This window comes from Gilliamella bombicola (assembly GCF_900094945.1).
Lineage (GTDB): Bacteria > Pseudomonadota > Gammaproteobacteria > Enterobacterales > Orbaceae > Gilliamella > Gilliamella bombicola.
Window position 1 is genome coordinate 1 of sequence record NZ_FMAQ01000012.1, and the last position, 57,671, is coordinate 57,671.

General features: G+C 35.8%; 52 protein-coding genes and 1 riboswitch (1 of these 53 running past the window's edge). Of the genes, 21 read left to right on the forward strand and 31 right to left on the reverse strand.

Translation table 11 applies throughout. The features are described from left to right. Positions 1 to 421: 421 nt before the first annotated feature. Entirely contained in the window at positions 422 to 1,240 is an 819-nt protein-coding gene (gene murI, locus GA0061081_RS08840; protein WP_091349999.1) for a glutamate racemase, read from the reverse strand. Between the two features lie 217 nt (positions 1,241 to 1,457). On the opposite strand from murI, the gene metK reads away from it, so the two are divergent. From metK to GA0061081_RS08860, 4 genes are all read left to right on the forward strand, one after another. After that, the gene (metK, locus tag GA0061081_RS08845; protein WP_085246999.1) at positions 1,458 to 2,609 is read left to right on the forward strand and encodes a methionine adenosyltransferase; all 1,152 of its coding nucleotides are present in this window, start codon (positions 1,458 to 1,460) and stop codon (positions 2,607 to 2,609) included. Continuing rightward, the gene (locus tag GA0061081_RS08850; RefSeq protein WP_085247000.1) at positions 2,593 to 3,096 is read left to right on the forward strand and encodes a SprT family zinc-dependent metalloprotease; all 504 of its coding nucleotides are present in this window, start codon (positions 2,593 to 2,595) and stop codon (positions 3,094 to 3,096) included. Before metK ends, GA0061081_RS08850 begins: the two co-directional genes overlap by 17 nt. A gap of 199 nt (positions 3,097 to 3,295) precedes the next feature. After that, a complete protein-coding gene (locus GA0061081_RS08855; protein WP_141683359.1) occupies positions 3,296 to 3,721 on the forward strand; it encodes a hypothetical protein in 426 nt (141 codons plus the stop codon). Then, entirely contained in the window at positions 3,721 to 4,563 is an 843-nt protein-coding gene (locus GA0061081_RS08860; RefSeq protein ID WP_085247002.1) for a 23S rRNA (adenine(2030)-N(6))-methyltransferase RlmJ, read from the forward strand. Before GA0061081_RS08855 ends, GA0061081_RS08860 begins: the two co-directional genes overlap by 1 nt. Positions 4,564 to 4,623: 60 nt before the next feature. Here the strand turns inward: GA0061081_RS08860 and GA0061081_RS08865 are convergent, their stop codons facing one another. From GA0061081_RS08865 to pgk, 22 genes are all read right to left on the reverse strand, one after another. Next, on the reverse strand, positions 4,624 to 4,992 hold the full coding sequence (locus GA0061081_RS08865) for a diacylglycerol kinase (protein WP_091350004.1): 369 nt from the start codon (positions 4,990 to 4,992) through the stop codon (positions 4,624 to 4,626). A gap of 21 nt (positions 4,993 to 5,013) precedes the next feature. Beyond that, a complete protein-coding gene (accA, locus tag GA0061081_RS08870; protein WP_091350007.1) occupies positions 5,014 to 5,973 on the reverse strand; it encodes an acetyl-CoA carboxylase carboxyl transferase subunit alpha in 960 nt (319 codons plus the stop codon). A gap of 195 nt (positions 5,974 to 6,168) precedes the next feature. Beyond that, positions 6,169 to 9,648, reverse strand: coding sequence for a DNA polymerase III subunit alpha (gene dnaE / locus GA0061081_RS08875; protein ID WP_091350011.1), 3,480 nt, complete (start codon positions 9,646 to 9,648; stop codon positions 6,169 to 6,171). Positions 9,649 to 9,843: 195 nt separating this feature from the next. Continuing rightward, the gene (fabF, locus tag GA0061081_RS08880) at positions 9,844 to 11,088 is read right to left on the reverse strand and encodes a beta-ketoacyl-ACP synthase II (RefSeq protein WP_091350014.1); all 1,245 of its coding nucleotides are present in this window, start codon (positions 11,086 to 11,088) and stop codon (positions 9,844 to 9,846) included. Between the two features lie 160 nt (positions 11,089 to 11,248). After that, positions 11,249 to 11,482 carry an acyl carrier protein gene (gene acpP / locus GA0061081_RS08885; RefSeq protein WP_034910452.1) on the reverse strand — a complete coding sequence of 78 codons (234 nt, stop codon included), beginning with the start codon at positions 11,480 to 11,482 and terminating at the stop codon, positions 11,249 to 11,251. Positions 11,483 to 11,632: 150 nt separating this feature from the next. Continuing rightward, positions 11,633 to 12,367: a 3-oxoacyl-ACP reductase FabG gene (fabG, locus tag GA0061081_RS08890; RefSeq protein ID WP_091350017.1), complete on the reverse strand. Its 735-nt coding sequence runs from the start codon at positions 12,365 to 12,367 to the stop codon at positions 11,633 to 11,635. Positions 12,368 to 12,383: 16 nt separating this feature from the next. Then, positions 12,384 to 13,319, reverse strand: a complete 936-nt coding sequence (gene fabD / locus GA0061081_RS08895; RefSeq protein WP_091350019.1) for an ACP S-malonyltransferase — start codon at positions 13,317 to 13,319, stop codon at positions 12,384 to 12,386. 35 nt (positions 13,320 to 13,354) lie between these two features. Further along, complete coding sequence (locus GA0061081_RS08900) at positions 13,355 to 14,308, reverse strand: beta-ketoacyl-ACP synthase III (protein WP_091350022.1); 954 nt, start codon at positions 14,306 to 14,308, stop codon at positions 13,355 to 13,357. 4 nt (positions 14,309 to 14,312) lie between these two features. Beyond that, positions 14,313 to 15,359 carry a phosphate acyltransferase PlsX gene (plsX, locus tag GA0061081_RS08905; RefSeq protein ID WP_091350024.1) on the reverse strand — a complete coding sequence of 349 codons (1,047 nt, stop codon included), beginning with the start codon at positions 15,357 to 15,359 and terminating at the stop codon, positions 14,313 to 14,315. 33 nt (positions 15,360 to 15,392) lie between these two features. Then, the gene (rpmF, locus tag GA0061081_RS08910) at positions 15,393 to 15,560 is read right to left on the reverse strand and encodes a 50S ribosomal protein L32 (RefSeq protein WP_025316508.1); all 168 of its coding nucleotides are present in this window, start codon (positions 15,558 to 15,560) and stop codon (positions 15,393 to 15,395) included. Positions 15,561 to 15,564: 4 nt separating this feature from the next. Further along, complete coding sequence (gene yceD / locus GA0061081_RS08915; protein ID WP_091350026.1) at positions 15,565 to 16,074, reverse strand: 23S rRNA accumulation protein YceD; 510 nt, start codon at positions 16,072 to 16,074, stop codon at positions 15,565 to 15,567. 707 nt (positions 16,075 to 16,781) lie between these two features. Beyond that, a complete protein-coding gene (locus GA0061081_RS08920) occupies positions 16,782 to 17,693 on the reverse strand; it encodes a TPM domain-containing protein (protein ID WP_085247020.1) in 912 nt (303 codons plus the stop codon). A gap of 8 nt (positions 17,694 to 17,701) precedes the next feature. Further along, positions 17,702 to 18,298, reverse strand: coding sequence for a LemA family protein (locus GA0061081_RS08925; protein WP_085247021.1), 597 nt, complete (start codon positions 18,296 to 18,298; stop codon positions 17,702 to 17,704). Positions 18,299 to 18,654: 356 nt separating this feature from the next. Further along, a complete protein-coding gene (locus tag GA0061081_RS08930) occupies positions 18,655 to 18,966 on the reverse strand; it encodes an antibiotic biosynthesis monooxygenase family protein (RefSeq protein WP_091350029.1) in 312 nt (103 codons plus the stop codon). Positions 18,967 to 19,049: 83 nt separating this feature from the next. Next, positions 19,050 to 23,267: a DNA-directed RNA polymerase subunit beta' gene (gene rpoC, locus GA0061081_RS08935; protein ID WP_085247023.1), complete on the reverse strand. Its 4,218-nt coding sequence runs from the start codon at positions 23,265 to 23,267 to the stop codon at positions 19,050 to 19,052. 90 nt (positions 23,268 to 23,357) lie between these two features. After that, positions 23,358 to 27,386 carry a DNA-directed RNA polymerase subunit beta gene (rpoB, locus tag GA0061081_RS08940; RefSeq protein WP_091350031.1) on the reverse strand — a complete coding sequence of 1,343 codons (4,029 nt, stop codon included), beginning with the start codon at positions 27,384 to 27,386 and terminating at the stop codon, positions 23,358 to 23,360. A 247-nt stretch (positions 27,387 to 27,633) separates the two neighbouring features. Continuing rightward, entirely contained in the window at positions 27,634 to 28,002 is a 369-nt protein-coding gene (gene rplL, locus GA0061081_RS08945; protein ID WP_085247025.1) for a 50S ribosomal protein L7/L12, read from the reverse strand. 59 nt (positions 28,003 to 28,061) lie between these two features. Beyond that, positions 28,062 to 28,559: a 50S ribosomal protein L10 gene (gene rplJ / locus GA0061081_RS08950; protein WP_065635705.1), complete on the reverse strand. Its 498-nt coding sequence runs from the start codon at positions 28,557 to 28,559 to the stop codon at positions 28,062 to 28,064. Positions 28,560 to 28,788: 229 nt separating this feature from the next. Continuing rightward, complete coding sequence (gene rplA, locus GA0061081_RS08955; RefSeq protein ID WP_091350034.1) at positions 28,789 to 29,490, reverse strand: 50S ribosomal protein L1; 702 nt, start codon at positions 29,488 to 29,490, stop codon at positions 28,789 to 28,791. 3 nt (positions 29,491 to 29,493) lie between these two features. Then, entirely contained in the window at positions 29,494 to 29,922 is a 429-nt protein-coding gene (rplK, locus tag GA0061081_RS08960) for a 50S ribosomal protein L11 (protein ID WP_034884321.1), read from the reverse strand. 187 nt (positions 29,923 to 30,109) lie between these two features. Next, complete coding sequence (fbaA, locus tag GA0061081_RS08965) at positions 30,110 to 31,189, reverse strand: class II fructose-bisphosphate aldolase (RefSeq protein WP_091350037.1); 1,080 nt, start codon at positions 31,187 to 31,189, stop codon at positions 30,110 to 30,112. Positions 31,190 to 31,262: 73 nt separating this feature from the next. Further along, positions 31,263 to 32,426, reverse strand: coding sequence for a phosphoglycerate kinase (pgk, locus tag GA0061081_RS08970; RefSeq protein ID WP_091350041.1), 1,164 nt, complete (start codon positions 32,424 to 32,426; stop codon positions 31,263 to 31,265). Between the two features lie 224 nt (positions 32,427 to 32,650). On the opposite strand from pgk, the gene rpsT reads away from it, so the two are divergent. The 4 genes from rpsT to dtd all read left to right on the forward strand — a co-directional run bounded on the left by rpsT (position 32,651) and on the right by dtd (position 34,960). Continuing rightward, positions 32,651 to 32,914 carry a 30S ribosomal protein S20 gene (rpsT, locus tag GA0061081_RS08975; protein ID WP_091350046.1) on the forward strand — a complete coding sequence of 88 codons (264 nt, stop codon included), beginning with the start codon at positions 32,651 to 32,653 and terminating at the stop codon, positions 32,912 to 32,914. Between the two features lie 197 nt (positions 32,915 to 33,111). Beyond that, positions 33,112 to 33,666 (forward strand): SPOR domain-containing protein, encoded by a 555-nt coding sequence (locus GA0061081_RS08980; protein WP_141683360.1) that lies wholly within the window; start codon positions 33,112 to 33,114, stop codon positions 33,664 to 33,666. 6 nt (positions 33,667 to 33,672) lie between these two features. Next, positions 33,673 to 34,518: a virulence factor BrkB family protein gene (locus tag GA0061081_RS08985; protein WP_091350051.1), complete on the forward strand. Its 846-nt coding sequence runs from the start codon at positions 33,673 to 33,675 to the stop codon at positions 34,516 to 34,518. A 7-nt stretch (positions 34,519 to 34,525) separates the two neighbouring features. Beyond that, positions 34,526 to 34,960 (forward strand): D-aminoacyl-tRNA deacylase, encoded by a 435-nt coding sequence (gene dtd, locus GA0061081_RS08990; protein WP_091350054.1) that lies wholly within the window; start codon positions 34,526 to 34,528, stop codon positions 34,958 to 34,960. 95 nt (positions 34,961 to 35,055) lie between these two features. Here the strand turns inward: dtd and metA are convergent, their stop codons facing one another. From metA to rne, 6 genes are all read right to left on the reverse strand, one after another. Beyond that, positions 35,056 to 35,988, reverse strand: a complete 933-nt coding sequence (gene metA, locus GA0061081_RS08995; RefSeq protein ID WP_091350058.1) for a homoserine O-acetyltransferase MetA — start codon at positions 35,986 to 35,988, stop codon at positions 35,056 to 35,058. Between the two features lie 196 nt (positions 35,989 to 36,184). After that, positions 36,185 to 36,997: a peptide ABC transporter ATP-binding protein gene (locus GA0061081_RS09000; RefSeq protein WP_091350062.1), complete on the reverse strand. Its 813-nt coding sequence runs from the start codon at positions 36,995 to 36,997 to the stop codon at positions 36,185 to 36,187. Positions 36,998 to 37,019: 22 nt separating this feature from the next. Next, positions 37,020 to 38,009 (reverse strand): peptide ABC transporter ATP-binding protein, encoded by a 990-nt coding sequence (locus GA0061081_RS09005; RefSeq protein ID WP_091350065.1) that lies wholly within the window; start codon positions 38,007 to 38,009, stop codon positions 37,020 to 37,022. 2 nt (positions 38,010 to 38,011) lie between these two features. Beyond that, complete coding sequence (locus tag GA0061081_RS09010) at positions 38,012 to 38,851, reverse strand: ABC transporter permease subunit (RefSeq protein WP_167349342.1); 840 nt, start codon at positions 38,849 to 38,851, stop codon at positions 38,012 to 38,014. A 13-nt stretch (positions 38,852 to 38,864) separates the two neighbouring features. Next, positions 38,865 to 39,800 carry an ABC transporter permease subunit gene (locus GA0061081_RS09015; protein ID WP_091350072.1) on the reverse strand — a complete coding sequence of 312 codons (936 nt, stop codon included), beginning with the start codon at positions 39,798 to 39,800 and terminating at the stop codon, positions 38,865 to 38,867. A gap of 75 nt (positions 39,801 to 39,875) precedes the next feature. Then, positions 39,876 to 42,560, reverse strand: a complete 2,685-nt coding sequence (gene rne / locus GA0061081_RS09020) for a ribonuclease E (RefSeq protein WP_091350131.1) — start codon at positions 42,558 to 42,560, stop codon at positions 39,876 to 39,878. A gap of 741 nt (positions 42,561 to 43,301) precedes the next feature. Between rne and syd the strand changes: the two genes are divergently transcribed. The 7 genes from syd to GA0061081_RS09055 all read left to right on the forward strand — a co-directional run bounded on the left by syd (position 43,302) and on the right by GA0061081_RS09055 (position 49,625). Further along, on the forward strand, positions 43,302 to 43,835 hold the full coding sequence (gene syd / locus GA0061081_RS09025) for a SecY-interacting protein (protein WP_091350076.1): 534 nt from the start codon (positions 43,302 to 43,304) through the stop codon (positions 43,833 to 43,835). A gap of 128 nt (positions 43,836 to 43,963) precedes the next feature. Next, entirely contained in the window at positions 43,964 to 45,139 is a 1,176-nt protein-coding gene (locus GA0061081_RS09030; protein WP_091350078.1) for an amino acid aminotransferase, read from the forward strand. 392 nt (positions 45,140 to 45,531) lie between these two features. Continuing rightward, positions 45,532 to 46,893, forward strand: a complete 1,362-nt coding sequence (gene purB, locus GA0061081_RS09035) for an adenylosuccinate lyase (RefSeq protein ID WP_091350134.1) — start codon at positions 45,532 to 45,534, stop codon at positions 46,891 to 46,893. After that, a complete protein-coding gene (locus GA0061081_RS09040) occupies positions 46,890 to 47,414 on the forward strand; it encodes a GNAT family N-acetyltransferase (protein ID WP_091350081.1) in 525 nt (174 codons plus the stop codon). The genes purB and GA0061081_RS09040 overlap by 4 nt, the downstream gene beginning before the upstream one ends. Next, positions 47,411 to 48,193, forward strand: coding sequence for an amino acid ABC transporter substrate-binding protein (locus GA0061081_RS09045; protein ID WP_091350085.1), 783 nt, complete (start codon positions 47,411 to 47,413; stop codon positions 48,191 to 48,193). The genes GA0061081_RS09040 and GA0061081_RS09045 overlap by 4 nt, the downstream gene beginning before the upstream one ends. Beyond that, positions 48,190 to 48,861 carry an amino acid ABC transporter permease gene (locus GA0061081_RS09050; protein ID WP_091350088.1) on the forward strand — a complete coding sequence of 224 codons (672 nt, stop codon included), beginning with the start codon at positions 48,190 to 48,192 and terminating at the stop codon, positions 48,859 to 48,861. The genes GA0061081_RS09045 and GA0061081_RS09050 overlap by 4 nt, the downstream gene beginning before the upstream one ends. An 11-nt stretch (positions 48,862 to 48,872) precedes the next feature. Then, on the forward strand, positions 48,873 to 49,625 hold the full coding sequence (locus GA0061081_RS09055; protein WP_091350091.1) for an amino acid ABC transporter ATP-binding protein: 753 nt from the start codon (positions 48,873 to 48,875) through the stop codon (positions 49,623 to 49,625). Between the two features lie 41 nt (positions 49,626 to 49,666). Here the strand turns inward: GA0061081_RS09055 and GA0061081_RS09060 are convergent, their stop codons facing one another. Beyond that, positions 49,667 to 51,025 (reverse strand): MmgE/PrpD family protein, encoded by a 1,359-nt coding sequence (locus tag GA0061081_RS09060; RefSeq protein WP_091350095.1) that lies wholly within the window; start codon positions 51,023 to 51,025, stop codon positions 49,667 to 49,669. 228 nt (positions 51,026 to 51,253) lie between these two features. Between GA0061081_RS09060 and folK the strand changes: the two genes are divergently transcribed. From folK to gluQRS, 3 genes are all read left to right on the forward strand, one after another. Continuing rightward, entirely contained in the window at positions 51,254 to 51,736 is a 483-nt protein-coding gene (folK, locus tag GA0061081_RS09065) for a 2-amino-4-hydroxy-6-hydroxymethyldihydropteridine diphosphokinase (protein ID WP_091350098.1), read from the forward strand. Positions 51,737 to 51,877: 141 nt separating this feature from the next. Next, positions 51,878 to 52,333, forward strand: coding sequence for an RNA polymerase-binding protein DksA (gene dksA / locus GA0061081_RS09070; protein WP_091350103.1), 456 nt, complete (start codon positions 51,878 to 51,880; stop codon positions 52,331 to 52,333). A gap of 33 nt (positions 52,334 to 52,366) precedes the next feature. Beyond that, positions 52,367 to 53,254 carry a tRNA glutamyl-Q(34) synthetase GluQRS gene (gene gluQRS, locus GA0061081_RS09075; protein ID WP_091350105.1) on the forward strand — a complete coding sequence of 296 codons (888 nt, stop codon included), beginning with the start codon at positions 52,367 to 52,369 and terminating at the stop codon, positions 53,252 to 53,254. On the opposite strand, the gene moaA is transcribed toward gluQRS, so the two are convergent. Next, a complete protein-coding gene (gene moaA, locus GA0061081_RS09080) occupies positions 53,234 to 54,208 on the reverse strand; it encodes a GTP 3',8-cyclase MoaA (RefSeq protein WP_091350108.1) in 975 nt (324 codons plus the stop codon). The two genes, gluQRS and moaA, sit on opposite strands and share 21 nt — an antisense overlap. Continuing rightward, positions 54,202 to 54,327: riboswitch (molybdenum cofactor riboswitch) on the reverse strand. (Overlaps the previous gene by 7 nt.) Positions 54,328 to 54,735: 408 nt before the next feature. Here moaA and GA0061081_RS09085 point away from each other — a divergent pair. The 3 genes in view from GA0061081_RS09085 to GA0061081_RS09095 are tightly spaced (at most 5 nt apart) and all read left to right on the forward strand, a layout consistent with a single transcriptional unit that may run on beyond the window. After that, positions 54,736 to 56,832, forward strand: coding sequence for a hypothetical protein (locus GA0061081_RS09085; protein ID WP_091350111.1), 2,097 nt, complete (start codon positions 54,736 to 54,738; stop codon positions 56,830 to 56,832). Beyond that, positions 56,823 to 57,458: a hypothetical protein gene (locus GA0061081_RS09090; RefSeq protein ID WP_091350114.1), complete on the forward strand. Its 636-nt coding sequence runs from the start codon at positions 56,823 to 56,825 to the stop codon at positions 57,456 to 57,458. Before GA0061081_RS09085 ends, GA0061081_RS09090 begins: the two co-directional genes overlap by 10 nt. 5 nt (positions 57,459 to 57,463) lie before the next feature. Next, positions 57,464 to 57,671, forward strand: partial view of a hypothetical protein gene (locus GA0061081_RS09095; RefSeq protein WP_091350117.1) — the beginning only. Its footprint extends 428 nt past the window's final position; only the first 208 of its 636 coding nucleotides appear in the window; it begins with the start codon at positions 57,464 to 57,466; its stop codon lies off the right edge, out of view.

A 57,671-nucleotide genomic window follows, 5' to 3' on the forward strand; every position in this document is an offset into this window, starting at 1 on the left:
ATCTGAGCCATGATCAAACTCTTCAATTTAAAGTTTGATGCTCAATAACTGTCTCTGACATATTCAAATGAATCTTCAGTGTCACTTATCAAGACTTGATTTTTTTAAGTCCGTAGACTTTTAATTCTTCGTCTCGCAAGTGCCCACACAGATTGTCTGTTTCTTCTTTTTAAAGAGCTGACAGCTTCTATTTTTAATCAACTTTTCGCTGATTTAGTTTGCTGTCTCAAGGGCTGCGTATACTACGCTACACCTTTTTATTCGTCAAGAACTTTTTTAAAAATTTTTGACCTTATTCACTAACCTTACTCACCGCCTGCTTGGCGCTGACTGCGTGTCAGTGGATGCGCATTATAGGCTCTTCTCTTTTTTTAGCAAGCAAAAAAGATCAAACAGCTACTCACTTGAACAAACTTTAAACTTACAAAACATTAATATTTTGATATTTATTAAGATTATAGTCTGATAATTTTTTAATCAATTTTTCCACAGACTGATCATAGTATGTACTCACCACAATGTTTTCAGTCATAAATGGAGGTAGTTGTTTTAGATCGTATTTATCATTTAACAAATTATAAACCCTTGCTGCAATCGCATGACCGGAATCTATAAAGGTAGCTTGAGGAAAAATCATCTGTAATTCTTTTTTAATAAAAGGGTAATGTGTACAACCTAGCACTATTGTATCGGGGATGATCGGTAATCTAAGCCAAGGTTGCATTAATTCTTTTAGCTGTTGGATATCTACAGTAATGCCTTGTAATTTATTTTCTGCTATAAGTGCTAATTCCGATAGACCTAACAACTTAACAATGCAGTTTTCTGCGAATTGCTGGATTAAGTCCGTTACATAAGTTCTTTCTATTGTCGCTTTAGTTGCTAATAGCCCAATACATTTATTTTTAGTAAGCAAGCTAGCTGGTTTAATCGCTGGTACAACACCAATAATAGGAAAAGAAAATTTAGAACGCAAACTTGGCAAACAGATAGTACTAGCTGTATTACAGGCAATAACAGCTAAATCAATTGAGTAAAATTGAGTAACAGCATCAATAACCGAATCTACTCTATTAATTAAAAATTCTGGAGATTTATCCCCATAAGGAAACATCTCATTATCGAATGCATAAATATAGTGTGCATTAGGCATTTTATTATAGATTTCATGATAAACAGATAAACCACCGATACCTGAATCAAATACTAACACTGAAGGAGATTGTTTTATGGTATTCATTTTTAGCTATAGATTATTAAATAATAAATTAGAAACGCTCAATATCGTAAATTGATTAAAAATTAAAGCAAGTAATTTTACCTAAGCCAATATTGCATTTCGTTTGATAAATATGGACTAGACGTCTAGATGGTAAAACTGCTAAAATGGATAAATATATTAAAGACTAATATTATATTTCAAGCATCATACAAGAATTAAATTAAGAAGGTATTACATGTCAGAATTTCTATTTACTTCAGAATCTGTTTCTGAAGGTCATCCAGATAAAATCGCCGATCAAATATCTGATGCTGTGCTTGATGCTATTTTAAAACAAGATCCAAAAGCACGAGTCGCATGTGAAACGTATGTAAAAACAGGTATGGCTTTAGTGGGTGGTGAAATCACAACTTCAGCTTGGGTAGATATTGAGGAATTAACCAGAAAAACCATTAATGATATCGGTTATACCAGTTCAGAAATGGGATTTGATGCAAATTCATGTGCGGTGCTTAATGCTATTGGCAAGCAATCTCCTGACATTAATCAAGGCGTCGATCGAAAAGATCCACTAGAACAAGGTGCAGGCGATCAAGGTATAATGTTTGGTTATGCGACCAATGAAATGCCAAACTTTATGCCTGCAGCCATAAGTTATGCGCACGATTTAATGCGTCGCCAAGCAGAAGTCAGAAAAAATGGTACACTTCCTTGGTTAAGACCCGATGCAAAAAGCCAAGTCACATTAATTTACCAAGACGGTCAAATAAAAGGGGTTGATACTATCGTTTTATCTACTCAGCATTCAGAAGCCATTGACCAAAAAGCATTACATGAAGCTGTTATGGAAGAAATCATTAAACCTACATTACCAACCGAATGGTTAACGTCAAGGACTAAATACTTTATTAATCCAACTGGACGCTTTGTTATTGGTGGTCCTATGGGAGATTGTGGGTTAACTGGCCGCAAAATTATTGTAGATACTTATGGCGGAGCCGCGCGTCATGGAGGTGGAGCTTTTTCAGGAAAAGATCCATCAAAAGTTGACCGTTCAGCAGCTTATGCTGCACGCTATGTAGCAAAAAATATTGTTGCAGCTGGACTTGCTGACAGATGTGAATTACAGATATCTTATGCAATTGGTATTGCCAATCCTACATCAATTTATGTTAATACTTTTGGTACTGAAAAAATCGATCACCATAAAATTGTTACACTTATCAAAGAATTTTTTGATTTAAGACCTTATGGATTGATTCAGATGCTTGACCTTATTCAGCCAATTTACCAACAAACTGCAAGTTACGGTCATTTTGGGCGAGATATCTTTCCTTGGGAAAAAACCGATAAAGCAGCACTACTTCGCGATGCAGCTGGACTATAAACGCATACCAATTTATTTACATAATCAGGTAATGGCTTGTTTAAGAACTCACTTAATACAAGCCAATCAACTTCTACATACTCAATATACAGAACCTAAAATCATCTATAAACCGAAAGGGAGCATTGCGGGCAGTGCATTTTTAGTACGTTGGGAAATTCAACTTAATTCAATTATGTTACTAGAAAATGGTATGCATTTTATTGAGGAAGTGGTACCTCATGAATTAGCCCATCTAATTGTTTTTAAAGAATTTGGAAAAGTAAAGCCACATGGTAAACAATGGCAATATATTATGTCAGAAATATTAGGCAAAATCCCAACGACCACTCATCGTTTTACAGTACACCGCAATACTTATTTATACTACTGCAAGTGTCAACAACATCACCTAACATCCATAAGACATAATAAAATTCAAAATAATAAAACTAGTTATTTATGCCGTAAATGCGATACTATACTCAAACTTAAAAACACTACTTGATATTAAGATATACATGTGTAAATTAGATTATCATTTTTACAAAAGTTCCTTATCGATTATTATTCTTGGTATTACTCTTTATATTATAGGTAATTTTTTTATACCTTTATATAATGGACTTACTGTCACACTTATTGAACATGTTCAATCACTCTTTTTATTATTTATGTGCGGCTATACTTACTGTTATGCAAAAAAAATGGCTGAACATTCAAATCTATATAAATTTTGGATTTGGACAATATTTTGGTGGTTGATGCTTTTTGGTCGGGGGATTAGTTGGGGGCGAGACTTTTTTCCTGAAGTACCGCGTTTTTATTATAAAATTATTGCTAGTTTTTTAATAGTAATTCCAATACTCAGTATGTTTTTACCTACAATCCGTCAAGAAATTGTTCGTCGCTACAAATTTGAAAAAATTCCAGTGTGGCATATATTTTTGGCTTTTTTATTCTTAGGTATAGCTGATATTGCAGAACACCACCGTATTGGCCATCAATTCTTAGTTATAACAAGGGAACGAAAAGATTTAATAGAAGAATTAATGGAGATCCCCTGCCTTCTTTGTTTAGCTTTAACGACCTTCTATATGCAAAAAAATGAACAAAAGAAGGAGAATTTATAATGTTAAGCTATCGTCATAGTTATCATGCAGGTAATCATGCGGATGTATTAAAACATATTGTTTTAACATTCTGTATTGAATCATTAAAAGAAAAAGAAAAACCTTTTTTATATTTAGATACACATTCAGGCGCAGGTCGATACCTATTAAAAAGTGAACATGCTGCAAAAACAGGTGAATATTTATCAGGAATTAATTTGATTTGGCAACAATCTAATATCCCTGCATTGTTAAATACCTATATATCGATACTAAAAAGATATAATCCTTTTGAAGAATTAAAATATTATCCTGGCTCACCATTAATTGCCAAGCAATTATTACGTGAGCAAGACAAGCTCAATCTTACTGAATTACATCCAACTGATTATCCTTTATTAAGGCAAGAGTTTAGTAAAGATAAACGAACAAAAATTTTACGTGAAGATGGCTTTTCTCAATTAAAATCGAAGTTACCACCAGATTCACGCCGAGGCATAATATTGATCGATCCTTCCTATGAAATAAAGGACGATTATCAAACAATTCCTACAGCACTGTTTGAAGCCTATAAGCGTTTTGCAACTGGTGTCTATTTAATTTGGTATCCTGTTGTGTCTCGCAGCCAAACACAAAAAATGATTGATGGCATTGTGAATTTAGGTATTAAACGAATTTCACAGTTTGAGCTAGCAATAAAACCAGATAACAATCAAAAAGGCATGACCGCATCAGGAATGATAGTAATTAATCCACCATGGAAATTACATGAACAAATGCATGCAGTTATGCCATGGCTAAAAACAACGTTAGATACAGAAAAAACCGGAAATTACATAATTAAAGAACTCGTTTCTGAATAGTTTTTTATTAGTTGTCTATTGTCACAAAGATTCTAAAAAAATCTATGTCTAAGTAAAAAGTCATGAGAAAAAGTGACAAGAAAATAGATAGATCCACAGGGTAATAGTCAATAATAACGACAAAAATACAGCAGCTGAACCATAATCCTTCGCTCGGCCAGATAGCTCATGTCTTTCATGGCCGATACGATCAACAACACACTCGATTGCACTATTAATTAACTCGGTAATCATCACAACACCGATCGAACCAAGTAACAAAATACGTTCATAAATAGAAAAATCAACCAGCATTACAATAGCATAAGCCACTCCTAATACAATTAACTCTTGACGAAATGCAGCTTCATGTTTGATTGCTGATTTTAAGCCTTTTAAAGAGTATTTTGTCGCATTAAAGATACGAAGTAATCCTGTCGATTTTTTCATTATAATGTTCCAGATTTAAAATTACCTTACATAACCATAGTTCATCAAACGTTGAAATCTTCTTTCTAGTAATACAGATAAATCCATACTTTCAAGTTCATCAAGATCACTAAGTAGCTGAGTTTTGAGTGAAACAGATATAGCAGTATAATCTCGGTGAGCCCCACCAAGTGGTTCTGGTACGATTGAATCAATCAAATTTAACTTTAATAAATTATCTGCTGTCATATTCATGGCTTCAGCAGCAATAGGGGCTTTGTCGGCACTTTTCCACAAGATAGAAGCACAACCTTCCGGTGAGATAACAGAATAAGTACTATATTGAAGCATATTTACTTTATCTGCTACGCCAATCGCTAGTGCTCCCCCAGATCCACCTTCGCCAATGACTGTACAAATGGTGGGCACTTTAAGGCGTGACATTTCTCTTAAATTACGTGCAATAGCCTCTGCTTGACCCCGTTCTTCAGCACCGATACCTGGGTAAGCTCCGGGAGTATCAATAAAAGTAATGATAGGCAATTTAAAACGTTCGGCTAATTGCATTAATCGTAAAGCTTTACGATAACCCTCTGGAGCCGGCATACCAAAGTTTCGATAAATTTTCTGTTTTGTTTCACGTCCTTTTTGATGTCCAATAACTACCACAGCTCGTCCATCAATACGAGCTATTCCACCAACAATTGCTTTATCATCGGCATAAGCCCGATCTCCAGCTAATTCATCAAAATCAGTGAAAATTTCTTTTATATAATCCAATGTATAAGGACGATTTGGATGTCTAGCTAATTGCGCAATTTCCCAAGGAGTTAAATTAGCAAATATTTTTTTTGTTAATTCACGACTTTTTTTATGTAATTGCTTAATCTCTTTATCTAAATTAATATCTAATTCAACTTGTTGTGAATCAATATTCTTTAAGGAATTAATTTTTGCTTCTAATTCCGCTATCGGCTTTTCAAATTCCAAAAAATTGTTCATAACGCTTGTAATTGCCTCTTAATTTATTTGGTATTTTAAAAAAATACACTCTTTAATATAGTATACTGACTAATTTTTAAGATAAAATTAAATCAATTCTACTATGTAATACTCATTGAAGTCACCTATATTTATATCATTAGACCTCAACAATTCCAATATCGTGCCACTTGCATTTACTGGAAGTAGCTTTATTTATTCAAACTCAAATTCAATACGATCAATACCAAGTAGTGTTTTTAATTCAATAATTAAAGCATCTTCTGGAATAACTCTCCATGTCGTGCCAAATTGAATCCTAACAACTGAATCATCTCGATGATAATATAAGTTAACAGGTACACTACCATGCCGATAAGGTTCAAACAGTTGTTGTAAACGTTGTAATATTGATTGATTTGTTTCACTTTCAGTTAAAGTAATCGACAATCCTTTCACATATTTAGCTCGAGCATCTTTTAGATCAACAATATCACGCACAGATATTTTAAAACCACCGTTAAAATCGTCATGACTCACTTGACCTGTAACAATCAATATTTTATCTTTTACAAGTAAATGTCCAAAATTTTCTAAAGACTCCGCAAAAAGCATACCATCAATTCGACCTGAACGATCGTCCAAAGTAAACAAACCAATTTTTTTACCTTTTTTAGTAATGCGAACCCGAGAATCAGCAACAATACCTGCAAAAGTGACCATCTTCCCCCAACCTGTTGGAGAGGCCTCACTAATTCGTAGTCCACCTGTATAACGATTTAATTCTTTTAAATATTGAGTTACTGGATGTCCTGTTAAATAAAGTCCTAAGGCCTCACGTTCCCCATCAAGCAAAACTTGATCAGGTAATTCAGGAACTGCAGCATAAGCATGCTCAACTTGTTCAGGCTCTTCCGCCAAAACACCAAACATATCTTCTTGACCAATATCTTGCGCTTTAGCATATTGATCTGCCGCTTGCATTGCATCATTAATGCTATGCAATATAGCCGCACGATGAGGACCTAATTTATCAAAAGCTCCTGCCATAGTGAGTTTTTCAAGTACTCGGCGATTGATCTTCTTCATATCTGTTCGAGCACAAAGTTCGAAAATATTTTTGAAATATCCCCCACTGTTACGTGCTTCAACAATTGCCTCTATAGGACCCTCGCCAACACCTTTTATAGCCCCAATACCATAAACAATCTCACCTTTATCATTTACATGAAAGTGATATAGGCCGCTATTAATATCTGGAGGATTGACTTTTAACCCCATCCGCAAACATTCATCAACCAAACCAACAATTTTATCGGTATTATCCATATCGGCGGTCATAACCGCAGCCATAAATTCGGCAGGATAGTGAGTTTTTAACCATAAAGTTTGATAAGAAACAAGCGCATAAGCTGCCGAGTGAGATTTATTAAAACCATATCCGGCAAATTTTTCAACCAAATCAAATATTCGCATCGACAGCTCACCATCAATACCTTGTTTTTCAGCACCATCTTTAAAAACAGAACGTTGCTTTGCCATCTCTTCAGGTTTTTTCTTACCCATAGCTCGGCGCAATAAATCAGCACCTCCCAATGTATAACCAGAAAGAGTCTGTGCGATTTGCATCACTTGTTCTTGATATAAAATAATACCATACGTTGGTTCTAAAATAGGTTTTAATGAGTCATGTTGGTACTTAATATCAGGGTAAGAAACCTCTTCTCGTCCATGTTTTCGGTCAATAAAATTGTCGACCATACCTGATTGTAGGGGACCTGGACGAAATAATGCAACTAAAGCGATCATGTCCTCAAAACAGTCGGGCTTTAGACGTCTTATTAAATCTTTCATACCACGGGATTCAAGTTGGAACACCGCTGTAGTTTCAGCTTTTAATAATAATTCAAAAGATTTTTCATCATCTAAAGGAATTCGGGTAATATCGACTTTTTCGCTACCCTCTCGCAGCTGACGGTCATTAATCATTTTGATTGCCCAATCAATAATGGTTAATGTCCGTAATCCCAAAAAGTCAAACTTTACAAGACCTGCATATTCCACATCATTTTTATCAAACTGAGTAACCGGATGATGTCCTTCTGGATCACAATAAATTGGAGAAAAATCAGTTATCTTAGTAGGTGAAATTACAACACCACCGGCATGCTTACCAGCATTTCGGGTTACCCCCTCTAATTGACGTGCAATGTCAATTAATGATTTGACTTCTTCATTATTATCATATAACTCTTGTAACTGAGGCTCAATTTCAAAAGCTTTGGCTAGTGTCATACCTGGATCTAAAGGTATTAATTTTGAAATACGATCGACAAACCCATAAGGATGCCCAAGCACTCTTCCAACATCTCGAATGACCGCTTTAGCTGCCATAGTACCAAAGGTAATAATCTGGGAAACAGCATCGCGACCATACATATCAGCCACATGATCAATAACCAGATCGCGTTTTTCCATACAGAAATCAACATCAAAGTCGGGCATTGAAACACGTTCTGGATTTAAAAAACGTTCAAAAAGTAAATCAAACGCAAGTGGATCTAAATCGGTAATTTTTAAAGCATATGCAACTAGCGAACCAGCACCAGAGCCTCGTCCTGGACCAACTGGAATATCATTATCTTTCGACCATTGTATAAACTCCATAACAATCAAAAAGTAACCAGGAAAGCCCATTTGGTTAATTACAGTTAATTCGGTTTCTAGACGCTCATCATATTCAGGGCGTCTTTGCTTTCTAACTTCTGGATCAGGAAATAAAAACGCTAGTCTTTCTTCTAATCCTTCGCGTGATTTATGCACTAAAAAGTCTTCAGTTGACATATCGCCGGTTGGAAATTTAGGTAAAAAATATTCACCCAATCGAATGGAAACATTACAGCGTTTTGCTATTTCAACACTATTTTCAAGCGCTTCAGGAATATCAGAAAATAGTTCGCACATTTCCTGTTCTGTTCGTAGATATTGCTCTGCCGAATAGTTTTTAGGTCTGGAAGGATCTTCTAGCGTATTACCATCATGAATAGCAACACGAATCTCGTGAGCATCAAAATCAGAGGATTTCAAAAATCGAACATCGTTAGTTGCAACAACGGGTAACAAATATTGCTCAGCTAAATTTACAGCACGATGAATAAATAGTTCTTCATTAGCTCGGTTAGTTCGTACCAACTCAAAATAAAAGTATTCATTAAAATTTTCGAGATAATAATTAATCGCATTATCAATGATAACTTGATTATTACGAATAATACCTATACCAACATCACTTTCTCGTCCAGCTAATACAATTAATCCAGCACGATGCCTAGTTAACCATTCCTGATCAACAATCGGTCTATCACCAAGATAACCACGTTGATAAGCTTGGGAAATCAATAAAGTAAGGTTATGATATCCTTCATTATTAGCAGCTAATAAAGTTAAATAATAAATATCATCAGGCATGTTTGAACTTTTTATAGCAAGATCTGCTCCAATAATCGGTTTAATACCTTTTGACATTGCCGAACCGTAAAATTTAACCAATCCACAAAGGTTAGTAAAATCTGTGATCGCAAAAGCAGGCATCTGTAACTTGCTCACTTCATTTACTAATGTGCCAACTTTTGCAATTCCATCAACCATCGAGAAATCACTATGTAAATGAAGATGAATAAATTTAGGTTCCACCATAATTACCAGATATGATTATGCTTAAAAAATTACATAGATTATAACACAAGCAGTAGGAATATTCTTACTCTCTTTAATTACAAGCTCTACTTGAATAAAAAAAGATAAGGATAGTTTCAATTATAATTTTTATAAATGAAAATTCCTATGTTAAAGGCATTCCGCCGATAAAATATTATCGGCGGATAGAGAAAACTAGATTTTTTTAAACAACACAGAACCATTAGTTCCACCGAAACCAAATGAGTTGCAAAGTGCATATTCTAAGTTTTTAACTTGACGAGCAGTATGCGGTATATAATCAAGATCACACCCCTCATCAGGATTATCTAAATTAATTGTTGGTGGCACAGATTGATCACGCAATGCAAGTACAGTGAAAATTGATTCAACAGCACCAGCGGCACCCAATAAATGCCCAATCATAGATTTAGTTGAACTCACCATCACTTTATTAGCATTTTCTTTAAAAATGCTTTTTACCGCTTGGGTTTCTGCTTTATCACCAGCTGGTGTTGATGTGCCATGAGCATTGATATAACCTACTTGCTCAGGCATAATTCCTGCATCGCGAATTGCACATTTCATTGCTAATGCGGCACCACTACCGTTTTCTGGGGGTGAAGTCATATGATAAGCATCGCCACTCATACCAAACCCGACAAGCTCAGCGTAAATTTTAGCACCACGCTTCTTAGCATGTTCATATTCTTCTAAGAACATGATTCCAGCACCATCACCCAACACAAAACCATCACGATCTTTATCCCAAGGACGACTTGCTGCTTTAGGATTACTGTTGTTGGTTGACAAGGCTCGAGCGGCACCAAAGCCACCAATTCCAAGTGGAGTACTGGCTTTTTCGCCACCTCCAGCTAACATTGCATCCGCATCACCATAAGCAATCATACGTGCAGCATGACCAATGTTGTGCACACCAGAAGAACATGCTGTTGCGATAGTAATACTAGGACCTTTTAATCCATAAATAATGGATAAATGACCTGCAATCATATTAACTATTGTTGATGGAACAAAAAACGGACTAATTTTGCGTGGTCCACCATTGACTAATGCACTGTGGTTTTCTTCAATTAGCCCGAGTCCACCGATACCTGAACCGATCGCACAACCAATTCGTTCTGCGTTTTCTTCCGTGATCTCAATGCCAGCATCTTGCATTGCTTGCATACCTGCAGCAATACCGTATTGGATAAAATAATCCATTTTACGTGCATCTTTACGTGAAATATTATAATCTTCGCCATTAAAGTTTTTAACCATTGCGGCGAAGCGCGTTGCGAAAGGGGCAGTATCAAAGTGTTCTATGAGCTCAACACCACTTCGACCTGCTAAAAGTGCTTGCCAAGTGGACTCAACTGTATTACCTACTGGAGATATCATGCCCATTCCGGTGACAACAACTCTGCGTTTAGACACATTGTCCTCCAGAAAAGGATTGAAATGAAATTTGAATCATTGAAAATTTTATTTTAAATTTTCTACCAATTTATACCAAATCTTCTCTAATTTAATAATTAAAGTTACTGATACAAACTAGGCGATCATTTGACCGCCTATGGTGAAAACTCTGCTAACCTTATTGATTCGCAGTAATATAATCAATTGCTGATTGAACAGTTGTGATTTTTTCAGCTTCTTCATCAGGAATTTCAGTATCAAATTCTTCTTCTAAAGCCATAACTAATTCAACTGTATCAAGAGAGTCAGCGCCAAGATCTTCAATGAAAGAAGATTCGTTTTTAACTTCTTCCTCTTTTACACCAAGTTGCTCAACAATAATTTTCTTAACTCGCTCTTCAATAGTGCTCATACTCTTTTTTTTCCTATAAAAATCGCCGAAAGTGGCGGTGAATGTAAGTTTATAAAATGTTGAAAAAGATGCCAATCATTTTCCAACCCAACTGCTTATTTTTTGTTCAAAATGTCAAAATATTGCTTTATTTTACACTATTCTACTCAATTACACCATATACATGCCGCCATTGACATGTAAAGTTTCACCAGTAATGTAAGATGCTTCATCTGAAGCCAAAAATGCCACAGCATTGGCAATTTCTGCAGGATCACCTAAACGACCCGCTGGAACTTGAGATAATGTCAGTGCTTTTTGTTCATCAGTTAGCGCATCCGTCATATCCGTTGCAATAAAACCAGGTGCAACCACATTAACAGTAATTCCTCGCGATGCAACTTCGCGAGCTAATGATTTACTAAAACCAATTAATCCTGCTTTAGCTGCTGCATAGTTAGCTTGACCTGCATTTCCCATTGTCCCTACTACAGAACCAATAGTCACAATTCTGCCATAACGTTTTTTCATCATTGTGCGCATTAATGCTTTAGATAAACGGAACACAGACGTTAAATTGGTATCTAAAATATCTTGCCATTCGTCTTCTTTCATTCTCATTAACAAATTATCACGAGTAATACCTGCATTATTAACAAGAATATCAATATCACCAAATTCCGTTTTAATTGTATTAATCACAGATTCGATTGATTCTTCATTGGTCACATTTAAGGATAAACCTTTACCATTTGAGCCTAAATAGTGGCTAATAGCCTCAGCACCTTTTTCTGTTGTTGCGGTACCAATAACAGTTGCACCACAAGAAACAAGTTTTTCAGCAATAGCCTTGCCTATACCACGACTTGCACCTGTAACTAAGGCAATTTTTCCTGATAGATTCATAACTACCTCTTTATTTTTACTTTGTATTTTCTAATGCTGTTTCTAATGATGCTTTATCATTAACCGCAATACCGGAAAGTGTATCAACAATACGTTTAGTTAATCCTGTTAATACTTTACCTGGCCCCATTTCAACTAAAAGTTTTACATCTTGTTTTGCCATATTTTCTACAGTTTCAGTCCAACGTACTGGGCTATAAAGTTGAGCAATTAATGCCGCTTTAATTTTTTCTGCAGATGTTTCAACTTTTACATCGACATTATTGATAACCGCAAACTTTGGTGCACTAAATTCAATATTATTTAATGCAACGGCTAACTTATCTGCAGCAGGTTTCATTAATGCACAATGAGAAGGTACACTAACCGCAAGAGGTAATGCTCGCTTGGCACCAGCTTCTTTACATAATATACCTGCACGTTCAACTGCCTCTTTATTACCAGCAATAACGACTTGTCCAGGTGAATTAAAATTCACTGGTGCAACAACTTGACCTTGAGCAGCTTGATCACATGCATTACGAATTGAATCATTATCAAGTCCAATGATTGCATACATAGCTCCTGTACCGCTTGGTACAGCTTCTTGCATTAATTTACCACGTAATTCAACCAATTTAATGGCATCTTTAAAATCAATCACACCAGCACAAACTAACGCAGAATACTCACCTAAACTATGACCCGCCATAAAATCAGGTTGTGCACCATTAACACTTTGCCATACTTTAAATATTGCAACAGATGAAGCAAGCAATGCAGGTTGGGTTTGCCAAGTTTTATTTAATTCCTCTGTAGGACCTTGTTGTACTAAATCCCACAAATTGTAACCGAGTACTTCAGAGGCTTCATCAAATGTTGATTTCACAATTGGAAAGTCATCAGCAAGATCTTTTAACATACCGACTGCTTGTGAGCCTTGTCCTGGAAATACCATTGCAAATTTGGTCATTATAAAATCCTTGATCATAAAAAATACATCATAAATTAAAATCTAACTAGCGCAGATCCCCAAACAAACCCACCACCAAAGGCCTCTAATAAAATTAGATGACCTCGTTGAATTCGCCCATCTCGCACACCAGTATCTAAAGCACAAGGCACAGAAGCAGCAGAAGTATTACCCTGCTTATCCAATGTGACAATGACTTTACTCATATCCATATCTAGGCGTTTTGCAGTTGCTGAAATAATTCTTAAATTAGCTTGATGTGGTACTAACCAATCTAAATCAGCTTTGTTAAATGCATTCTCAGTTAAAAGTTCATCAACCAAATTTGAAAGCTCTTTAACCGCCACTTTAAACACTTCATTGCCATGCATGGTCATGTAAACTGGATCATTTATATCACGGCGATCAACATATGGATATTTTAATAAGTCACCATATCGACCATCAGCATGAAGATGTGAAGCAATAATACCCGGTTCTTCTGATGCACCAACAACAACCGCTCCTGCACCATCACCAAAAATGATAACAGTCCCTCGGTCATTTGGATCTACACCGCGAGTTAGCATATCAGAACCAACAACCAAAGCATATTTAATAGCACCGCTTTTAACATATTTATCGGCAATATCTAACGCATAAACAAATCCCGAGCAAGCTGCAGACACATCAAATGCAATCACATCCCCTATTGCTAATTTAGCTTGTAATTCAGTTGCTGAGCTTGGAAAAGCATTGACTGAAGTCGCTGTCGCAACAATAATCATACCAATATCATTTTTATCAATATTAGCCATCTCAATAGCATTAATTGCTGCTTGATAAGCCATGCTCGTTACAGTTTCATCAGGAGCGGCAATGCGTCTTTCTTTAATGCCAGTACGGGTTGTGATCCATTCATCGCTGGTATCAACCATCTTTTCTAGATCAGCATTGGTTCTTATCTGTTTTGGAAGGTAACTCCCTGTTCCTAATATCTTTGTATACATCTAATTATTCGCTCTTGGGTAGTGCGGAAGAAAGACTCGTTGCAATCTTCTCAGGTATATTGGTTTGTATCGCAAAAATAGCTTGTTCAATTGCAGCAAAAAATGATTTTTGGTTGGCACTACCGTGACTTTTAATCACAATACTTTTAAGTCCAAGCAAACAAGCACCATTATATCGTCCGGGATCTAAATAACCAAAATTTTTTGACACCTTTCTTTGTAACCATTTACTTAATAGCTTCATTAATAATGAATTGTGATCAAAAGACGACTTAAATAACGACATGAAAATTTTAACTAATCCTTCTACTGTTTTTAAAGTCACATTGCCAACAAAGCCATCACAAACTAACACATCGGTCTTACCAGTCAGAAGCTCATTACCTTCTAAATAACCAATGTAATTAATTTGATCATTCGATTTTAAAATAGAAGCAGCTGCACGTATTTTATCCAATCCTTTAATGTCTTCTTCTCCAATATTAAGCAATGCAACTCGAGGATGTTCAATTTTAAGCAGCGTTTTAGCTAAAATTTGCCCCATTATGGCAAATTGCACAAGCATATCACTATCACATTCAGCATTCGCCCCTAAATCCAACACAACTGTATTTTGATTATTTAGAGCAGGAATTATAGCAACTAAAGCAGGACGATCAATACCTGTTAAAGAGTGTAAAAGTAATTTAGAAAGTCCCATCAGTGCGCCGGTATTACCGGCACTCACGCAAGCTTGGACATTGTTATTTTTAACCAGTTCAAGAGCTATTCTCATTGATGATCCTTGACTATGACGAATCGCATAAGAAGGCTTCATATCATTAGTAATAACGGCCGTTGACTCAGTCAAAATTAAACGCCTATCTTGTTGATATTGAGAAATAAGCTTTTTATTTTCTTTTGACAAAAAAAGACTAATTTCTGTTGGATCACCCACCAGAAAAATAGAAAGGTTTGGATAACAATTTAGAGCTTGTATTGCAGCAGGAACAACAACACGAGGACCTAAGTCCCCGCTCATAGCATCTAACGCAATGGTTAGACTATCCAAAATGTCACCTAATAATTTCTAATTTCAGAGTAATTATTTAGAAATTACTTTACGACCACGATAATAACCATCTGCGGTTACATGATGACGTAAATGTGTTTTACCTGATTCATCAACTGAGATATTAGCAACTGTTAATGCATCATGAGAACGACGCATACCACGTTTTGCACGAGTTTTACGATTCTGTTGAACAGCCATGGATTTACCCCTTATTCTTTAAACTAACTAAAATTGCAAATGGATTCGGTTTTTCATTCTCACTTGGAATGTCACCAAATACCATATCAGCCTCTGACACTTCGCAGTGTTTACTATCATGTACCGGCGCAATTGGTAACGAGAGAATGATTTCGTCCTCAAGTAACGCTAATATATCTACTTCGCCAAACTCGTTCATAAGAACGGGCTCATAATGTTCCGGTAGTGCCTCTGCTTGAGCATCGCTCTTAACAGGACTAAATTTATTCATCACATGAACTTCTGTGATAAAAGGTTTAAAACAACGTTGGCAAATCAGTTCTAACGTTATTTTTGCATCAATTGTAATAACACAAAGCCGCTGCTCATCAAACTTAAAAGATAAGCTGCACTCAATATCACTTTGTGGACTTTCAACCCTAGCTACACTTTTAGCTGGATAATATCCAATATAATCAAGCCTTTTTTGTGCTGCTTTAATTGGGTCAATTGTTAATGGCAATTTATTTTGCATAAAATATGCATGCTACCTTAAAGTTACTCTTATGTTCCTTCTTAAAAAGAACACAATACATAAGGCGCGCATATTACCTTTAAATAAGGTTTTCGTCAATGCTAGATTATAATATAATTTGATTTAAATATTGAACATTACTTTAATATTTTTTAATTTATGTAACTTTATTATTGTTATAACAGTTTCATCATAATCATACATTTTATATGATTGGATTTTTCTTGATTAGGCGAGTCCATAATTGTTCTGAAGGCAATTTGCATACGTAAATAGTTAAATTCAACATCTAAAATCACACTGCCTAGAAAGAAAAAAACCTTCAGGAATTTCACGAACAGCACTAATAACAGTCGTATTTATTTTAAGGAGTTCATATTTTTGAGTAATTCTAGTTATAAAAACCCAACAACTATAAAGTAAATACCCTTGCCTTCGGCATTTGGCTTTAATTCAATACATTCAAATTAGTTTGTCTAAGTCTATCTACCATTATATTATCTTCAACCATATGACTTCATCATAAAATAAGCTAAAGTTAGCTTTCCACTTAAAAGCACGCCTAGCCTAAGATTGACTGGGAAAATCTATTTATCCTTCAATTAAAAGCTCTAAAAACCGACAAAAACTTAAATAAAATCAATATCTTTTCTGACTACTTTTTAGTCGTTAATATTTAACTAGATGTTGTGATAGGATTAATTGTATTACCAACTACCGGATGCCCCCCCACCTCCACTGCGACCTCCTCCGCCACCGCTAAAGCCACCAGATCCACCACCGAAGCCACCACCTGATCCACCAAAACCGCCACCACCACGGCGGTTACTGCCGCCACCGCGACCACCTCTAGCAGTTAAAATGCCGCTTATCATGGTGCTGACAACGAAAGCTAAAAATAACAGAGGTAATGCGATATGTACTGGGTAACCTTGCCATAAAGTAAATCCACCAATAGACAGTCCGTTGAGTAAACCTGTTCCTAAACTTCGTTTGGCACTAACTTTGGTGATAAATAGACTGGTTAGTAAAAAACAGATAAAAAATGATACTAGTCCATAGTTAATTAGTTTGGAACCAAAGTCCCCCGCCAATAAAGTATTGAGATTTTGGTCCTGAGTATCATCGTCTTTTGGGTTAGAATCATCAATTTTTTGTTTCAGTACCAACAATGCATTGTCAATACCTTGATAATAGTTATTTTTCTGAAACTGTGGAGCTAATTGTTCGCGAATAATATGGCTAGCAACTAAATCGGTAATGGTTCCTTCAAGTCCATAACCAACTTCAATGCGCATACGTTTGTCATCTTTTACTATCAGTAATAAGATGCCATTATCTTGCCCTTTTTCACCGATTTTCCATTGAATAAAGACTCTATCTGCGTATTGTTCTATGGTTTCATTATCAAGCTTAGCGATCATTAAAACCGCTATTTGTTTCCCGTCTGTCTGTGATTTTTCATAATCACTCAAATTTGCTTCAAGTGTGCTTAATTGTGACGATGTTAATGTATTAGTCGTGTCAATCACTCGATGTTTGAATGCGGGAATATCAGTTAGCCCATAACTGAGCCAACTAATTATGAACAATATGCTACATAGAAAATATTTTTTCACGATAATAATTATCCAAAATTCACTGCGGGAGGATTAGACATTTGCTTTTCATCATCTACCGTAAATTGCTGTTTTGGTTGTTTTCCTAAGCTATCAGCAATCCATTTAGTCGGTAACTTACGGATATAGATATTAAATGTTTGTACCGCTTCGATATATCGCCCGCGCGCAACAGTAATGCGATTTTCAGTACCTTCAAGCTGACTCATTAAATCTTGATAAAGGGTGTTGGCTTTCAGTTCTGGATAGTTTTCACTTACTGCGATTAAGCGACTTAATGCTGAACTCAATTCTGATTGTGCTTGTTGGAATTTTGAGAATGTAGCTGGGTTAGTTAGCTGATCAGCATTAATCTGAATCGATCCGACTTTTGCTCTAGCTTCAGTTACTTGGATTAAAACTTCTTTTTCGTGTGTGGTGTAACCTTTTACGGTATTAACTAAATTAGGGACTAAATCAGCTCTACGCTTGTATTGATTGAGTACTTCAGACCATGCGGCCACTACCTTTTCGTCCTTTGTTTGGATGCCATTGTAACTTGTAAAATAGATAAACGCCCCAATAACAACTAACACTACAATGATTAATAACGATTTGATTTTCATCCGTACGCCTGAAATTGTTGTTTATTTTACGAACAGTTTAAGAAAAGGGGAATGTTCCTGTCAAGAAATATAAAAACCTTTACACACTTGTGCTTGGCTATATTTTATTAGCTAGAAATCAGTCAGAAAAGGCATTGATTTTATTGGAGTTTTTACTTTAGCATTTTAAAATAAAATCAACTATTTATATAATAAATCCGACATTTACTGCTAGATTTTAGGCACCTTTGTTATTGTCATATCGGCGTCCAAATCAATTTATTATTGCTCACAAAACTTAGTTGGACTGACTGAATAAATGATAAATAGCTAAATTAGCTTTTTTGCATTTATGTCAAACTTGATATCTGAATTTATTATAATATAACGTCAAAACATTCTAATTGTGCCGACTCTAAATAAATATCACTGTTATTTGGTCGGTTATTCGTATTACGGTGGGTATGCTTAAAGTGTTCAGAATTAACCCAAGCTTCAAAATCAGCTTTAGATTGCCACTCAGTAAATGAAGAAAATAGTGTATAATTTTCTTCTGTTTTTCCTTGTAAAAAGTAAAAACGGTTAAACCCTTTCATTTCTTTCAGATGGCTATCACGATTTCGCCATATTTCAATAAATGTATCTTCGCTACCCCGTTTAATTTTAAAACGGTTCATTACAATGTACATACCAATCTCCTTTTATAGTTTTATAACATGACATAAAAAAATAGCACGCATGGCGTGCTATTTGTAAATTAAACCGAATGAGACTATTGATTCTCTTCAGCAGAGTTTAACAATTCAGCTAAATTAGCGGTTGCTTCTTCTGCTGAAATTGTTGTTTGAATCTCATCAGTTGATGGCATTGCGCGTTTACGTAAACGTTCTTTATGGTAAGCATACCCCGTACCTGCTGGAATTAATCGACCAACAATTACGTTTTCTTTTAAGCCACGTAATTCGTCATTTTTACCCGCCACCGCAGCTTCGGTTAAAACGCGAGTCGTTTCTTGGAACGAAGCGGCAGAAATAAATGATTCAGTTGTTAGTGATGCTTTAGTAATACCAAGTAAATCGTGTAAGTAAACAATTGGTTCTTTATTTTGCGCTTCAAGTTCACGGTTGATAATCTTCAAGCGTGAAACTTCAAGTTGTTCACCTTCAAGTAAACGAGAGCCACCTGGATGAATAACCGTTGCTTTACGTAACATTTGGCGTACGATAACTTCAATGTGTTTATCATTAATTTTTACACCTTGTAGACGATAAACTTCTTGAACTTCGTTAACAATATAACGTGTTACCGCATTAACGCCACGTAGACGTAAAATATCATGCGCAGATTCAGGACCATCAGAAATCACATCACCACGGCCAACTTGTTCGCCTTCAAATACGTTAAGTTGACGCCATTTTGGAATCATCTCTTCATATGGTTCACTACCATCTAATGGCGTGATAATTAAGCGACGTTTACCTTTTGTTTCTTTACCGAATGAAATGATACCATCAATTTCAGCCAAGATAGCTGGTTCTTTTGGTTTACGTGCTTCAAATAAGTCAGCAACACGCGGTAAACCACCGGTGATATCTTTAGTACCTACAGATGCTTGTGGAATACGAGCAAGTGTATCACCAATATTGATTTCAGCACCATCTTCCAACTGTACTAATGCTTTACCAGGTAAAAAGTATTGCGCAAGCATTTCTGTACCAGCAAGATAGATATCATCACCTTTAGCATCAACAATTTTGATGGCTGGACGTAAATCTTTACCAACACCAGTACGTTCTGCTACATCTAGTATAGCAATAGATGATAAACCTGTTAATTCATCGGTTTGACGCGTAATTGTTTGACCATCAACCATATCCACAAAACGGACAAAACCTCTAGTTTCAGAGATAACTGGCATAGTATGTGGATCCCAGTTAGCCACTGTTTCACCCGCATCAACCGCAACACCATTACCTTTACTTAAAATCGAACCATAAGGCACTTTATAGGTTTCTTTCATTCGACCTAAGTCATCAATAATGGTTAATTCAGCATTACGCGAAGTAATTACTAGTTTCTTATCTGGGTTAGTTACAAATTTAGCATTAGTTAATTTAATACTACCTTTGTTTTTAACTTGAACACTTGATTCTGCAGCTGCTCGCGATGCCGCACCACCAATATGGAACGTACGCATGGTTAACTGTGTACCTGGCTCACCGATTGATTGCGCCGCAATAACACCGATTGCTTCACCTTTATTGACCAAGTGACCACGTGCTAAGTCACGACCATAACATTTTGCACACACACCAAAATCAGTATCACACGAAACAACTGAGCGCACTTTAACGCTATCAACAGATTCAGCTTCAAGTAAGTCACATTTACTTTCATCAAGTAATGTGTTACGTGGGATTAAGATATCCGCACTACCTGGTTTTAATACATCTTCAGCCGTAACTCGACCTAATACTCGTTCACGAAGTGGCTCTTTAACATCACCGCCTTCAATAACAGGTGTCATTACCACGCCTTCTAAGGTGCCACAGTCATCTTCAATGACCACTAAATCTTGTGCCACATCAACTAAACGTCGCGTTAAGTAACCTGAGTTCGCGGTTTTTAATGCGGTATCAGCAAGACCTTTACGCGCACCATGCGTAGAGATAAAGTACTGAAGTACGTTTAACCCTTCACGGAAGTTTGCAGTGATAGGCGTTTCGATAATCGAACCATCTGGTTTTGCCATCAAACCACGCATACCAGCAAGCTGACGAATCTGTGCTGCAGAACCACGCGCACCAGAGTCGGCCATCATGTAAATACTATTGAAAGAAGATTGAACCTCTTCTTCACCTTCACGGTTAATTACTTTTTCAGTTGATAAGTTATCCATCATCGCTTTAGCAACGCGTTCATTCGCAGCAGCCCAAATATCGATAACTTTGTTATAACGTTCACCTGCAGTTACTAAACCAGATTGGAATTGCTCTTGAATTTCAGCAACTTCGATTTCAGCTTCGTTGATGATTTGTGATTTCTTCGCTGGAATTTCCATATCATCAATACCAACTGATACACCTGAACGCGCCGCATAAGCAAATCCAGTGTACATGATTTGGTCAGCTAAAATAACTGTATCTTTCATGCCTAACTGGCGATAGCAGATATTTAAAATTTTAGAGATCGCTTTTTTACCCAAAGGCTGATTGATAACAGAGAAGCTCATCCCTTTTGGCATAATTAACCATAAAATTGCACGACCAACTGTTGTATCAACCACCGAGGTAGTATCTTCCCACTCACCTACACTATTACGTTGGCTTTCAGTAATACGGACTTTAACCTTAGCATGTAATTCAACTAGACCTAAACGATATAGCTTTTCAGCTTCTTTAGGACCGGTTAATATCATGCCTTCACCTTTGGCATTGACTTTATCACGAGTCATATAGTAAAGACCTAAAACCACGTCCTGTGAAGGAACGATTATAGGCTCACCACTTGCCGGTGAAAGAATATTGTTAGTTGACATCATTAACGCACGTGCTTCTAATTGTGCTTCTAACGTTAATGGAACGTGAACCGCCATTTGGTCACCATCGAAGTCAGCATTAAATGCCGCACAAACTAATGGATGTAATTGAATTGCTTTACCTTCAATTAGAATCGGCTCAAATGCTTGAATACCTAATCTATGTAATGTTGGTGCACGGTTTAGTAATACTGGATGTTCACGAATAACTTCATCTAAGATATCCCATACAATTGCATCTTCACGCTCAACCATTTTCTTCGCTGCTTTAATGGTTGTTGCATAACCGCGACGTTCTAATTTACCGTAAATAAATGGTTTGAATAATTCAAGGGCCATCTTCTTCGGTAAACCACACTGATGCAAATGTAAGTATGGACCTACAGTAATTACAGAACGACCAGAATAGTCAACACGTTTACCTAATAAGTTTTGACGGAAACGACCTTGCTTACCTTTAATCATATCAGCAAGTGACTTCAATGGACGTTTGTTTGAACCTGTAATTGCACGACCACGACGACCATTATCTAATAATGCATCGACCGATTCTTGTAACATACGTTTTTCATTACGTACAATGATATCCGGCGCAGCCAAGTCCAATAAACGTTTTAAACGGTTATTACGGTTAATAACTCGACGATAAAGATCATTGAGATCTGATGTTGCAAAACGTCCGCCATCAAGTGGCACTAATGGGCGTAAATCTGGTGGCAACACAGGTAATACGTTTAGAATCATCCATTCAGGTTTGTTTTCTGATTGAATAAATGCTTCAATAATCTTTATTCGTTTGGTCAGTTTTTTACGCTTAGTTTCAGAATTAGTGGTTGATAGTTCATCACGTAGTGCTTCACATTCCGCTTGCACATCAATATTACGTAATAACTCTTGGATAGCTTCTGCCCCCATGCGAGCATCAAATTCGTCACCAAACTCTTCTAACGCATCTAAATATTGTTCTTCAGTTAAAATCTGACCACGCTCAAGATTAGTCATACCACCATCAAGAACCATAAATGATTCAAAATAAAGCACTCGTTCAATATCACGAAGTGGCATATCAAGTAATAAACCGATACGAGATGGTAATGATTTTAAAAACCAGATATGGGCAGTTGGTGATGCAAGTTCAATGTGCCCCATACGTTCACGACGTACTTTAGCTTGAGTTACTTCAACTCCACATTTTTCACAAATCACACCTCGGTGTTTTAAACGTTTATATTTTCCACATAAACATTCATAATCTTTTACTGGTCCAAAAATACGCGCACAAAACAATCCGTCACGCTCAGGTTTGAACGTACGATAATTGATTGTTTCAGGTTTTTTAACTTCACCAAAAGACCATGAACGAATCATATCAGGAGAAGCAAGCCCTATCTTGATAGCATCAAAATCTTCTGTTTTTGTTTGTGCTTTTAGAAACTTTAGTAAGTCTTTCACAATTGACTCCTATGGAGTTAAACCAATTAGATAACTTATTATTGCTAATAAGTTATCCCTATAAATAGAAATCATTTAAGTTAGCAAAAATTACTCTTCATCTAACTCAATATTAATGCCTAGCGAACGGATCTCTTTTAATAGTACATTAAATGATTCTGGGATCGCAGGCTCCATACGATGATCACCATCTACAATATTTTTATACATCTTAGTACGGCCGTTTACGTCATCTGATTTAACGGTTAACATTTCTTGTAAAGTATAAGCTGCACCATATGCTTCAAGTGCCCATACTTCCATCTCACCAAAACGTTGACCACCAAATTGAGCTTTACCACCCAATGGTTGTTGAGTAACCAGACTGTATGAACCAGTAGAGCGGGCATGCATTTTGTCATCAACTAAGTGATTCAATTTAAGCATGTACATATAACCTACAGTAACTGGACGTTCAAATTGTTCACCTGTACGACCGTCATACAACGTAATTTGACCAGAAGTCGGCAAATCACCCAGCTCTAGTAAGGCTTTAATTTCTTGCTCTTTGGCACCATCAAACACAGGTGTTGCTAGTGGCATACCATTACGCAAGTTTTGTGCTAAATTCATGACTTCTTGATCAGTAAATTCTGCTACATTAACTTTTTGTGCAGCCCCTAAGCCAAGATCATACGCTTTTTGAATAAACTCACGTAATTTAGCTAACTCTTGCTGTTCTTTTAACATAGCATCAATCTTCTGACCAATACCTTTAGCAGCCATACCCAAGTGAGTTTCTAGGATCTGTCCAATATTCATACGAGATGGAACACCTAGTGGATTTAATACGATATCGACCGGACGACCTTTATCATCATATGGCATATCTTCAATTGGGTTAATTTTAGAGATAACCCCTTTGTTACCATGACGACCAGCCATCTTATCACCAGGCTGAATTTGACGTTTAACCGCTAAGTAAACTTTCACTATTTTGAGCACACCTGGTTGTAAATCATCACCTTGTGTGATCTTCATGCGTTTAGCTTCAAGTTTTTTATTAAACTCAGCTTTGATCTCTTCGTGCTGTTCAGCAAGTTGTTCTAATTGAGCTTGTTTATCTTCATTTGCAATACCGATTGTTAACCATTTTTCACGTGGTAAAGCATCTAATTTATCAGCGCTGATTCCACCTGAAATTAGTACATCACGAATACGAGCAAATAATGCAGCCTCTAAGATTTTAAGTTCTTCAGTTAAATCTTTTCTTGCCTGTTTAAGTTGCATCTCTTCGATTTCAAGCGCACGTTTATCTTTTTGTACACCATCACGAGTAAACACTTGAACATCAATAACTGTACCTGAAACACCATTAGGCACGCGCAATGAAGTATCTTTAACATCAGAGGCTTTTTCACCAAAAATTGCACGCAGTAATTTTTCTTCTGGCGTTAATTGTGTTTCACCTTTAGGTGTCACTTTACCGACCAAAATATCGCCACCTTGGACTTCAGCACCGATATAAACGATACCTGATTCATCAAGTTTAGATAGTGCAGCTTCACCCACATTTGGAATATCAGCGGTAATCTCTTCTGCGCCTAACTTTGTATCACGAGAAATACAAGATAATTCTTGAATATGAATTGATGTAAAACGGTCATCTTGTACCACTTTTTCAGAAACTAAAATAGAATCCTCAAAGTTATAACCATTCCATGGCATGAAAGCCACTCGCATGTTTTGACCTAATGCTAACTCACCTAAGTCTGTTGATGGACCATCGGCAAGCACATCGCCACGTTCAACTTTTTCGCCTAATTCTACACATGGAATTTGATTGATACATGTGTTTTGGTTAGAACGGGTATATTTAGTTAAGTTATAAATATCAATACCTGTTTCACCGGCATATATTTCATCAGCGTTAACATTAACCACTATACGTGATGCATCAACATATTGAACTGTACCACCACGGCGAGCAACGGCTGTTACACCTGAGTCAACCGCAACAGCACGCTCCATCCCGGTTCCAACAAACGGTTTTTCCGCTTTCAACGTTGGTACTGCCTGACGTTGCATGTTCGCACCCATTAAGGCACGGTTCGCATCATCATGTTCAAGGAATGGAATTAATGATGCACCAACTGATACGATTTGTTGGGTTGATACGTCCATATAATGAACTTGCTCTGGGCTATATAAGCCTGACTCACCGTTTAAGCGACAAGTCACTAAGTCTTCTTTAAAACGACCATCTTCATCAAGGTTTGAGTTTGCCTGAGCAATCACAAATTCACTTTCATCAATTGCTGATAAATAATTAATTTCGTCAGTTACAATACCATCAATTACTCGACGATATGGTGTTTCCAAAAATCCATACTCATTGGTACGAGCATAAACCGCTAATGAGTTAATTAAACCAATGTTTGGACCTTCAGGCGTTTCAATTGGACATACACGACCGTAATGCGTTGGATGTACGTCACGTACTTCAAACCCCGCTCGTTCACGCGTTAAACCACCTGGACCTAATGCTGAAATACGACGTTTATGCGTAATTTCAGATAATGGATTGTTTTGGTCCATAAATTGAGATAGCTGGCTTGAGCCAAAAAATTCACGAATCGCTGCTGAAATTGGTTTAGCATTAATCATATCTTGTGGCATTAGTGAATCAAGATCACCTAAAGATAAGCGCTCTTTCACTGCTCGCTCAACACGAACTAAACCAATACGGAATTGGTTTTCTGCCATTTCGCCAACACTACGAATACGGCGATTACCTAAATGATCGATATCATCGACTTCACCGTGACCGTTACGAATAGCGATCAATTTCTTCATTACATCAACGATATCATCTTTCGTTAAAACGCTTTCGCCTTCAATATCATCACGCCCTAAAGAACGGTTAAATTTCATACGACCAACAGCCGATAAATCGTAACGTTCGTCAGAGAAGAATAAATTATCAAATAACCCTTCAGCTGCTTCTTTCGTTGGTGGCTCGCCCGGACGCATCATACGATAAATTTCAACTAATGCACCTAATCGGTCACGAGTCGAATCAACATTTAATGTTTCAGAAATAAATGCACCATGATCTAAATCATTAGTGAATAAGGTTTCTATTTTTTTATATCCAGCATTGGTTAATTGAAGTAATAGCTCTAATGAGATCGGTGTATTAGCAAAAGCAATTACTTCACCAGTGTCTTCATTAACATAATTTTTAGCAAGAACTTTATTAACAATATATTCGACTGGAACATCAATTTTACTAACTTTATCTTTTTCTAATTCACGAATGTGACGAGCAGTAATACGACGGCCTTTTTCAGCATAAATTTTACCTTTTGATTCAATATCAAATAGCGCTGTATCACCACGTAAACGCTCTGGAACAAGATCCATTTTTAATTTAGACTTGCCAACTTCAAAAATAGTTTTCTCAAAGAAGATATCTAAAATTTCTTCTGTTTCATAACCTAACGCACGCAAAATGATTGTTGCAGGAAGTTTACGACGACGGTCAATACGAGCAAAAAGATTATCTTTTGGATCAAATTCAAAATCAAGCCAAGAGCCACGATAAGGAATAATCCGAGCATTATATAAAACTTTACCAGAAGAGTGTGTTTTACCTTTATCGCTATCAAAGAACACACCAGGACTACGATGTAATTGTGAAACAATAACACGCTCTGTACCATTGATCACAAATGTACCATTATCCGTCATTAAAGGAATCTCGCCCATATAGACATCTTGCTCTTTAATATCTTTAACTGTTCCTTCTGGCGCATCTTTATCATAAATAACTAAACGTAATTTTACGCGCAACGGTGCTGAGTAAGTGATCCCTCTAATTTGACATTCTTTAACATCAAACACAGGTTCGCCCATCTTAAAGCTCACATATTGTAACTCAGCGTTACCACTATAACTTTTTATCGGAAATATTGAACGGAATGCAGCTTCTAAGCCATATTGTCCTTCTGGATCTTGCTCAATAAATTTCTGGAACGAATCAAGTTGAATAGAAAGAAGATACGGTATATCCAAGACTTGTGGACGCTTACCAAAATTCTTACGAATTCGTTTTTTCTCGGTATAAGAGTAAACCATTAGTTCCTCAACTTGCTTATCTGCTATTTTAGCATGATTAAATATTCATCAGGAATACTACCACTAAATTGATAACACCTGACACCTCATCGAAAATATCTATAAATATCAATTGATTAGGCTTAATAAATATACTATTTCTTTATTACTTTTATTGATAATCTTCAAATAAAATTCTTTAACTTGTTATAGCGCAAAAAGGCTGGAGGTATAAAACCCCCAGCCATTTGCCTCGTTGTCGATAAACTTATTTAAGTTCAACAACTGCACCTGATTCTTCAAGCGCTTTTTTAAGTTCTTCAGCATCAGCTTTGCTAACGCCTTCTTTAACTGTTGCTGGAGCTGATTCAACAAGATCTTTAGCTTCTTTTAAGCCTAAACCTGTTGCACCACGAACTGCTTTGATAACAGCTACTTTATTAGCACCAACATCTTTTAAGATTACATCAAATTCAGTTTTTTCTTCTGCTGCTTCTGCTGGACCTGCTGCTGCAACTGCAACCGCTGCCGCTGCAGAAACACCGAATTTTTCTTCCATCATTGATACAAGTTCAACAACGTCCATAACAGACATTTCAGCAACTGCATCTAAAATTTGTTCTTTAGTGATAGACATAATATAGTTTCCCAAATTTACATTTTTTTAATTGATAAAATTCACAATCAAACTGCCAATTAAGCAGCTTCTTTTTGATCGCGAACCGCTGCAAGAGTACGAACCAATTTGCCAGCTGCGGCTTCTTTCATGGTTGACATCAAGCGAGCTAATGCTTCTTCATAAGTAGGTAATGTTGCTAAGCGATCAATGTTCGCTGCAGTAATTAACTCACCTTCAAAGGCTGCGGCTTTAATCTCAAATTTATCATTTTCTTTCGCAAACGCCTTAAAAAGACGTGCTGCAGCACCTGGGTGCTCATTTGAAAATGCAATTAGAGTTGGACCTACAAACGTATCTTTTAAACACTCGTATTGAGTACCCTCAACAACACGGCGTAATAGCGTATTACGAACAACACGCATATAAACACCCGCTTCACGAGCAGATTTACGTAATGCAGTCATTTTTTCTACAGTTACGCCACGAGAATCAGCAACAACTGCAGATAGCGCACCTTTGGCGATTTCATTAACTTCAGCAACAATTTCTTGTTTATTTTGAAGATTTAGTGCCATTGGTATTGCTCCTGGATTACACTAGGCAAAAGCCTAGACTAATTTTCACTAGCTACAAATGTAGCTAGCACAATCACGATGAGCAGAATCCTTCTATTATATCTTATCAGGTTCTGTCACCGTCTACGTAGGAAAATTAAGCAGTCAAATTTCAACTACACCTACGGTCTTGGACGGGGTCTGGTTAAGGCCAGACACCAACCGATTTTTTTGTTTAACTATAAAATAATTAAACAGTTGCATTTAATGTTGCTTGATCAATTGCAACACCAGCGCCCATTGTAGTTGAAAGACTTACTTTCTTAACAAAGACACCTTTAGAAGATGCTGGTTTTGCACGTTTTAGGGCAACAAGTAATGCTTCTAAATTTTCTTTAAGCTTATCTGCATCAAAATCAGCTTTACCGATAGTAGTATGGATAATACCATTTTTATCATTACGGTAACGAACTTGACCAGCTTTAGCATTTTTTACAGCTTCAGCAACGTTAGGGGTAACAGTTCCAACTTTAGGGTTTGGCATTAAACCACGTGGTCCTAAAATTTGACCTAATTGACCAACAACACGCATAGCGTCAGGTGATGCAATAACAACATCAAAATCCATTTCACCTTTTTTGATTTGATCAGCAAGATCGTCCATACCCACTAATTCAGCGCCAGCTTCTTTAGCGGCTTCTGCATTTGCTCCTTGAGTAAATACGGCAACACGTACGCTACGTCCAGTACCGTGTGGAAGCACGATTGCGCCCCGAACATTTTGGTCTGATTTACGTGAATCAATACCTAAATTAACGGCAACATCAACACTTTCGGTAAATTTAGCGGTTGCAAGTTCTTTTAATAAAGCGATAGCTTCATTAATTTCGTATTGCTTAGTTGCATTTACTTTTTCGCGGATAAGTTTAGCTTTCTTAGATAATTTAGCCATGAATTAACCCTCCACTTCCAAGCCCATTGAACGCGCTGTTCCTTCAATAGAACGCATCATCGTTTCAATGGTAGCACCGTTCATATCTGCAGCTTTTAATTCAGCGATTTCGCGAATTTGAGCGCTTGTTACTTTACCTACTTTCTTTTTGTTAGGTTCACCAGAACCAGACTTAATTTTAGCAGCTTTCTTTAATAATACTGCTGCTGGAGGTGTTTTAGTAACAAATGTAAATGAACGATCAGAATAAACGGTAATTACAACAGGAATCGGTAAACCTTTTTCCATGCTTTCTGTTTTTGCATTAAACGCTTTACAGAATTCCATAATATTAACACCATGTTGACCAAGTGCTGGACCAACTGGCGGACTAGGATTTGCTGCACCAGCTGCTACTTGCAACTTGATGTAGGCTTGTACTTTTTTTGCCATTTTTAGTTTCCTTTGCTCGGGTGCAAACGCCTCTATTAATAATAATTATTAATAAATAGACAGCTCCCCTAAGTTAAATGAGGGCAAAATTATCCTATAACTAAAATAAAAATGCAAGACTTAATTTAATATAGGATAAATCAAAAGCAGGGCAATAGCCCTGTTTTAGTTTCAACAAACACAAAAATTACAGAACATTTATTGCGTTAAGTTCTTTAAATGCTAGCTCTAAACGCGCAATTAAAGAATCTTGTCCTTTACGTAACCATACGCGCGGATCATAGTATTTTTTGTTTGGTGCATCAATACCTTCTGGGTTACCTAATTGCCCTTGTAAATAAGCTTCATTTGCTTTGTAATAATCTAAAATACCAGACCAGTTTGCCCATTGTGTATCGGTATCAATATTCATTTTGATAACACCATAGCTTACTGCTTCAGCAATTTCTTCAGGTGTAGAACCTGAACCACCATGGAAAACAAAATTCAATGATTTTGCAGGTAAACTAAACTTCTCAGATACATATTTTTGTGAGTTATCTAAGATTTTAGGCGTTAATTTAACATTACCTGGCTTATAAACACCATGAACATTACCAAATGATGCTGCAATAGTAAAACGAGGACTAATAGCACTTAAACGCTCATAAGCGTATGCCACATCTTCTGGTTGAGTATAAAGTGCCGAGCTATCCATATGGCTGTTATCAACACCATCTTCCTCACCACCAGTACACCCCAACTCTAATTCCAAAGTCATTTTCATTGCAGACATACGAGCAAGATACTGACAACAAATGTCAATATTATCCTTTAATGTTTCTTCTGAAAGATCAATCATATGAGAAGAAAACAAAGGTTTACCTGTTTTAGCAAAATGAGTTTCACCGGCCTCAAGTAAACCATCAATCCATGGGAGTAATTTTTTAGCACAGTGATCGGTATGAACAATAACTGGAACACCGTATTTTTCAGCCATAAGATGAACATGTTTTGCACCAGAAATTGCCCCTAGAATAGCACACTCTTGACCATCTAATTTTAAGCCCTTACCGGCAATAAATTGAGCTCCACCGTTAGAGAATTGGACAATAACAGGAGAACCTACTTTTGCCGCTGTTTCAATAACAGCATTGATTGTATTAGTATCGACACAATTAACTGCGGGTAATGCAAAATTATTTTCGCGAGCGATTTGAAATACTTTTTGAACATCATCACCAGTTACTACACCAGGTTTAACGACATCAGAAATCTTTGTAGTCATTTTGTTACCTATAAATTTATCTATATAAAAATAAAGGATGAGTCTTTTCCCCATCCTTCCTATTGAACCAATATTACGCTTTTGCTCTAGCCTCTAACATGGCTACAGCAGGCAGTTTTTTACCTTCAACAAATTCAAGGAAGGCACCACCACCGGTTGAAATATAAGAAATTTTATCTTCAATACCAAATAAATCAATTGCTGCTAAAGTATCACCACCACCCGCGATTGAAAATCCTTGGCTATCAGCAATTGCTTTAGCGACAATTTCAGTTCCACGACGGAAATTAGCAAATTCAAAAACACCGACAGGACCATTCCACAAAATGGTTTTAGCATTTTTAATGATATCAGCCAATACCTCTGCTGATTTATCACCTAAATCAAGAATTTGTTCATTTTCTTTAACATCTTGAACTGACTTTTCAGTTGCAGTAGCTGTTTCGCTAAATTCAGTTGCAACACGCACATCAGTTGGGACAGGGATTTCACAGTTCGCCATTAATTTTTTAGCTTCAGGAATAAGATCTGCTTCGTAAAGTGATTTGCCTACATTATAACCTTCAGCAGCAATAAAGGTATTAGCAATACCACCACCGACAATAATTTGATCAGCAATTTTCGATAAAGAATCAAGTACGGTTAATTTTGTTGATACTTTAGAGCCAGCAACAATAGCCACCATTGGTCTTGCTGGATTATCTAGCGCTTTACCTAAAGCATCAAGTTCAGCTGCTAATAATGGACCTGCACAAGCAACTGGCGCAAATTTACCTGCACCGTGAGTTGAAGCTTGAGCACGGTGAGCCGTACCAAACGCATCCATCACATAAATATCACAAAGCGCGGCATATTTTTTAGATAAAGTTTCATCATCTTTACCTTCACCAACATTAAAACGGACGTTCTCAAGAACAACCAATTCGCCTTCTTTTACATCCACGCCATTAAGGTAATCTTTCACTAAACGGACAGGGAATGACACATGTTCTTTTAAATAATCAACAACAGGTTGTAGTGAAAACTCTGGATTATATTCACCTTCGGTTGGACGACCAATATGAGAGGTAACCATTACTTTAGCGCCTTTTTTAATGGCTTCCTCAATAGTAGGTAATGATGCTTTAATACGCGCATCCGAAGTAACCTTACCGTTTTTTACCGGTACATTAAGATCTGAGCGAATAAACAAACGTTTTCCTTTTAGATCAAGATCTTGCATTCTAATAATAGACATGATACTTCCTCTTGTAAAATATAAATAAAATAAAACTTTTACTATTCTAACATAAAATTTCTTTTTAGGTTATAGACATTATTGGTCGAATAGTAAACATTTATCGTAAACTAAAAATAATCAATTATAATTTTTTATACAACAGCATTGACAATAGAAAGAAAATCAGGCATATTCTGCGACCTTATTAATATCTAATTTTTATCTAAACTTGGGAGTTGACTTTGGCTAATATCAAATCAGCTAAGAAACGTGCGGTTCAATCCGAAAAACGCCGTAAACATAATGCTAGCAACCGTTCAATGATGCGTACTTATATTAAAAAAGTTTACGCAGCTGTTGCAGCTGGTGATAAACAAACAGCTGAAGTAGCATTCAAAGACATGCAAGCAGTTGTTGACCGTCAAGCGGCTCGTGGCTTAATTCACAAAAATAAAGCTGCACGCCATAAAGCAAATTTAATTAAGCAAATTAAAGCATTGGGTTAATAGCTTTATTTGTGAAATGTTAACTATCATAGTTAAAGAAAAATGACAAAAAGTGGTGTAAACCACTTTTTTTATTTGTATACTAATTATTTATGTAATGTTAATAAAATAGAAGAGAGTCTATTGTGGTTCAGCGTGATTATGTTAGAAAAAAGAGCCAGTCAAAAAAAAATAAGTCACGAAATAAGCCTAATTTAATGATATTTTTGGCTATTATTGTCATTATTCTATTTTCTGCTATTCTCTATTTTGTTGTGAATAATACACCTAAAAAAACCGTTGAAGCACCAAAAGCAAAAACTCAACCTCCAACGATAACTCTACCAGAGCAACCTCAAGAGCGTTGGACATATCTTAAAGAGTTAGAAACTCCTAATGCAAACTACTCTTCAACATCAAATTCAGTTGCGAGTGAAAGGCAGCAAATCTTAGATAGTTTTATTAATAATACTCAGACTACCGCATCTTCCTCGAAAGAAAACTCAGTAACACAAAATCAAACAACAAATATAACATCATCGCCAGCACAAACTGTTACCAATAAATGGTTACTACAATGCGGTGCATTTAAAGATAAATCTAATGCTGATACACTAAGGGCTAAGCTTGCAATGACTGGTATTAGTGCCAATATTTCTCCGGGCCAGTTGTATCGAGTCACGGTAGGACCATATACCAACAAAAAAGAAGCAGATAAGGCATTAAACTCATTAAATAGTAATGGGATTAATAATTGTGTCATTTCTAACTAGAAAAAAATGATGAAATCACTTAAGCAAATACAGCTCTTTATGAAAATGTTATGGAATCGTATTAACCATGATCGTCTAACGACCTCATCTGCTGAGCTTGCTTATACTACAATACTTGCACTAGTACCTCTTATTACTGTTATTTTTTCCTTATTGTCAGCTTTCCCGATTTTTAATGAGGCTAGTCTTTCATTAAAACAATTGATTTATAACAATCTTGTTCCCACAGCTAGTGATTCTATTCAAAATTACCTAGAACAATTTATCGCCAATACTAAAAAAATGACTTTTTTAGGAGTAATTGGCTTAATTGTTACATCACTATTGCTAATTAACTCGATTAATACAACACTTAACCATATTTGGAAGACCAAACGAAAACGTTCCTTCATGTATAACCTAACCATATACTGGACAATTTTAACCTTAGGCCCTATCTTAGTTGGAGCAAGTATAGCGGTGAGTTCTTACATATTCTCACTAAATTGGTTTTCGACAGCTACAACAGACACTGTTTTACTTAGTACCCTCCCCTTTATTATTTCTGTATTCGGATTTTGGTTACTTTATAGCATTATTCCGACCGAGTCTGTACCTTTTAAAGAATCCATGATAGGGGCATTTGTAGCTGCAATATTATTTGAATTAGGCAAACGAGCGTTTGCGCTTTATGTTACTTCATTTCCAACATACCAACTCATTTACGGAGTAGTATCATCTATTCCCATCATGTTAGTTTGGATCTACTGTTCGTGGTGTATTATACTGTTTGGCGCTGAGTTTGCTGCAACTTTAACTGACTATAACCAACGAAAAAAACACATTACTAAGAATCAACCTTTACCAGAGTAATTAATTTATGATCGCCTTAATCCAACGAGTAAACCAAGCTAGTGTTACAGTAAACAATAACATTATTGGAAAGATTAATCAGGGGTTACTAATTTTACTCGGTGTTGAACAAAGTGATGACGAACAAAAAGCAATTCGTTTATGTGAAAAAGTATTAGGCTATCGGATTTTTAGTGATAGTGAAGGAAAAATGAATTTAAACGTTAAGCAAGCTAATGGTGAAGTGTTAGTAGTTTCTCAATTCACTCTAGCGGCAGACACTAAAAAAGGAATGCGACCGAGTTTTACAAAAGGAGCCAAACCAGATGAAGCTGATAGGCTTTATCAATTTTTTGTCGAACAATGCAAACAACAGATAACGACACAAACAGGTCAATTTGCTGCTAATATGCAAGTATCATTAATTAATGATGGCCCTGTTACATTTTGGCTACAAGTTTAATCACATAACTAAAGCCATATTTAGTGAATATGCAATAACTTATCGAAATATTTAAAACCTCATAATTGATTATCTTTCAACATTTCTTATATCTATTAATCATCAATTGTTAAATTTCGAGTAGTTAAATCAAATGGTGTTAACTGATAAACATAATAATTAAGCCAATTACTAAATAATAAATAAGCATGGCTACGCCATGTAGCTTTTGGTGTTAAATGAGGATTATTATTAGGGAAATAATTAAACGGCATATCAGGATGAATACCTGCATTTAAGTCTCGATAGTATTCATTTGCCAGTGTTGTAGAGTCATATTCAGGATGACCGGTCACAAATACCATCCGCTTATCTGTGGTTGCCATCAAATAAGGACCAGTAATATCCGATTCAGCTAAAATAATTAAATCAGTATATTTTTTTATTTTATCTATAGGGAAATCAGCATATCGCGAATGAGGAGCTAGAAAAGTATCGTCAAAACCGCGTGTTAAAATAGCATTAGGTTGATTATTTTGATGTTGATAAACACCAGATAGTTTTTGGGTACGGGTAAATTTTGGTAAATCATATAATACATTCAAAGCAGCCTGAACCCCCCAACAAACAAACATGGTTGAAGTAACATGCTCTTTCGCCCATGTTATAATTTCGGTTAATTTAGGCCAATACACAACATCAGAAAAAGCAACCTTACCTAGCGGTGCTCCCGTTATAATTAGTCCATCAAAATTCTGTTCACGAATATCATCAAAATCACAATAAAAACTATTTAAATGCTCGACAGGTGTATTTTTTGATTCGCGTTGATCAATACGCAATAACTGAATATTAACTTGTAAAGATGAGTTAGAAAGTAATCTTAAAAACTGGTTTTCAGTCTCGATTTTTTTAGGCATTAAGTTTAAAAAAAGAAGCTTAAGAGGACGAATTTCTTGAGTATTAGCGCGTGATGAAGTCATAACAAATACATTTTCATTACGTAATACATCAACAGCCGGTAATGAATCAGGAATACAAATAGGCATAACAAAAGCTCCTAAAAACGATAAGTTATTTTAAACCTCTAAAATAGACGTCTAGAAATCCATATAGCTAAATATAGTGCGTTTTAGATTATTTGTCGAGATTTTTATTGACAATATTAGAGATGAAATTTAAAACTAAATCATAATAGTAGATACATATATTATTGATGATTATAGGTGATAAAAGAGATCTTTCTTAAAAAGACCTTGTATCAGTACGCCAAGTATCAGCAGTCAGTGCTTCACCAAAATAGCTATTTATCAATTTTTGGGTAATATCATTTAAAGGTGAAGCTAATACTTCAGCAGTATTACCATACTCAACAAGATCTCCATTGTGCATAACTAAAATTTCGTCGCTAATATGTTTCATCATACCAATATCTTGTGTTACATAAATATAAGAAATATTTTGTTCAACTTGTAATGACAGCATCAAATTAACAATCTGTGAGCGCATCGAAATATCTAATGCAGCTAAAGCCTCATCAAGAATAATTACTTTGGGCTTTAAAATTAAAGCTCTTGCTAATGCCACACGTTGCTTTTGTCCTGCCGCCATCACTGAAGGATAATAAGAGGCGTGTTCGGGCAATAATCCAACTTGTTTTAATACACTACTAATTAGTTTTTCACGCTCATGGGCATCATAATGAGTATTACGTTTAAGTGGGATTTCTAACAATTGTCCAATACGCAATCTAGGATCGAATGAACTTTCAACATGCTGAAAAATCATTCTAATCAGTTGGCAACGATGACTATAATCGCCGTATTGAACTTTATTACCATCAATCCAGATATCACCGCTATCTGGTTTTATCATGCCTACTAACATTTTTGCCAATGTCGATTTTCCTGAGCCATTTTGTCCAATAATTGCCAGGGTTTTACCTTCATTAAGAGAAAACGATAATGTTTTCACCGCATCAATACGTAAATGCCCAAAAAAACCTTTATGGATTTTAAATTGCTTAGATAAGTTACGTACTTTTAATATTGGATTCATCGAGTATTCCTATTATTTACAGTTACTCATCAGTATTTAACGGAAAATGGCAGGCGAAAAAATGGTCTTTTATCGGTATTAATTCTGGTGCCAAAATACATTTTTTTTGGGCATAGGGACATCTTGGTCCTAATCGACATCCAATCGGTAAATGTTCAAGTGACGGAATAACACCAGGTAAGGTATTTAACGGACTTTTATGTGGCATCGCTTTGCCAAAATCAGGGATCGCATAAATTAAAGCCTGAGTATAAGGATGATAAGGAGATCTAATTAAATCTTCACTATCAGCAACTTCAACTGTTTGCCCACAATACAGCACATTAATACGATCTGTCCATCGAGTTACCATCTGCAAGTCATGATTAATAAGCAAAATAGTGGTACCCATATTTTGATTCATACTAGCCAGCAACCTAAAAATTTGTGCTTCAGTCGTTGCTTCCATCGCATTTGTTGGCTCATCTGCAATCAGTAACTTGGGTTGATTAGCCAATGCAATTGCAATCATCACTTTTTGACACTCGCCTTCGGTCAATTCGAATGGATAAGATTTTAATATCTCTTTATGATGTTTAATACCAACTCGGTGCAACAGTTCAATAGCACGGTTTTTACGCCAAAATAGCCGCTGCCACCAATGCCCTTTAAAGGTTCGTTTTGGTATAGCCTCAATCAATTGTTGACCAATTTTCATTGAAGGATCTAAACAAGATTGCGGTTCTTGGAATATCATCGAAATATTATCACTAATTACTTTTCGACGTTGTTTAGGAGTTAACTTTAGTAAATCAATATTATCAAAATAAAATCGATCAGCAGAAATTTTCCAATTATGATTAGTTACCCCTAAAATAGCTTTAGCGATAAGACTTTTCCCTGAGCCTGACTCACCAACTAAGCCTCGAATTTCGCCTTCAGACAACTTCAAATTAACGCGATCAATTGCGCGCAAAAGGCCATCGGGAGTAATAAACTCAATGGTTAAATTTCGAATGTCTAATAATGCCATAATTAAGTTCCTGCTCGCCGACCATATAATCCAAAGTTAAATAAATAAACAAAAATTATTGTAGCAGACACCGCAATTCCAGGAGATAGAAAGGCTAAATAATTAGAGGCAATAATATCTTTCATTTGAAACATCATCATGCCTAAATCAGGTCGGGAAACATCATTAGCAAAACCTAAAAAAGTTATAGTGGTAAGAGATAAAATGATTGAACCAAATAACGAAACAATCTCGGTCAAATAGATAGGTAAAATATTAGGTAAAATAAAACGATTTAAAATTGAAAATGAAGATAAGCCATCCAATCTATAAGCTGTAATATATGTCTTATTCCATTCATTAATAACGCGTTGATGAATATTGTAAATAAAGCGTGGAGTATAAGATAATCCAACCACCAATAACATATTAGTAATATCATCTTCTAACAATAAGCTAATCACAATCACACCAAGTAATGGGGGGACTACCATACAAAATTTAAAAATGAATAAAACAAAAGGACGTATCAACGATATAAAAAACATTAAATAATTAATTAATCCGCCAATGACAACTACATAAAATACCACTTTTAATGTCATTGAAATAGTTGAGCGATATCCAATTAGCAAATAATCAAAAATATCTTGTCCTTTCGCGTTCGTACCTAATATATGATTGATATCACCATTAATCCACCAAGCGGGAGGTAATAATGCAGGATAGGTAGGATTTAAATGGGCATGAAAAAACCATTTAGTTGATAATGCGACAAAAGTAATCGCCAATATGCCATAAAAACCAACAATTAAATAGAGATTACCATGTAGCCGACTAAAACATGACTTAATGTTTTTCATTAAACTAGCTAGCCTAAACATAATATTCCTTATGGCGCAAAGGATAAATTGCAATCGCCGAAATTTCGCCTAATAACGTTAATAAACTAATAACCGTCCCACAAGCTAAAATAGCAATAGAAATAATAAAATAATTATGATGATGATAAGCAATCATTACCCACTGCCCAAGTCCTGCTCGATTAAATAAAATTTCAATAACCATCGTTGAAAATAACAGCGTTGTTGTATTATAAGTCAACTGTGGAATAGTGGCTGGGATTGAATTGGGTAACAAATGTCGACGTAAAATTTTAAACGGTGAACGCTCACGAATAATCGCCATTTTTATAAAATTTTGTCTTGATGTGTTTTTTACATTTTGACCTATTAATTGAATGGTCATAATGCTTGGCTGAATAGCTAAAAGAATGATTGGTAAAATTAAATAATGAAATTGCTCAAACAACTCTTGCCATTTAGATGCTTTTGTTGAAGCCAAGATCTCCAGTAAAGAAGTCCCAGTAACTGATGGTGATATATCAAAATTCATCGATATAGTCCAAGTCGGCGACAGACAATACATAACAACAATAACTAACATAACGATAGGACAAGAATATAATAATAAAGACCCTAAGCGAATCATATTATTCAACCAGTTAATATTACTCAGTCCAAGAAAAATTCCTAAAGGTAATCCAACAAGTAGAGCTACGAATAAAGCAAGGATACAAAGTTCAAATGTAGCCAATAATGTCTGAAAAAAAAGTACTGTTTCCCCTGTTAACAACCTAAATTCACCTTGCAGCAACTGCTTAAAAAAAGCACTATAGGCATCAATAAAATTTAGATTATGAAAGTTAGACATTGAATAAGGAGTAAAATAAACTAAACAGAAGCTAATCTGAGCCAGTACGCAGATAATAAATAAAAACGTTACTATTCTCTTAAAAATATAGATAATCATTATTTATCTTTATCACTATTATAAATAAACAAAACACGGTGACAAACGCTCACCGTGTTTTAATTTATCTATTGATTAATCCGGCATCACCGGTTTACTTGCTGCGGCATACGCATGATCTTGTGCACTTAAACCACCAGCATTACCTTTACCTTCAAAGTGATAATCTGACTCTTCACGTAATTTTATTCCAACATCAGAAGTTTCATACTCTGGTGCTGGCGCTTTAGCCATTGCTGAAGAAGAATAACCTGTTAATTGTAAATCATGAGTTATCTGATCAGTTCCATCACTAATTTTTTCGCTATCTCCAAAATTTTCTTGAACATTTGTAGATAAAGAAATTTTTGACTGTTCATCAATTGTGACAGTATCAACACTATGACTATTTACATCTTCGTCATTTTTAACAATAACAGGAATTAAAAGCGAAGGAATAACAGGCACAACACTATTTGGTTCATCATTTACTATTTGGCTGTAATCGACAACAACTCGACCCAATGCTAATTCTAATGATGCAGCAGCAAATGATAACGGCATTGGAGACTGCTTTAATTCCACATTACGAACACGACGTTTATTACGTTGACCATTCATTCGCAAATGCCTAGATGTGCGACGCTGACGCTTTGATTGATTTTCTGATGTAATATGGTCTTCAGTTTCTTTAGTAACAATAACCGGCAACAACAAAGAAGGAATGATTACTCTTTCTTGCTGAGATTGTACAGTTATATCAGTATTTTTTACACGAACACTTTTAGCTAATACACGTTGTTGACGTCTTGGTTTTGCTTCGCGCTGTTTTGGTAGCACTGCTTCGTCAGCGACTTTATCTACCTTAATATTATTTGTTGAATTTGACAAATTCGCATTTGATTTAGCTCTACGATTATTATTTCTACTCGGCTCTTTCGTCTCATCAAGAGTACCTGCTGTAACAACATTAGCATTGCTAGCCGCACTACTATTTCGGTTATTACGTTGACGTCGATTATTTGAACGCTGATTATCTCGTCTTTTGGCTGTCTTTGGTTTAACTTCTGGCTCTGGCTCTGCTTTTTCTGTAACAAACAACTTACGTAGTTTACCAAATAGCCCACTAAATAAACCTTCTGATTTTTTAGTTTTTGGCGCTAATTTTTCTTTTGGAGCGACAGAAGCTTCAACTTTAGGGCCGGATAATACGGCTTGTTCAACAATTACTTCAACAGCTTGTTGTTCATCTTCCTCTTCTTCAAGTTCACGAATTAGTTTTGGAAGATTATAACTCAGTACGTCCGTTTCTTCGCCTCTACGCTTACGGATAACCTTATACAACGGTGTTTCCATCTCTTCGTCGCCAGCAATCACAATTTTGACATCTGGATGCATGCTTTCAATGTTATTAATAGCACGACGTTTTTCGTTAAGTAAATAGCTCGCTATAGGTACTGGTACGATGACATCGATTTGTACAGTATTATCTTTCATCGCTTCTTCTTGAATTAACCGAAGGATAGACAAAGATAATGAATTGTTATCACGAACCGTACCTGTGCCTTGACAACGAGGGCAAATATGATGTGTTGCTTCACGTAAAGAAGGACTTAAACGTTGACGAGACATTTCAAGTAAACCAAAACGCGAAATGCGAGTGGTTTGAATACGTGCTCGATCAGTTTTCATCGCCTCTTTTAAGCGATTTTCGACTTCACGTTGATTACGAATTGGCGTCATATCAATAAAATCAATAACAATCAAACCACCTAAGTCACGCAAACGTAACTGACGCGCAATTTCTTCTGCTGCTTCAAGATTAGTATTAAAAGCGGTTTCTTCAATATCGCTACCACGAATCGACTTAGCCGAGTTAATATCAATCGCCGTAAGTGCTTCGGTGGTATCAATAACAATCGAACCACCAGAAGGTAAACGCACTTCACGCTGAAATGCCGACTCAATCTGCCCTTCAATTTGGAAATGGTTAAATAAAGGCACATCACCATCATAAAATTTAAGGCGATTAACATATTCAACGCGACCTAAATCAGCTAACCGTTTTTTTGCTATCTCAAGCACTTTCGAGTTATCAATTAAAATATCACCAACATCATCACGTAAATAATCACGAAATGCGCGAGTAATAATATCGCTTTCTTTATGAATTAAACTTGGGGCAGGGTGCTTTTTAGCCTCATTTTGAATGGCAGTCCAATAGTTAACTAATGCATCTAAATCTTGTTGCAACTCTTCTTGGCTTTTACCAACCCCTGCTGTTCGAGCTATAACACCCATACCTTTGGGTTTTTCGATAGCATCAATAATACGTTTAAGATCCGCTCTTTCTTCGCCTTCTATACGACGCGAAACACCACCAGCACGTGGATCATTAGGCATTAACACTAAATAACTACCAGCTAAACTAATATAAGTGGTTAAAGCCGCACCTTTTTTACCTCGAATCTCTTTTTCAATTTGGACAAGAACTTCTTGACCTTCTTGTAGATGCTTAATACTACGACGACCAGAAATATTAGATGGGAAATAACTTTCTGCAATCTCCTTTAAAGGTAAAAACCCATCACGTTCCCCACCGTAAGAAACAAAAGCCGCCTCTAAACTTGGATTGATTTTAGTGATTTTACCTTTATAAATATTCGCTTTTTTTTGCTCATGCCCAAGGCTTTCAATATCTAAATCATACAAGCGTTGGCCATCAACAAGCGCAACACGCAGCTCTTCTTGCTGGGTTGCGTTGATTAGCATTCTTTTCATTATTCTACACTCTTCATTAATCTTAATTAACTTGTAGGTAGAATCTTATTATTGATAAGTGATTATTTTAACAATGATGAATAATGGTACTTAACTAAATATTTTATATACGGTATTCATTATTTTATTTATGTTATTTTTGTTATTATTTTATGTGAAACCGATACTACTTAATCAACATCAATATAATACGCTAGGCAAAATATTAAATTAAAAGACACTAAATACTTTGCAAAAAAACTAATTGTATAATTTATTGACATTGTTATTATCGTTAATTTGCAAACCGCTATATTTTACTGGTTTGGCAAATAAACTAAATCTTTATGCAACTGTTTAAAATAAACGTATTATCTAATTATAATGATTCTACTTACACTATTTTATTTTGACAAACTGTAATGTCTAACGCCATTGCTGCATTACAAGGATAAAATTATCCCTCTCTATTATTAACGTTTAGGCAAAGGATAGCAAGAAAATTAAACTCGCTATTTTATAAACAATATAATTATCCATTTTTCTTATTTCTAATTAACCTTTACCAAATTATAAATAACTTATCTTAAGTCGCTTAAAATCTTATATTAAAACGGCGACTAATCTGAATCATTTTTACAAAACTTTCTCTTAATAATTACCAAATTAAAAAAAACATTGATACGATTATGTATAGCCGAATTTAACCAGTATAATTATGATTAAATAACGTAATAATCTAAATATGAGATATATTTGTTTATGGACTCTACTGATAAAACTGCTTTACTTAATTTTACAACTCGCTGGATTGAGCAATTCAAATACGCCCCACAAAGTGAAGATCTCCATGCAATACCTTCACCTTGTATTTTAAAAACTGAAAAATTAACAGTATATTGGCAACCTTTCTTATTGGAACCGCCTCGAAACTTAACCATTATTGAACAAGTTATTGGCATTAAATTACACCCAAGTACGCATATTTTTTACGGGACACAATACGCGGGCAATATGACAGCTAAGTTTAATGACACTAATTTAGTTTTGATCCAAGCTTGGAATGATGATGATTTTTCAAACTTAGAACAAAATTTAATTGCTCATTTATCTCAACAAAAAAGATTAAAACGCATACCGACTATTTTTATTGCCTCAACAGATGACAGCACTAAAATTATTTCAATAAACAACTTAACCGGCGAAGTAGTAAAAGAAGATTTAATTACAGGTGAATTAACAACCTTAACTAATGATTTGATTTCATTTTTTAACCAAATTACTATTTTTCGCTAAATATAGAAAAGCAAAAACTAAAGAAATTTTTACAAAAACACACTTATAGAATACCACTATCGAAATTGTAACTTACAAAATAATGTGTATATAATGCGTTAACAGTCATTAGATCTGATAGGTGAATTATGTTTGAATATTTAACAGCAGCTCCAGCCGATCCTATTTTAGGGCTAGCCGATCTTTACAACAAAGACGAACGCACTAATAAAATCAATCTAAGTGTTGGTGTCTACAAAGATGAAACCACCAAAACACCTATTCTAGAAAGTGTAAAAAAAGCAGAACACTTCTTATTAACTAATGAAACCTCAAAAAGCTACTTAGCAATTGACGGTGACAATACCTTTAATACAGCAACCCAACGACTACTTTTTGGTCATGAAAATGAACGAGCCAAAACCGCCCAAGCACCGGGGGGAACTGGCGCCTTACGAATTATGGCCGATTTTTTAGCTCGCAGAACAAAAGTAAAACGCGTTTGGATCAGCAATCCATCTTGGCCAAATCATCGTAGTGTATTTCAAATGGCAGGGCTTGAAGTTCGTGAATACCAGTATTACGATCCTCAGACTCACAGCCTTAATTTTGATGCAATGATGAATAACTTAAGCCTTGTTGCCTCAGGGGAAGCAGTGTTATTCCATGGTTGCTGTCACAACCCAACGGGTATTGATCCAACCCCAGAACAATGGCAAGCTATCTCGGACTTAGCCTTAAAAAATGGTTGGTTACCACTATTTGACTTAGCTTACCAAGGCTTTGGACAGGGTTTAGAAGAAGACGTCTATGGGCTACGGTTATTTGCGAACAACCATCCTGAGCTTCTTATTGCTAGCTCATATTCTAAAAATTTTGGCTTATATAATGAACGAGCTGGAGCATTTACCTTAATTGCTGCCAATGCTGAAATTGCCGATCGCGCTTTTAGTCAGGTAAAAACCATCATTCGAGCGAATTATTCTAACCCACCAGCCCATGGTGCTAAAATAGTCTCGTATATTTTAAACAATGATGAATTAAAAGAAGAATGGATTGATGAATTAACCAATATGCGCCAACGCATCCACCGCATGCGCCAACTATTTGTGAAAACCTTACAAGATAAAGGTGCTAATCAAGATTTTAGTTTTATTGTCAAACAAAATGGCATGTTCTCGTTTAGCGGTTTAAGTGAAGAGCAAGTCCTAAAATTACGTAGCGATTACGGCATCTATATTGTTAATTCCGGACGTATCAATGTCGCAGGTATGACGTTAGATAACATGTCTAGACTTTGCGAATCAATTGTTCAAGTCCTATAAAAATTGTTGTTTAAGTCACAAGAAAAACACTCAAATAACCAAAACAAAATTTTTGTTTTGGTTATTTTCTCTTGGTTTGTTATAACTTGTTTATTTTATTTTTAATTATTATTAAGACGATAGCTAACCATATGAAGCAAACTAAAAAATAAAAAACAAATAAAATCAATAGCTTTCCTGAACGTTTTTTTTCAAAAGATTAACTTGTTTAGTGTTCCCTTCCTCACGACTTAAAAAGTATCCTGATTACGACTTAAGCACAAAAATTACCCTTTTTCATTAAGCCTTTATTCCAATTGGTTATATCCATAGACAAACAGATTATTAGACGATCTCCCAATAATTACTAATAATTATTTAATAGAATAATTACCATGATTGAGGATAGTTGGGTGGCGTCACATATTTTAGATTTTTTAATTTTAGGCAATAACTTTGGTACGAGCGAAATGAGGGCGATCTGGTCAGAACAAAATCGCCTGCAAAAACAAGTAGAGGTCGAAGTTGCTTTAGCTCAAGCAGAAGGTGAGCTAGGTGTAATTCCCGCTGAAGCTGCCAATGCAATCATAGCCAAAGCCGATGCAACTAAACTATCAATTGAACACATTGCCGAAGAAGCGGCAAAGGCCAAACACTCGTTAATGTCGACCATTAACGCACTACAAAAACAAGTAGGTGATGCCGGTCAATATATTCATTACGGGGCAACCACACAAGATATTGTCGATACTGCAACTGTTTTACAATTAAAACAATCATTTGTTGTCATTGAACGCGATAGCAAACAGGTGGCACTCGAACTAAAACGTTTAGCCAAACAGTATCAATATTTACCCATGGTTGGGCGTACGCATGGCATGCAAGCGCTTCCCACAACCTTTGGCTTTAAACTTGCAGTATGGTTAGATGAATTTATTCGGCACTTACAACGTTTAAGTGAAATCAAACAACGGGTATTAGTCGGTAATATTAGTGGCGCAATTTGTACGTATGCATCAATGGGCAAGCTAGGACCACAAGTTGAATCGCGAGCGTTAACGTTACTCGGACTAAATACCCCTAATATCGGTTGGCAAGCGGCGCGTGATCGTTTTTCTGAATATGCATCAGTCATCGGGCTAATCAGTGGCACATTAGGCAAAATAGGCAATGAATTTTACAACTTGATGCGTACTGAAATTAACGAAGTTGAAGAACCCTTCTCAGCAGGAAAAATTGGTTCAACCACCATGCCACATAAACGCAACCCAGCAGCATTAGAAGGTTTAGCCAGTTTGACGGCTCCACTTTTAAAAAGCGTCGCATTAATTCACGAATCAATGAAAGTTGAACATGAACGCGATGCCATGAGTTGGCGTGCAGAATGGATCGCACTACCTGAAATTAACCTTTACATTTCAGCGCAACTACAAACAGCGTTAGCTGTACTTAAAGGTCTAAAAGTCAATTCTGATCGGATGTTAGCTAACTTATCACTACAAAATGGCTTGCTGTTATCAGAAAAAGTCATGTTCGAAATTGGTAAGCGATTAGGAAAACAAACTGCTCATCAACTGGTTTATCAAAGCGCCATGAAAGCGTTTGAACAAAATCGACCATTTAAAGATATATTATTAGAAGATCCAAGTTTAAACAAAGAATTTACCGAATCCGAGCTTGATACTTGGTTAGATCCAATTAACTATCTTGGCTCTGCTCCTGAAAAAGTAGCACAAGTCATTCAATACGCTGAACAGTGTGGAGTATTAGCATGAGTTTTCGCTTAATGACTGATAAAGATATTCCAGCTTATCAAGCCCTACTGCATAGTGCTTATCAAGCCACAACTCAATTAGGCATTCATTTTGCCGCAGCAACAATCAAGCAATCGCAGATTGCTGAGCATATTGAGTCTAATGCCGTGTATTTATTTGAAAAAGATGGTGAACTACTATCAACTTTAAGCATTCGCTTTCCATGGGGCAATAACCCAGGACCTTATGGGTTACCCCATTTAGGTTGGTTTGCAACCGATCCACGTTATAAAGGTCAAGGCTATGGTAATGCATTATGGGATTTTGTTGAACAGCAAATTTTAATTAACCAACTAAAGTTACCTGCCGTCACGTTAGGCACCGCCGCAAATCATCCATGGCTTGCCCAGACGTATATAAATAAAGGCTATAAAAAAATAGGGCAAGCGGATTTAACTCCAGATCATACTACGCTCTATTTTGAAAAAATTTTAAATCATAAAAGCTATACCGAATGGAAAAAAAGGAGTAATAAACAATGAAAAAAATAAGTACACTACTGTCCGCTCTTTTATTAACTAGCCTAACCTTAATGGGTTGTGATAATCAATCTAGCCATCAAGTCACAGAGCAAAATATTATTAAAGTAGGTTCTACAGGACAAAGCTACCCAAACGGTTATAAACAAGATGGCAAATTAGTCGGATTTGATGTTGAAGTTACCGAGGCGATTGCCAAAGAATTAGGCTATAAAGTCGAATGGAACATTGCCGAATTTGGTGGCTTAATGGGACAATTTGATTCTGGGCGGTTAGATACTATAGCCAATGCGGTTGCAGTTACACCTGCTCGTCAAGCCAAATATGATTTTTCCAACACCTATAGCTTTTATGGTAGTCAAATTGTGACTCACAAAGATAACAATAATATTAATCAATTATCTGATTTTAAAGGCAAAACTATTGCTGGTGTGCTAGGCTCAAATCATATAAACAATCTAAAAAAAGCCTTTCCTAACAATGAAATCACCATCAAGACCTATGAAACACGAGATGGTGCAATGTATGACACAGAGTATCAACGAGTTGATGGCTATGTTAATTCAAAACCGATATTACTGGCTGAAATTAAGCGTAAAAATCTACCGTTCAAATTAGTGGGTGAACCCATTACTATTGAGCAAGTCGCATTTCCATTTAGTAAAGATGAAAAAGGTCAAGCACTGCGTGAAAAATTCAATCAAGCCATCGAAAAGTTACGCACTAATGGCACATTGAAAAATCTGGCAATTAAATATTTTGGCGAAGATATTACCTTATGAATTTTAATGTAAACTATTTTTTAAGTGTGTTTCCGCAGATATTGCCTTATCTGCCGGTTACCCTTTTTATTACCATCGTATCGATTATGTTTGCCATTATATTAGGGTTAGCTATTGCATTACTGCGTAGCAATAAAATAATCATTATCGATACTATTTTTGCACTGTTTATATCTCTGTTTAGAGGAATACCCTCCGTTGTTTTACTGTTTATTATTTATTACGGATTACCGCAGATTTTTCCTGTTTTAAAACATATGGGGGCAACAACGGCAGCCATTATCTGCTTTAGTTTAAAATATTCCTCCTATTTAGCCGAAATTTTCCGAGCAAGTTTAGAATCGGTTGATCACGGGCAGAAAGAAGCAGGGCTAACAGTAGGTTTAAGTAAAATACAAGTTTACCGCGGTATTATACTGCCCCAAGCCATGGTCAATGCCTTACCGAACACCGGTAATATGTTCATCTCATTACTTAAAGATTCGTCTGTTGCCTTTTTTGTTGGCGTACAAGAACTATTAGCAGCAGGAAAAATGTTAACGGCTAACTCATTCCTCTACTTTGAAACCTATTTAGCTGTAGGCATTGTTTACTGGTTAACTGTTGTTATCTATTCTTGGATACAAAAACAGTTAGAGCAGAAACTCACGGCCCCCTATCATCGTTAAGGAGACGGGTTATGATTACGGTATCACATTTATCTAAACGCTTTGCTAATAATGAAGTTTTGAAAGAGATCAACCTAAACATTGAACAAGGCGAAGTGGTTGCAATTATTGGACCGTCAGGATCAGGCAAATCGACCTTATTACGTTGCTTAAATTTATTAGAAAAACCAAACACCGGCACCATTCAAATTGGCACAGCAATGCTAGATGCTAAACATTATAGTAATAAAGAAGAAACCCATTTACGCAAGCAATCTGCAATGGTCTTTCAACACTATAATTTATTTAAAAATAAAACCGCATTAGAAAATATCACCTATCCATTAATTGTTGGACAAAAGATAGATAAAAAAGAGGCCAAACAACTTGGTCTATCATTATTAGAACGCGTTGGTATGTTACCTTACGCCACACAATATCCCATAACCTTATCTGGTGGTCAGCAACAGCGTGTTGCAATCGCAAGAGCACTTGCAGTCAGACCAAAAGTATTATTATTTGATGAGCCAACATCCGCACTTGATCCCGAGCGTGTACACGAAGTACTACAAGTAATGCTACAGCTAGCTAAAGAACATATCACAATGATTATCGTAACCCACGAAATGGAGTTTGCTAAGTATGTTGCAGACCGAGTTATTTTTATGGCAGATGGCGTAATTGTTGAACAAGGACCAGCAAAATCAATAATTGATAATCCACAAAATGAAATAACACAACGCTTTTTGCGCCAATTGACCGATGAAATCGATTTTGAAATTTAACGATTAAAAACTGATTTAACCACAAAATGAGTTTTTAATCGTTAAAGCTTTAAAAGATATGACAATAAAAATGTATGCAGATCTAAACCGACCGCAAGCGCACGAATATCTTTCAATAAATTATCTGTGGTCTTTTGGTCACCTACGGCTTTGACCAACTTCAATGATAATTCTCGCTGACTGTATGGATTTTTTGGCGAACCTTTTGGAAGGTCAATTCTTTGGTTCAACTTTTCACCTGTACTATTAACAATCTCAACAACAACATAACGTTGATTATACGCCTGTGGATGGGGGGTAAGTTGTATTTGATAGCTTCGTTTCATCTTCTGCATCAAATTTTTTATGCCATTTGCAATAGGTTTTGCTGAAAACTGTTCAAAACTAAGTGGCAACCCTAAAAGAGTTAATGCTAAAACATACTCAGCCGAAAAACGCCCTTGTTCAGCAAGCAAAGGCATTTGATAAATTAACGCTGCATCACTTTGTGGTGGAGAAAAAAAGATAGTGATACTCTCAATCTTATCAACACTAAAGTTAGCATTCCGATAAAGCAATTGCCCCGCATCAGCAATATAAGCAGCAGCTGAACAATAAGAATAATTTTTAAACCATAATCCGGGATGCACAATCTTCCAAGTTTTACCCCAATGACTTAAATCAAAACGTGTATTACCTTGTCCATAAATAGCCAAAAAACCTAATTTATCATCTAAAAAATCCTGATCGGCATGTATACCCGCTCTTAACCACTCAACCGCTTGTATGGCATGCTGGGCTGCTAGCCCAGCATGCAAAAACTTAATCGGCGTGCCCATTAACAAACGCATTCCCGATGCTTGAGTCGCAGCTAACGTTAATGCTTGTGATAAAAAAGGTTCATCATAGAGATAACAAATAGCCGCTGTTGCCGCAATCCCACCCAAAGTAATAGTTGCATGCCAACCTTTTTCATAATGCTGTGGATTAATGCTTTGTCCCAATAAGGCCATCACTTCGATACCAATAACATAAGCGGTTAAAAAACGCCGGCCATCAATTGTTTGCTCAGCATTATCTAATCGAACACTGGCAATAAGTGCAGATAAAATAACGGCAGAGGGGTGACCGCGAACATCTGAATGTACATCATCATAATCTAAACAATGGGCTTGAAAACCATTAAGTAGCGCGGCTTGCCTTGCGCTAGCTAACTTTTTTTGACCAATTAGCCAAGCTCTGGCATTACCGCCTTCATCTGCTATCCATGCTAGCAATTTATGAACATCATCTTCATGGCAAGCTTGTAAAGTGCAAGCAAAATAATCAGTTATCCCATTAATAGCACAATCAATAACTTGAGGGTCACTGATTATTGGCGTATTTCTGATTAAAAAACTTAACTGTTGACCTAAATTCATGCAAAACTCTCAAACTCAGCAAAGTCGATAAGTGATTAGTGAAACTGGTTTACTTTGGAATAGCTAAAATAACGTATAATTAGCCACAGGTTAAAGATTAAGTAGTTATATTCTAATAACCTAAAATCATAACGTATACGCCATTGATATAATCATTTTTAGCCATTATTTTATATGTTAAAATACTTCCTACAAAAAATAATCAAATCAAAAATTTAACATCTTATTATGTCAACTTGTTATATCGCCTTAGGCAGTAATCTTGAAGATCCATTGTCACAAGCCAATCGTGCAATTGCGGCATTAAAGCAGCTATCTAACACAACAGTTACGGCTATTTCTCCTTTTTACCGAAGCAAACCTCTTGGTCCACAAAACCAAAATGATTATCTTAATGCCGTCATAGAACTAACGACAAATTTATCTCCAATTGAACTACTTGACGAACTACAATCCATAGAAAAAGCGCAAGGTCGTGTACGTAAAGACAATCGATGGGGTGCTCGAACCTTAGATCTTGATATTTTATTGTATGACAACTTAGTACTAGAAAGTGAAAGGCTCACCGTTCCACACTACCACATGAAAAACAGAGAATTTGTGCTCTACCCACTGTATGACATCAGTCCTGAACTTGTTTTACCAGATAACGATAAGCTGTACGACTTAGTAACTAAATGCCCTAAAAATGGATTAAAAAAGTGGGAATAGCTACTTATCTTAATTAATAACATACAGTTGCACTATTTCGCTTATTTTTTGTACATAAAAAATAATAAAAAAAATTTGCCAATAGCTAATTTATTGATATAGTTTACCGCTTGCAAATAATCTGTACTTAAGGGGATTGCTGTGAAAAAGGAAAAAAAGTTAAATACATCTTCTCTTAGCCTGCTTTCAATTGCGGGGCTTGAGCCTTATAAAGAAAAACAAGGCGAGGAGTACATGAACCCTAAACAATTAAAACATTTTGAATTGATATTAAAAGCATGGCTTACTCAATTACAAGATGAAATGGGGAAAACAGTTTCTCACATGCAAGATGAAGCTGCGAATTTTCCTGATCCAGCCGATCGAGCAACACAAGAAGAGGAATTTAGTTTAGAATTACGTGCTCGAGATAGAGAACGAAAACTGATCAAAAAAATCGAAAAAACATTAAAGAAAATTGAATCAGACGACTTTGGTTATTGTGAATCTTGTGGCGTTGAAATTGGCATTCGTCGCTTAGAAGCAAGACCAACAGCAGATTTATGTATCGATTGTAAAACACTTGCGGAACTTCGCGAAAAACAGATGGGCATGTAACACCAGCTCCATCCATCATTCTCAACTAGACCTATGCATTATATCGGTCGTTTTGCCCCTTCACCATCAGGACCATTACATTTTGGTTCGTTGGTAACGGCGCTGGGGAGTTATCTCCAAGCTAAATCTTGCCTCGGTAAATGGCTAGTTCGTATTGAAGATATCGACCCACCACGAGAAGTTAAAGGGGCATCATCACTGATATTAAAAACTCTTGAAGCACTAAATTTATATTGGGATGATGAAGTGTTATACCAATCAGCGTGCAGCAAACGTTATCAAGCCATTTTACAAACGCTCATTGATAATCAACAAGCCTATTATTGTGATTGTACTAGACAGCGAATTCAAAATCTGAGCAATGGTATTTATGATAATTTTTGTCGTGAAAGGCATTTATCTATCAATAATAAACAAGTTGCCATTCGTTTAAAACAAAATCATCCTGTTTTTGAATTTACTGATCAAATTCTTGGCTTACAAACCGTCGAAAAAGCTAACGCACAAGAAGATTTTATTATTCATCGTAAAGATGGCTTATTTGCCTATAATTTAGTGGTAGTATTAGATGATCATCAGCAAGGTATTACTGAAATTGTGCGTGGAGCAGATTTATTACCGGTTACCGCTAAACAAATCTCACTGTATCAACTGTTCGGCTTTCCTGTGCCAAGCTACTGCCATTTACCGCTAGTACTCGATAACAACGGCAATAAGCTATCAAAACAAAACCATGCCAACCCGATTGATTTAAACAATCTTAAAGCATTAACTGTTCAAGCTCTGCAATTTTTAGGGCAATGTGTACCACAAGATTGGCAAGATGCCACACAACAGCAACTTTTAGATTGGGCAATACAGCATTGGCAACTGATGAATGTACCAAAACAAAATACCCAATTATCCACCAATATAGGATAAATTAGGCGTAATACCAACATTATGAGCATGTAACAGATGTTTTTCTGGTTTGATCATTAGCGAAGAAAAGATTCTTGCAATTAATTGTTGCTGTTGCGCTGGACTTTGGAGCAAATCACGCAAATCAACGGCGGCATCACCAAACAAACAATAATGCAACTTACCTATTGATGATACGCGCAATCGATTACAACTTTTACAGAAATCTTTTGAATACGGCATAATCAGCCCAATTTTGCCTTGATAGTCGTCATGAACATAAACTTTAGCTGGACCTGATAGCGGATTTTTAGATTGCAATTGCCAACCCTGTGCAATTAGCTGTGTTTCAATCAAACTACCGGACTGGTGATAGCGATTAAATACCTCAAGGCTTTCGCCTGTTTCCATCAGCTCAATAAAACGTAATTCGACTGGATGACATTTAATCCATGACAAATAATCATCTAAATTATCATTCATATTTTTCATCAAAACGGTATTAATTTTGACTTTTTTTATACCTACTTCTAATGATCTATCCACACATTGCATTAGTTCTTTAAGCTTATCTTGACCGGTAATTAATTTAAATAAATGCGGAGACAGACTATCAATACTAATATTGATCGCATTCAAACCTGCTTGATGCCAATTATGAATATTTTTTAATAAACGAGAACCATTGGTTGTAATGGCGAGTTCTTTCACACTTGGGTAAGCAGAGATCATCGACAAAATATCCATAAAATCACGACGCAAAGTGGGCTCGCCACCTGTTAACCGAATTTTACGCACACCAAGTTCAGTAAATGTTGCAACAACATTATTAATCTCACTGAGCGACAAAAATTTATGAGCCTTGTTAGGTCGATAACCATTGGGTAAACAGTACTGACACTGAAAATTACACAGCTCGGTAATCGACAAACGCAGATATTGAAATCGACGCTGATAATTATCAACTAATTGCATATATTTAAACACCTTATCCAAATCGGGAAGCATAGCCATTTCTGTGCTATACCGCGGCTAATCCACCATATGAATTGAAATATCACTTAGGCAAAAGAGCTTCAGAGTTTGATTCAGTCTAACATAGACTTTATTTTTTGACTATGAACAAATCGACCTTTGCAAGCGACCTTGTTATCCGGCAATGAAGACTTACTTATAGACAAGGTATTCATAAGAAAAATATTTATACATACCTAATATCTTATTTATTATGAATAAATAAATTTACATTATGCTAATTTATGCTATTTTATAAATTTGATTTAATTCATTGACTATATTATAGATTATAATCAGCAACCGGTAATAAACCAAGGAATAGAGTTTAAGTTGTCGCATAGTAGATGTTTTCAATAACAGCGTGTTTATAGAAAACAGATTAACTATCAATAAATCGTGCAATTAAATCATTCATTTCCAAATGAGCATCGTTTATCTAACAACTTAATCAAAAATAAAATTGAAAAGGAAAATTACTTACCATAATGAATAAAAAAATAATCAAGCTCGTCCAATACCTAACAAACTTAAGCTTATTATTATCTTCAACATTCGCGTTAGCTGATAATGCTAGCCAATATATTACTTATAACAACCTACTATTTGATCGTGATGGCACAGTAATTATTGATAACAGCCAAAAAATTAACTCAATAACATACAAAGATCATTATTGGATTGTGCAGTTAACCAATAGTAGCGATAGCCTCCTCTACAGCAATATAAGAAAGATAGATAATTTTAAATTTGCTTTTGAAAAAAAAGGCGACATATTGAAGTTTAAAAACATTGACACCTTAACTTATCTAGGCGAAGAACGAATAGCCTATTATTATCAAGACACAAAATTATCGGTTGTCATTGATACCGATGGTAATCTAATTACACCCAAAGGGCGTTATTATCTCGAAATCGGCCCCTTCATTAACGGTTATGCCGAAGTAACTACCCCAGAATATGATGAAGGCTATTTAAATCTACAAGGTAAATTTTTTAAAAAACTCCCTAAAACAACACTGACACAAAAAACGCAATCCCAAACCAAACCACAATGCAAAATAATCACATCCGATACAATAATGCAGCTATGTAAAAAAAATAACAGCCAATATCTAGTTAATAGCAAAACAGGCAAAGAAACCGATGTTGGTTCCAAAGCGTGGACGACTAATTTTGATTGCATCCCCAAAAACCTTTCAGCAGGTTATTTTTGGCTAGGCAATTATCAAGATGGTTATCATGTTTATCAAATTTATGATTATGATGGGAAAATGCATTATCAAAATCAGTACTATGCCGTATCGCCTTTATATGGTACAGCAAGTTGGGTACAAGATAGTGATAATTCTAAAAAACGTTTGATTGATATTACGGGCAAAACAATTGGTGAATATAATAATTATACCCTTCTTCAAGTTGGCACAGAAAAACTCTACTATGCCCAAAAAACCACTCCAAAAAATAAAGATAAAAATAGTGATAATGATAATGATAATGATAAACAAATATTATTATCGATCTTTGATGTAAATGGCAACATCTTACTTTACGAAGACATCGTTGGTTCAGAACAAAACAGTCACTGTCATCGCGATGTAAAAGTATTAAAAAATGCAGAAAACAAAATAGTCTGGCCAACAAATCTTGAGCGAGAATGTCTTTTAGATCGTTATATTCAATCAGCAAAAACCGATAACGACAACAGTTATCGACATAAAAAGCAAGAAAGTAAAGCGATTGAAATACCAAAAGATAAAGTTCCCGAAATCAGCCGCTATTTTACACAAATTCAATCCAACAAAAATACCAATCCATTTACATTCGAAAAAGGTGATATTTATCTTACAGGTCCCAACACAACTAAAATTGAAGGTATCGCAGAACTAAGTATACCGGAAGGATATATATATAGTGAAAAATACAACCCATCTAACACAGAACATTGTGACAGGTTTGTCGCGCCAGCTTATGACAATCAAAACCGATTATGTATAAATGTTTATAAACTCGGATTTATTGACTTACTTGAAGTCAAAAAGTTATTTGATAACAAAACCAACATCGAAAATTTAAAAACAAAAATTTCTTCAAGAATAGAAGATTATAAAGAATACAAAGACTATCAAAAATTTGAATGGTTAATCGACCCTGAATTTGATTTTGAAAACCAAAGTTTAAAATTCGGCTATCGATATCACATAGCAGAAAGCGATCAAAACAGAACCAGTCAAATTATCGAATATATAAAATTTGCCAAAGACCACATCATTGTGTTTAAAAACGATTATTACGACGATTATAACGATTTTAAGCCAATGGAATTTGATTGGCTTAATCGCATTAAGGTTTTTGAAAAGGCCGATATCAGCTCGACTTATCCTTGCAGCAAATTATCAATAAAAGACTCGGCATTATCTGCCAATAAATTTATTTATTTAGATAAAGAATTTTGCTTTCCACTACCGATAACCACACTCTTTGAAAAATATCCGACGCAAACTGAATTAAATAGTTACCATGAGTTATTTTCCTTCAGGGAAAACCGATACCCAATAAAAGAGGGAAAAACCTTATGGAATTAATAAAATATCTTCTCAGCACAATAGCTGTAACAATAATCGGACTCACTCTAAATGCGTGTGATGCTCCGCCACAACAAAGCCAATCCGAATTCGAAAAACTGCCCGAGGTTTTTAATTTAACTGAACAACAATGGCAAAACGAAATCCAACAACGATTTGACACCATAAACGGTAATGGCGAACCCATAAAATGCATATCAATAGTAATGACTGCGCCTTATTATATATTTGACAGACGATACAACTCTGACACATTAATCCTATTACAAACGTTAACAGAAGCAGACTTGTTAACAGAACAAATTGAAATTAGCGGAATGGATAAAAATAGCATCGTTTATATCTATAACCTTACCGAAGAAGGCAAAAAATACTATAGAAAATGGCCTAACTTGAGTTCGTCAGGATTTTGTTTTGGCAAAGTGATTGTCAAGTCGGTAACCAAAATAACGCCGTATAGCAATTATATTGAAATTGAATATCAATATGTTATTGATAAATTACCGCCAAAATTAATGCCCAAAAATGAATTAAAAACCGATACCGTAAGGTTTTATTATGATGAACAAACAAAAAAGCTCTATAGCCGTGGTATTGGCTTAATTGTTAAAAACTATTGGGATTAATGATCATGAATCTAAAATATCCACTGATAACTACTTTCAGCTTACTACTATTTGGTTGCAATAATGTAGATTATAAGCAATCGCTACAAGAAACTTTAAGTAGAGAAGATAATCGTGCATTATGTTATTTCCTGCCAAATAACCAAAACATCTTTCCTAACGATGTGTTTTTCGATAAACAAACTGAAATACTCGACCTATTTGTCGATCTCA

Excerpts from the sequence above, each read along its gene's own strand:
- GA0061081_RS09060 (WP_091350095.1), bottom strand. The coding sequence starts at position 51,025 with ATGAATTTAGGTCAACAGTTAAGTTTTTTAATCAGAAATACGCCAATA.
- rpmF (WP_025316508.1), bottom strand. The coding sequence starts at position 15,560 with ATGGCTGTTCAACAGAATCGTAAAACTCGTGCAAAACGTGGTATGCGT.
- accA (WP_091350007.1), bottom strand. The coding sequence starts at position 5,973 with ATGAACAATTTTTTGGAATTTGAAAAGCCGATAGCGGAATTAGAAGCA.
- dtd (WP_091350054.1), top strand. The coding sequence starts at position 34,526 with ATGATCGCCTTAATCCAACGAGTAAACCAAGCTAGTGTTACAGTAAAC.
- dnaE (WP_091350011.1), bottom strand. The coding sequence starts at position 9,648 with ATGGTGGAACCTAAATTTATTCATCTTCATTTACATAGTGATTTCTCG.
- GA0061081_RS08985 (WP_091350051.1), top strand. The coding sequence starts at position 33,673 with ATGATGAAATCACTTAAGCAAATACAGCTCTTTATGAAAATGTTATGG.
- rpoB (WP_091350031.1), bottom strand. The coding sequence starts at position 27,386 with ATGGTTTACTCTTATACCGAGAAAAAACGAATTCGTAAGAATTTTGGT.
- metK (WP_085246999.1), top strand. The coding sequence starts at position 1,458 with ATGTCAGAATTTCTATTTACTTCAGAATCTGTTTCTGAAGGTCATCCA.
- GA0061081_RS09055 (WP_091350091.1), top strand. The coding sequence starts at position 48,873 with ATGATTACGGTATCACATTTATCTAAACGCTTTGCTAATAATGAAGTT.
- rplK (WP_034884321.1), bottom strand. The coding sequence starts at position 29,922 with ATGGCAAAAAAAGTACAAGCCTACATCAAGTTGCAAGTAGCAGCTGGT.
- GA0061081_RS09005 (WP_091350065.1), bottom strand. The coding sequence starts at position 38,009 with ATGGCATTATTAGACATTCGAAATTTAACCATTGAGTTTATTACTCCC.
- rplA (WP_091350034.1), bottom strand. The coding sequence starts at position 29,490 with ATGGCTAAATTATCTAAGAAAGCTAAACTTATCCGCGAAAAAGTAAAT.
- GA0061081_RS09015 (WP_091350072.1), bottom strand. The coding sequence starts at position 39,800 with ATGATTATCTATATTTTTAAGAGAATAGTAACGTTTTTATTTATTATC.
- GA0061081_RS09010 (WP_167349342.1), bottom strand. The coding sequence starts at position 38,851 with ATGAAAAACATTAAGTCATGTTTTAGTCGGCTACATGGTAATCTCTAT.
- folK (WP_091350098.1), top strand. The coding sequence starts at position 51,254 with ATGTCAACTTGTTATATCGCCTTAGGCAGTAATCTTGAAGATCCATTG.
- GA0061081_RS09000 (WP_091350062.1), bottom strand. The coding sequence starts at position 36,997 with ATGAATCCAATATTAAAAGTACGTAACTTATCTAAGCAATTTAAAATC.
- gluQRS (WP_091350105.1), top strand. The coding sequence starts at position 52,367 with ATGCATTATATCGGTCGTTTTGCCCCTTCACCATCAGGACCATTACAT.
- GA0061081_RS09050 (WP_091350088.1), top strand. The coding sequence starts at position 48,190 with ATGAATTTTAATGTAAACTATTTTTTAAGTGTGTTTCCGCAGATATTG.
- acpP (WP_034910452.1), bottom strand. The coding sequence starts at position 11,482 with ATGAGCACTATTGAAGAGCGAGTTAAGAAAATTATTGTTGAGCAACTT.
- moaA (WP_091350108.1), bottom strand. The coding sequence starts at position 54,208 with ATGCAATTAGTTGATAATTATCAGCGTCGATTTCAATATCTGCGTTTG.
- syd (WP_091350076.1), top strand. The coding sequence starts at position 43,302 with ATGGACTCTACTGATAAAACTGCTTTACTTAATTTTACAACTCGCTGG.
- murI (WP_091349999.1), bottom strand. The coding sequence starts at position 1,240 with ATGAATACCATAAAACAATCTCCTTCAGTGTTAGTATTTGATTCAGGT.
- fabG (WP_091350017.1), bottom strand. The coding sequence starts at position 12,367 with ATGAATCTATCAGGAAAAATTGCCTTAGTTACAGGTGCAAGTCGTGGT.
- GA0061081_RS08980 (WP_141683360.1), top strand. The coding sequence starts at position 33,112 with ATGATATTTTTGGCTATTATTGTCATTATTCTATTTTCTGCTATTCTC.
- GA0061081_RS08925 (WP_085247021.1), bottom strand. The coding sequence starts at position 18,298 with ATGAAAATCAAATCGTTATTAATCATTGTAGTGTTAGTTGTTATTGGG.
- GA0061081_RS09030 (WP_091350078.1), top strand. The coding sequence starts at position 43,964 with ATGTTTGAATATTTAACAGCAGCTCCAGCCGATCCTATTTTAGGGCTA.
- GA0061081_RS08850 (WP_085247000.1), top strand. The coding sequence starts at position 2,593 with ATGCAGCTGGACTATAAACGCATACCAATTTATTTACATAATCAGGTA.
- fbaA (WP_091350037.1), bottom strand. The coding sequence starts at position 31,189 with ATGACTACAAAGATTTCTGATGTCGTTAAACCTGGTGTAGTAACTGGT.
- rplL (WP_085247025.1), bottom strand. The coding sequence starts at position 28,002 with ATGTCTATCACTAAAGAACAAATTTTAGATGCAGTTGCTGAAATGTCT.
- GA0061081_RS09045 (WP_091350085.1), top strand. The coding sequence starts at position 47,411 with ATGAAAAAAATAAGTACACTACTGTCCGCTCTTTTATTAACTAGCCTA.
- GA0061081_RS08930 (WP_091350029.1), bottom strand. The coding sequence starts at position 18,966 with ATGTACATTGTAATGAACCGTTTTAAAATTAAACGGGGTAGCGAAGAT.
- rplJ (WP_065635705.1), bottom strand. The coding sequence starts at position 28,559 with ATGGCACTAAATCTTCAAAATAAACAAGAAATTGTTGCTGAAGTTAAT.
- yceD (WP_091350026.1), bottom strand. The coding sequence starts at position 16,074 with ATGCAAAATAAATTGCCATTAACAATTGACCCAATTAAAGCAGCACAA.
- GA0061081_RS09040 (WP_091350081.1), top strand. The coding sequence starts at position 46,890 with ATGAGTTTTCGCTTAATGACTGATAAAGATATTCCAGCTTATCAAGCC.
- GA0061081_RS09090 (WP_091350114.1), top strand. The coding sequence starts at position 56,823 with ATGGAATTAATAAAATATCTTCTCAGCACAATAGCTGTAACAATAATC.
- GA0061081_RS08865 (WP_091350004.1), bottom strand. The coding sequence starts at position 4,992 with ATGAAAAAATCGACAGGATTACTTCGTATCTTTAATGCGACAAAATAC.
- GA0061081_RS08860 (WP_085247002.1), top strand. The coding sequence starts at position 3,721 with ATGTTAAGCTATCGTCATAGTTATCATGCAGGTAATCATGCGGATGTA.
- fabD (WP_091350019.1), bottom strand. The coding sequence starts at position 13,319 with ATGACCAAATTTGCAATGGTATTTCCAGGACAAGGCTCACAAGCAGTC.
- pgk (WP_091350041.1), bottom strand. The coding sequence starts at position 32,426 with ATGTCTATTATTAGAATGCAAGATCTTGATCTAAAAGGAAAACGTTTG.
- GA0061081_RS09085 (WP_091350111.1), top strand. The coding sequence starts at position 54,736 with ATGAATAAAAAAATAATCAAGCTCGTCCAATACCTAACAAACTTAAGC.
- rne (WP_091350131.1), bottom strand. The coding sequence starts at position 42,560 with ATGAAAAGAATGCTAATCAACGCAACCCAGCAAGAAGAGCTGCGTGTT.
- GA0061081_RS08855 (WP_141683359.1), top strand. The coding sequence starts at position 3,296 with ATGGCTGAACATTCAAATCTATATAAATTTTGGATTTGGACAATATTT.
- GA0061081_RS08900 (WP_091350022.1), bottom strand. The coding sequence starts at position 14,308 with ATGTATACAAAGATATTAGGAACAGGGAGTTACCTTCCAAAACAGATA.
- metA (WP_091350058.1), bottom strand. The coding sequence starts at position 35,988 with ATGCCTATTTGTATTCCTGATTCATTACCGGCTGTTGATGTATTACGT.